Annotated in this window: 55 protein-coding genes, 3 pseudogenes and 1 riboswitch; of the genes and pseudogenes, 27 read left to right on the forward strand and 31 right to left on the reverse strand. The window is 66.9% G+C overall.

Going from position 1 to position 54,550, the window contains the following annotated elements:
* A partial coding sequence (locus AB4Y99_RS14115; protein WP_441523758.1) for an MFS transporter occupies positions 1 to 349 on the reverse strand: 349 nt, incomplete at its 3' end.
* Positions 350 to 542: 193 nt separating this feature from the next.
* Entirely contained in the window at positions 543 to 1,709 is a 1,167-nt protein-coding gene (locus AB4Y99_RS14120) for a DUF2865 domain-containing protein (protein ID WP_441523759.1), read from the reverse strand.
* A 269-nt stretch (positions 1,710 to 1,978) separates the two neighbouring features.
* On the opposite strand from AB4Y99_RS14120, the pseudogene AB4Y99_RS14125 reads away from it, so the two are divergent.
* Positions 1,979 to 2,515, forward strand: a pseudogene (locus tag AB4Y99_RS14125) (phosphoribosylaminoimidazolesuccinocarboxamide synthase); the annotation flags it as partial.
* Between the two features lie 213 nt (positions 2,516 to 2,728).
* Here the strand turns inward: AB4Y99_RS14125 and AB4Y99_RS14130 are convergent.
* Positions 2,729 to 3,226 (reverse strand): MarR family winged helix-turn-helix transcriptional regulator, encoded by a 498-nt coding sequence (locus AB4Y99_RS14130; protein ID WP_038361803.1) that lies wholly within the window; start codon positions 3,224 to 3,226, stop codon positions 2,729 to 2,731.
* Between the two features lie 288 nt (positions 3,227 to 3,514).
* On the opposite strand from AB4Y99_RS14130, the gene AB4Y99_RS14135 reads away from it, so the two are divergent.
* Positions 3,515 to 4,354 carry a CHAD domain-containing protein gene (locus tag AB4Y99_RS14135; RefSeq protein ID WP_441523760.1) on the forward strand — a complete coding sequence of 280 codons (840 nt, stop codon included), beginning with the start codon at positions 3,515 to 3,517 and terminating at the stop codon, positions 4,352 to 4,354.
* A gap of 39 nt (positions 4,355 to 4,393) precedes the next feature.
* Here the strand turns inward: AB4Y99_RS14135 and AB4Y99_RS14140 are convergent.
* A pseudogene (locus tag AB4Y99_RS14140) lies at positions 4,394 to 5,329 on the reverse strand (TRAP transporter substrate-binding protein); the annotation flags it as partial.
* A gap of 70 nt (positions 5,330 to 5,399) precedes the next feature.
* Between AB4Y99_RS14140 and AB4Y99_RS14145 the strand changes: the two are divergent.
* The 4 genes from AB4Y99_RS14145 to AB4Y99_RS14160 all read left to right on the forward strand — a co-directional run bounded on the left by AB4Y99_RS14145 (position 5,400) and on the right by AB4Y99_RS14160 (position 7,989).
* Positions 5,400 to 6,410: a fumarylacetoacetate hydrolase family protein gene (locus tag AB4Y99_RS14145; RefSeq protein WP_441523761.1), complete on the forward strand. Its 1,011-nt coding sequence runs from the start codon at positions 5,400 to 5,402 to the stop codon at positions 6,408 to 6,410.
* Positions 6,403 to 6,984, forward strand: a complete 582-nt coding sequence (locus AB4Y99_RS14150; protein ID WP_051987761.1) for a DinB family protein — start codon at positions 6,403 to 6,405, stop codon at positions 6,982 to 6,984. Before AB4Y99_RS14145 ends, AB4Y99_RS14150 begins: the two co-directional genes overlap by 8 nt.
* A gap of 88 nt (positions 6,985 to 7,072) precedes the next feature.
* Positions 7,073 to 7,606, forward strand: a complete 534-nt coding sequence (locus AB4Y99_RS14155; protein ID WP_038361813.1) for a hypothetical protein — start codon at positions 7,073 to 7,075, stop codon at positions 7,604 to 7,606.
* A gap of 2 nt (positions 7,607 to 7,608) precedes the next feature.
* Positions 7,609 to 7,989: a lysozyme inhibitor LprI family protein gene (locus AB4Y99_RS14160; RefSeq protein ID WP_191123035.1), complete on the forward strand. Its 381-nt coding sequence runs from the start codon at positions 7,609 to 7,611 to the stop codon at positions 7,987 to 7,989.
* On the opposite strand, the gene AB4Y99_RS14165 is transcribed toward AB4Y99_RS14160, so the two are convergent.
* Positions 7,971 to 8,516 carry a GNAT family N-acetyltransferase gene (locus AB4Y99_RS14165; protein ID WP_441523762.1) on the reverse strand — a complete coding sequence of 182 codons (546 nt, stop codon included), beginning with the start codon at positions 8,514 to 8,516 and terminating at the stop codon, positions 7,971 to 7,973. The genes AB4Y99_RS14160 and AB4Y99_RS14165 overlap by 19 nt on opposite strands.
* A gap of 108 nt (positions 8,517 to 8,624) precedes the next feature.
* Here AB4Y99_RS14165 and AB4Y99_RS14170 point away from each other — a divergent pair, with 108 nt between their 5' ends.
* Positions 8,625 to 9,140 carry a CreA family protein gene (locus AB4Y99_RS14170; RefSeq protein WP_441523763.1) on the forward strand — a complete coding sequence of 172 codons (516 nt, stop codon included), beginning with the start codon at positions 8,625 to 8,627 and terminating at the stop codon, positions 9,138 to 9,140.
* A gap of 9 nt (positions 9,141 to 9,149) precedes the next feature.
* On the opposite strand, the gene AB4Y99_RS14175 is transcribed toward AB4Y99_RS14170, so the two are convergent.
* Positions 9,150 to 9,479 carry a hypothetical protein gene (locus tag AB4Y99_RS14175; protein ID WP_038361820.1) on the reverse strand — a complete coding sequence of 110 codons (330 nt, stop codon included), beginning with the start codon at positions 9,477 to 9,479 and terminating at the stop codon, positions 9,150 to 9,152.
* Between the two features lie 312 nt (positions 9,480 to 9,791).
* On the opposite strand from AB4Y99_RS14175, the gene cysS reads away from it, so the two are divergent.
* Together cysS and cimA are read left to right on the forward strand one after the other, a co-directional pair.
* Positions 9,792 to 11,273, forward strand: coding sequence for a cysteine--tRNA ligase (gene cysS / locus AB4Y99_RS14180; protein ID WP_197062729.1), 1,482 nt, complete (start codon positions 9,792 to 9,794; stop codon positions 11,271 to 11,273).
* A 103-nt stretch (positions 11,274 to 11,376) separates the two neighbouring features.
* Entirely contained in the window at positions 11,377 to 12,987 is a 1,611-nt protein-coding gene (gene cimA, locus AB4Y99_RS14185; RefSeq protein WP_441523764.1) for a citramalate synthase, read from the forward strand.
* A gap of 126 nt (positions 12,988 to 13,113) precedes the next feature.
* Here the strand turns inward: cimA and AB4Y99_RS14190 are convergent, their stop codons facing one another.
* Complete coding sequence (locus AB4Y99_RS14190; RefSeq protein WP_038361828.1) at positions 13,114 to 13,452, reverse strand: hypothetical protein; 339 nt, start codon at positions 13,450 to 13,452, stop codon at positions 13,114 to 13,116.
* A gap of 218 nt (positions 13,453 to 13,670) precedes the next feature.
* On the opposite strand from AB4Y99_RS14190, the gene AB4Y99_RS14195 reads away from it, so the two are divergent.
* From AB4Y99_RS14195 to AB4Y99_RS14210, 4 genes are all read left to right on the forward strand, one after another.
* Positions 13,671 to 15,584, forward strand: coding sequence for an ABCB family ABC transporter ATP-binding protein/permease (locus AB4Y99_RS14195; RefSeq protein ID WP_441523765.1), 1,914 nt, complete (start codon positions 13,671 to 13,673; stop codon positions 15,582 to 15,584).
* Positions 15,585 to 15,717: 133 nt separating this feature from the next.
* Complete coding sequence (locus AB4Y99_RS14200; protein WP_038361833.1) at positions 15,718 to 16,209, forward strand: hypothetical protein; 492 nt, start codon at positions 15,718 to 15,720, stop codon at positions 16,207 to 16,209.
* 186 nt (positions 16,210 to 16,395) lie between these two features.
* On the forward strand, positions 16,396 to 17,097 hold the full coding sequence (locus AB4Y99_RS14205) for a phosphatidylserine decarboxylase (protein ID WP_441523766.1): 702 nt from the start codon (positions 16,396 to 16,398) through the stop codon (positions 17,095 to 17,097).
* 186 nt (positions 17,098 to 17,283) lie between these two features.
* Positions 17,284 to 18,120, forward strand: coding sequence for a CDP-alcohol phosphatidyltransferase family protein (locus AB4Y99_RS14210; RefSeq protein WP_038361838.1), 837 nt, complete (start codon positions 17,284 to 17,286; stop codon positions 18,118 to 18,120).
* A 27-nt stretch (positions 18,121 to 18,147) separates the two neighbouring features.
* On the opposite strand, the gene AB4Y99_RS14215 is transcribed toward AB4Y99_RS14210, so the two are convergent.
* Positions 18,148 to 18,531, reverse strand: a complete 384-nt coding sequence (locus AB4Y99_RS14215) for a hypothetical protein (protein ID WP_133561682.1) — start codon at positions 18,529 to 18,531, stop codon at positions 18,148 to 18,150.
* A gap of 320 nt (positions 18,532 to 18,851) precedes the next feature.
* Between AB4Y99_RS14215 and AB4Y99_RS14220 the strand changes: the two genes are divergently transcribed.
* The 3 genes from AB4Y99_RS14220 (at position 18,852) to yacG (ending at position 20,612) form a co-directional block, all read left to right on the forward strand.
* Complete coding sequence (locus AB4Y99_RS14220; RefSeq protein WP_112764098.1) at positions 18,852 to 19,460, forward strand: Maf-like protein; 609 nt, start codon at positions 18,852 to 18,854, stop codon at positions 19,458 to 19,460.
* 134 nt (positions 19,461 to 19,594) lie between these two features.
* The gene (locus tag AB4Y99_RS14225) at positions 19,595 to 20,416 is read left to right on the forward strand and encodes an SDR family NAD(P)-dependent oxidoreductase (protein WP_133561680.1); all 822 of its coding nucleotides are present in this window, start codon (positions 19,595 to 19,597) and stop codon (positions 20,414 to 20,416) included.
* Complete coding sequence (yacG, locus tag AB4Y99_RS14230) at positions 20,409 to 20,612, forward strand: DNA gyrase inhibitor YacG (RefSeq protein WP_112764099.1); 204 nt, start codon at positions 20,409 to 20,411, stop codon at positions 20,610 to 20,612. The genes AB4Y99_RS14225 and yacG overlap by 8 nt, the downstream gene beginning before the upstream one ends.
* A 42-nt stretch (positions 20,613 to 20,654) precedes the next feature.
* Here the strand turns inward: yacG and AB4Y99_RS14235 are convergent, their stop codons facing one another.
* Positions 20,655 to 20,843, reverse strand: a complete 189-nt coding sequence (locus AB4Y99_RS14235) for a hypothetical protein (protein ID WP_038362563.1) — start codon at positions 20,841 to 20,843, stop codon at positions 20,655 to 20,657.
* Between the two features lie 74 nt (positions 20,844 to 20,917).
* Between AB4Y99_RS14235 and AB4Y99_RS14240 the strand changes: the two genes are divergently transcribed.
* Positions 20,918 to 21,202 carry a hypothetical protein gene (locus tag AB4Y99_RS14240; RefSeq protein ID WP_441523767.1) on the forward strand — a complete coding sequence of 95 codons (285 nt, stop codon included), beginning with the start codon at positions 20,918 to 20,920 and terminating at the stop codon, positions 21,200 to 21,202.
* 8 nt (positions 21,203 to 21,210) lie between these two features.
* Entirely contained in the window at positions 21,211 to 21,498 is a 288-nt protein-coding gene (locus AB4Y99_RS14245) for a hypothetical protein (RefSeq protein WP_441523768.1), read from the forward strand.
* Positions 21,499 to 21,552: 54 nt separating this feature from the next.
* Here AB4Y99_RS14245 and AB4Y99_RS14250 read toward each other — a convergent pair whose 3' ends face one another.
* The 7 genes and pseudogenes from AB4Y99_RS14250 to AB4Y99_RS14280 form a co-directional block, all read right to left on the reverse strand.
* Positions 21,553 to 22,722, reverse strand: coding sequence for an NAD(P)/FAD-dependent oxidoreductase (locus AB4Y99_RS14250; protein ID WP_441523769.1), 1,170 nt, complete (start codon positions 22,720 to 22,722; stop codon positions 21,553 to 21,555).
* Between the two features lie 5 nt (positions 22,723 to 22,727).
* Positions 22,728 to 24,338 carry an FAD-dependent oxidoreductase gene (locus AB4Y99_RS14255; RefSeq protein WP_441523770.1) on the reverse strand — a complete coding sequence of 537 codons (1,611 nt, stop codon included), beginning with the start codon at positions 24,336 to 24,338 and terminating at the stop codon, positions 22,728 to 22,730.
* Positions 24,339 to 24,436: 98 nt separating this feature from the next.
* Positions 24,437 to 25,189: an amino acid ABC transporter ATP-binding protein gene (locus tag AB4Y99_RS14260; RefSeq protein WP_441523793.1), complete on the reverse strand. Its 753-nt coding sequence runs from the start codon at positions 25,187 to 25,189 to the stop codon at positions 24,437 to 24,439.
* A 102-nt stretch (positions 25,190 to 25,291) separates the two neighbouring features.
* A pseudogene (locus AB4Y99_RS14265) lies at positions 25,292 to 25,792 on the reverse strand (ABC transporter permease subunit); the annotation flags it as partial.
* Positions 25,789 to 26,529 (reverse strand): amino acid ABC transporter permease, encoded by a 741-nt coding sequence (locus AB4Y99_RS14270; RefSeq protein ID WP_441523771.1) that lies wholly within the window; start codon positions 26,527 to 26,529, stop codon positions 25,789 to 25,791. The gene AB4Y99_RS14270 and the pseudogene AB4Y99_RS14265, both read right to left, overlap by 4 nt.
* Positions 26,530 to 26,647: 118 nt before the next feature.
* A complete protein-coding gene (locus AB4Y99_RS14275) occupies positions 26,648 to 27,469 on the reverse strand; it encodes a transporter substrate-binding domain-containing protein (RefSeq protein ID WP_113253231.1) in 822 nt (273 codons plus the stop codon).
* Positions 27,470 to 27,557: 88 nt separating this feature from the next.
* Positions 27,558 to 28,559, reverse strand: a complete 1,002-nt coding sequence (locus tag AB4Y99_RS14280) for a GlxA family transcriptional regulator (protein WP_441523772.1) — start codon at positions 28,557 to 28,559, stop codon at positions 27,558 to 27,560.
* Positions 28,560 to 28,614: 55 nt separating this feature from the next.
* On the opposite strand from AB4Y99_RS14280, the gene AB4Y99_RS14285 reads away from it, so the two are divergent.
* Genes AB4Y99_RS14285 through AB4Y99_RS14300 form a run of 4 tightly spaced genes read left to right on the forward strand, consistent with a single transcriptional unit; the run spans position 28,615 to position 33,756 of the window.
* Positions 28,615 to 29,865: a sarcosine oxidase subunit beta family protein gene (locus AB4Y99_RS14285; RefSeq protein ID WP_441523773.1), complete on the forward strand. Its 1,251-nt coding sequence runs from the start codon at positions 28,615 to 28,617 to the stop codon at positions 29,863 to 29,865.
* Between the two features lie 24 nt (positions 29,866 to 29,889).
* Positions 29,890 to 30,165 (forward strand): sarcosine oxidase subunit delta, encoded by a 276-nt coding sequence (locus tag AB4Y99_RS14290; protein WP_133561664.1) that lies wholly within the window; start codon positions 29,890 to 29,892, stop codon positions 30,163 to 30,165.
* The gene (locus AB4Y99_RS14295; protein WP_441523774.1) at positions 30,162 to 33,146 is read left to right on the forward strand and encodes a sarcosine oxidase subunit alpha family protein; all 2,985 of its coding nucleotides are present in this window, start codon (positions 30,162 to 30,164) and stop codon (positions 33,144 to 33,146) included. The genes AB4Y99_RS14290 and AB4Y99_RS14295 overlap by 4 nt, the downstream gene beginning before the upstream one ends.
* A complete protein-coding gene (locus tag AB4Y99_RS14300) occupies positions 33,139 to 33,756 on the forward strand; it encodes a sarcosine oxidase subunit gamma (protein ID WP_441523775.1) in 618 nt (205 codons plus the stop codon). Before AB4Y99_RS14295 ends, AB4Y99_RS14300 begins: the two co-directional genes overlap by 8 nt.
* Positions 33,757 to 33,791: 35 nt before the next feature.
* Here the strand turns inward: AB4Y99_RS14300 and AB4Y99_RS14305 are convergent, their stop codons facing one another.
* The 3 genes from AB4Y99_RS14305 to AB4Y99_RS14315 all read right to left on the reverse strand — a co-directional run bounded on the left by AB4Y99_RS14305 (position 33,792) and on the right by AB4Y99_RS14315 (position 34,872).
* Positions 33,792 to 34,067: a hypothetical protein gene (locus AB4Y99_RS14305; RefSeq protein ID WP_441523776.1), complete on the reverse strand. Its 276-nt coding sequence runs from the start codon at positions 34,065 to 34,067 to the stop codon at positions 33,792 to 33,794.
* 188 nt (positions 34,068 to 34,255) lie between these two features.
* On the reverse strand, positions 34,256 to 34,522 hold the full coding sequence (gene rpsU / locus AB4Y99_RS14310; RefSeq protein ID WP_441523777.1) for a 30S ribosomal protein S21: 267 nt from the start codon (positions 34,520 to 34,522) through the stop codon (positions 34,256 to 34,258).
* Between the two features lie 140 nt (positions 34,523 to 34,662).
* Positions 34,663 to 34,872, reverse strand: coding sequence for a cold-shock protein (locus AB4Y99_RS14315; protein ID WP_038361902.1), 210 nt, complete (start codon positions 34,870 to 34,872; stop codon positions 34,663 to 34,665).
* 538 nt (positions 34,873 to 35,410) lie between these two features.
* Positions 35,411 to 35,612: riboswitch (cobalamin riboswitch) on the forward strand.
* A 112-nt stretch (positions 35,613 to 35,724) separates the two neighbouring features.
* On the opposite strand from AB4Y99_RS14315, the gene AB4Y99_RS14320 reads away from it, so the two are divergent.
* Both AB4Y99_RS14320 and AB4Y99_RS14325 read left to right on the forward strand, forming a co-directional pair.
* Entirely contained in the window at positions 35,725 to 38,640 is a 2,916-nt protein-coding gene (locus AB4Y99_RS14320) for a ribonucleoside-diphosphate reductase subunit alpha (protein ID WP_441523778.1), read from the forward strand.
* A 78-nt stretch (positions 38,641 to 38,718) separates the two neighbouring features.
* The gene (locus AB4Y99_RS14325) at positions 38,719 to 39,714 is read left to right on the forward strand and encodes a ribonucleotide-diphosphate reductase subunit beta (RefSeq protein WP_441523779.1); all 996 of its coding nucleotides are present in this window, start codon (positions 38,719 to 38,721) and stop codon (positions 39,712 to 39,714) included.
* Positions 39,715 to 39,898: 184 nt separating this feature from the next.
* On the opposite strand, the gene AB4Y99_RS14330 is transcribed toward AB4Y99_RS14325, so the two are convergent.
* The 7 genes from AB4Y99_RS14330 to AB4Y99_RS14360 form a co-directional block, all read right to left on the reverse strand.
* A complete protein-coding gene (locus AB4Y99_RS14330) occupies positions 39,899 to 40,918 on the reverse strand; it encodes a Gfo/Idh/MocA family protein (RefSeq protein WP_441523780.1) in 1,020 nt (339 codons plus the stop codon).
* Positions 40,918 to 41,820: a sugar phosphate isomerase/epimerase family protein gene (locus AB4Y99_RS14335; protein ID WP_142020442.1), complete on the reverse strand. Its 903-nt coding sequence runs from the start codon at positions 41,818 to 41,820 to the stop codon at positions 40,918 to 40,920. The genes AB4Y99_RS14330 and AB4Y99_RS14335 overlap by 1 nt, the downstream gene beginning before the upstream one ends.
* Positions 41,817 to 42,653 (reverse strand): carbohydrate ABC transporter permease, encoded by an 837-nt coding sequence (locus AB4Y99_RS14340; protein ID WP_038361913.1) that lies wholly within the window; start codon positions 42,651 to 42,653, stop codon positions 41,817 to 41,819. Before AB4Y99_RS14340 ends, AB4Y99_RS14335 begins: the two co-directional genes overlap by 4 nt.
* Positions 42,650 to 43,549: a carbohydrate ABC transporter permease gene (locus tag AB4Y99_RS14345; protein WP_441523781.1), complete on the reverse strand. Its 900-nt coding sequence runs from the start codon at positions 43,547 to 43,549 to the stop codon at positions 42,650 to 42,652. Before AB4Y99_RS14345 ends, AB4Y99_RS14340 begins: the two co-directional genes overlap by 4 nt.
* A gap of 67 nt (positions 43,550 to 43,616) precedes the next feature.
* Positions 43,617 to 44,837: an ABC transporter substrate-binding protein gene (locus AB4Y99_RS14350; RefSeq protein WP_441523782.1), complete on the reverse strand. Its 1,221-nt coding sequence runs from the start codon at positions 44,835 to 44,837 to the stop codon at positions 43,617 to 43,619.
* A 22-nt stretch (positions 44,838 to 44,859) separates the two neighbouring features.
* On the reverse strand, positions 44,860 to 45,789 hold the full coding sequence (locus AB4Y99_RS14355; protein WP_441523783.1) for an alpha/beta hydrolase: 930 nt from the start codon (positions 45,787 to 45,789) through the stop codon (positions 44,860 to 44,862).
* Positions 45,786 to 46,430, reverse strand: a complete 645-nt coding sequence (locus AB4Y99_RS14360; protein WP_441523784.1) for a GntR family transcriptional regulator — start codon at positions 46,428 to 46,430, stop codon at positions 45,786 to 45,788. Before AB4Y99_RS14360 ends, AB4Y99_RS14355 begins: the two co-directional genes overlap by 4 nt.
* A 90-nt stretch (positions 46,431 to 46,520) precedes the next feature.
* On the opposite strand from AB4Y99_RS14360, the gene AB4Y99_RS14365 reads away from it, so the two are divergent.
* Complete coding sequence (locus AB4Y99_RS14365; protein ID WP_441523785.1) at positions 46,521 to 47,645, forward strand: mandelate racemase/muconate lactonizing enzyme family protein; 1,125 nt, start codon at positions 46,521 to 46,523, stop codon at positions 47,643 to 47,645.
* Positions 47,646 to 47,668: 23 nt separating this feature from the next.
* Here the strand turns inward: AB4Y99_RS14365 and AB4Y99_RS14370 are convergent, their stop codons facing one another.
* The 5 genes from AB4Y99_RS14370 to AB4Y99_RS14390 all read right to left on the reverse strand — a co-directional run bounded on the left by AB4Y99_RS14370 (position 47,669) and on the right by AB4Y99_RS14390 (position 52,927).
* A complete protein-coding gene (locus AB4Y99_RS14370) occupies positions 47,669 to 48,697 on the reverse strand; it encodes an ABC transporter substrate-binding protein (protein ID WP_441523786.1) in 1,029 nt (342 codons plus the stop codon).
* A gap of 156 nt (positions 48,698 to 48,853) precedes the next feature.
* Positions 48,854 to 50,203: an LLM class flavin-dependent oxidoreductase gene (locus AB4Y99_RS14375; protein WP_441523787.1), complete on the reverse strand. Its 1,350-nt coding sequence runs from the start codon at positions 50,201 to 50,203 to the stop codon at positions 48,854 to 48,856.
* A 29-nt stretch (positions 50,204 to 50,232) separates the two neighbouring features.
* Positions 50,233 to 50,979, reverse strand: a complete 747-nt coding sequence (locus tag AB4Y99_RS14380; protein ID WP_441523788.1) for an ABC transporter ATP-binding protein — start codon at positions 50,977 to 50,979, stop codon at positions 50,233 to 50,235.
* On the reverse strand, positions 50,976 to 51,833 hold the full coding sequence (locus tag AB4Y99_RS14385; protein ID WP_441523789.1) for an ABC transporter permease: 858 nt from the start codon (positions 51,831 to 51,833) through the stop codon (positions 50,976 to 50,978). Before AB4Y99_RS14385 ends, AB4Y99_RS14380 begins: the two co-directional genes overlap by 4 nt.
* Before the next feature lie 26 nt (positions 51,834 to 51,859).
* Positions 51,860 to 52,927, reverse strand: a complete 1,068-nt coding sequence (locus AB4Y99_RS14390; RefSeq protein WP_441523790.1) for an ABC transporter substrate-binding protein — start codon at positions 52,925 to 52,927, stop codon at positions 51,860 to 51,862.
* Positions 52,928 to 53,103: 176 nt separating this feature from the next.
* On the opposite strand from AB4Y99_RS14390, the gene AB4Y99_RS14395 reads away from it, so the two are divergent.
* Entirely contained in the window at positions 53,104 to 53,907 is an 804-nt protein-coding gene (locus tag AB4Y99_RS14395; protein WP_441523791.1) for a MurR/RpiR family transcriptional regulator, read from the forward strand.
* Positions 53,908 to 54,081: 174 nt separating this feature from the next.
* Positions 54,082 to 54,550: Orn/Lys/Arg decarboxylase N-terminal domain-containing protein (locus AB4Y99_RS14400; protein WP_441523792.1), on the forward strand; the 469-nt coding region annotated here is incomplete at its 3' end.

A 54,550-nucleotide genomic window follows, 5' to 3' on the forward strand; every position in this document is an offset into this window, starting at 1 on the left:
GGGTAAAGGCGATGATCAGCGAGCCGAAGCACATCATCACCACCGAGAGCATCAGCGACAGGCGCCGGCCATAGCGGTCCGCGAGATGGCCGAACAGCCAGCCGCCGACGGGGCGCACGATGAAGCCTGCGGCGAACAGCGTCGCGGCGTTGAGCTGTTGCACAACCGGGTCGGTCGAGGGGAAGAAATGCGGCGCGAAATACAGCGCGAAGGCGGTATAGGCGTAGAAATCATACCACTCGACGAGGTTGCCGACGGAGCCGATGAAGATCGCCTTGATCCTGCGCCGGGCGTCGCTGAGCTCGATCGGGTGCGGGTGGTGCGGCTGTGTCGTGCTGACGTCCGACATGAAGGCCCTCTGAAGCTGGCGGGAGCGTCAGAAGGCAGGACCCGCGGGGATACGGGCCGGAATGCGGTCTGGCGGCCTCCCGAAGGGGCGGCAAGGTTCGCTCTTTATGCGACGGTCTCGCCCATGCGTCCAGCGCCGAGCATGACGATACCCGGCTGCGCGATTTGTCGTCCGCGCATGGAACTTATGTGGATCAGGGCTTGACCAGTTGCGGGCTCAGATTAGGCGCGAGGTTCGGCGCCACGATGCGCACCGTGCGGCGCTCGCCGGTGACGCTGCGCGACTCGCTCTTCAGCCCATCGCGCTTGTCCAGCACCTTCTCGTCGACGATGTCGGGGCCGACGCCGGCCGATTCGGTGCCGGAGGTCGGGGAGTTCTCCGACGGCATCGGCTTCTCGTCCGGCGCGTCCGGGAGCGAGGCCGGGGTCGGCTTCACCGCTTCGGGCGCGCCGCGCCGCTTGGGATCGGGCTTCGGCCGCGAGAGCTCGGCCGCGCGCTGCTCGGTGACGATGACGTCGCCCTTGCGCTTGTCGAGCAGGTATTCGGCGTTCTTCAGCGCCTCCGACCAGCTCTGGCCCTGGCCGCGGCAGGTGCAGGTCGCATCGAAGGAGCGGGTGTATTTGCCGGCATTCGGCAGGGACGAATAGGGCTGGCCGGTCGAGCGCGAGGCCGCGTTCTGGATGTCGCCGCCCGCGCTCATGCCGAAGGCCGTGGTCTCGCTGCCGGGGCAGAGCGCCTGGCACATCTCGTCGGCATTGCCGTTATTGTTGGCGAGCGGGAAGAAATAGCCGTCGCAGCTGCGCACGCAGACGGTCTGGGCGCCGCCGAGGCGCGGCTTTTCCGGCTCGATCACCGGCTGCTCGGGGTCGAGCTCGGGAATCGTCGAATCGACGCTGCCGGGGCCGGGATCACGCCCGAAGATCGTGTCGAAGAAGCCGCGCGGGCGCGCGCCGCAATTGTTGCTGATCGCAGCCGCGAGCTGGGCGCGACGCTGCTCGAGCGCGCCGCCCTGGGCCCTTTGCTGGAGCGCCTCGTACTGCGCCTGCAACTGGCCCATCTGCGCGCGGATGCCGCCGCATTGCGGCGGCGCCTGGCCGCCGAAAAAGAGGAAACCGCCACCGCGCTCGCACCCCATGGCTCGGTACTGGCCGCTTAGCTGGCCGAGCTGCGCGCCGACGCGCTGGGCGGCCTGCGCAGCGCGCGGATCGCCGCCGCTGCGGCCCTGGAGGCTCTGGAGCTCGGCGCGCCATGCGTCGCAGGACGGTGACTGGGCGGTTGCCGTCCCGCTCAAAGCCGCCAGCGCCAGCAGGGCCATGCCGAAGCGTCTGGAAAGTCGCAGCATCATCGCAGGTCGGGTCACGTCATCCACTGTCGGAGCAGGCCGTCGGGCCACAAACTCCTGCCAACAACACCCGCCAAACGCGACGGAACTATGGAGCCCCCGCGTCTCCCGATGCCGAGTCGGCCGAGGTGACGCGGCTTTCGCATGCCACATCCGGGCGCGCGCAGCAATCCGCGGCGAAGGGCGCCGGACAGGTGGTGGAAAACGCGCGCTTCGACTAGAAGCGCGGGGCTGGCGCCGCGATTGCGGCGTCGGCAGCTCCTTTCGTCGCGAGGCCAGCGCCGCTCATGTCCGAATTCCTGCCGCTTCACGAAGCCGTCATCCCGGAGCTGCCGAACTATTATCGCGGCAAGGTCCGCGAGAATTACGATCTGCCGGATGGACGCCGTATCCTGATCTCGACCGACCGGCTCTCCGCCTTCGACCGCGCCATCGCCTCGATCCCGCTGAAGGGGCAGGTGCTGACGCAGACGGCGCGCTACTGGTTCGAGAAGACCGCCGACATCTGCCCGAACCATGTCCTCGAATATCCCGACCCGAATGTCGTCGTCGGCCGGCGCCTCGACATCCTGCCGGTCGAGATGGTGGTGCGCGGCTATCTCGCCGGCACGACCGGCACCTCGATCCTGACCATGTACAAGCAGGGCCGGCGCGAGATGTACGGCATGACGCTGCCGGACGGCTTGCGCGACAACGAGGCCCTGCCGCAGCCGATCATCACCCCGACCAGCAAGGCCTTCGACGGCGGTCATGACGAGCCGCTTTCGGCCGGCCAGATCGTCGGGAGCGGCCTGCTGACGCAGAAGCAATGGGACACCGTCTCAGGCACCCGCAGGAGCGGATCAAGCGCAATCTCGCGCGGTATTTCTGAGGGTTTTCGGCCTGGATTTTATGCTGGTCATCCCGGGCGACCGAAGGGAGACCCGGGATCCATGCCTGAGCCCTTGCCGGAGGCGTTCCGGCAAGGATCCCGGATCTGCGCGGCTTCGCCGCTTGTCCGGGATGACGGCGCGACGTGTGATGGGTCCGGGATGCCCCTACGACCCGTCTTCCTCGCGATAATTCCCGGCGAGCAGGCGGCCGCGCTCGGTCAGGGTCGAGAGCACGCGCTCGAACACCTTGATCTCCTCGGGCGCGATGCCTTCGATCCAGCGCGCCTCGAAGCCGAGCGCCAGCGGCACGATCTGGTCGTAGATCCGCTTGCCGGCCGGCGTCAGGGTCACGAAGGATTCGCGCCGGTCCTGCCGGTTCTCGGCGCGCGAGACGAGGCCGCGCTTCTCCAGCTCGGTGACGGCGCGCGAGACCTTGGTCTTGTGCATCTGGGCGAGCTCGCCGATGTCGCGCGAGGTCAGCTTGCCGAACTCGCCGAGCTGCGCCACCACGCGCCATTCCGGGATGCCGATGCCGAAATGCTCGCCATAGATCCGGCCGAGCGCGCGGCCGCCCAGCGTGCCGACGACATTCAGGCGATAGGGCAAGAAGCGCTCCAGCCGGAGCATCTGGTCCTGGAGCGAGGGCGAGGTTTTCTCTGACATGGGCGGCTGTGTAGCTGGTTCCGGAGAGGCCGGCGAGCCGGTGCGGCTGCCATCAGCAGGAGAGGGCCACAACCATACAGTCGAAAGACGATGCTGTCGCGTGGCGGTGGCCGCGTCGGTCGCGCCGGTGAAGGAGCAACGCGGCTCCTGCCTCGAACGCGCGGCGATCCGAGCCGGAGGCGTGGTAGAATTGCGGCCTGCCGCTCGGATACGTTGCCGTCGGGGAAACGCGCGAAACAGGTCAGCATGGCGAGCATCTCGAGAACCGGTCCGGATGCGAGGGTATCGATGACGCGGCGATGGGCCCGGCACTGGCTGTGCTCCTGCCGTGAGTTTCCGGCCCGTGCCCTGGCCGTGCTCGATCGCCGGGAGGACGATCCGGGACGGACGATTCATGAATTCCGCCGCCTGATGAAGGCGTGGCGAGCGTTGCTGAAGCTTGCTCCCGCCGAGCTGGCCGAGGAGGGGAAGGCGGTCCGCGGGGCTGTCGGCGGCTTGCGCCGCGGCTTCGGCATCGCCCGTGACACGGCGGTCGTCGCCAAGGTGCTCAGTGCGCTCTGTCCCGACCATGCCTCCGAGGACGACGCGCAGGATGCAGCCGCGGTGCTGCTGGCCGAGCAGGGAGACGCCGTCCGCGACGAGCTCCGGCGCCTGTCGGCCGAGATGGCGCGCTGGTCCGTGTCGAACGAGACGGGCGACTTTCTGGTCCGGGCCTTCCGGCGCAGCTATCGGCTGGCACGGCGCCATGGGCGCCGCGATCCACGCCGGATGGACGCGGAGCATCTGCACGACTGGCGAAGCATGATCGTCGATCTGAGCTATCAGCTCAGCTTCTTCGCGCCGGCCGATCCGGCACGGCTCGGGCGGCTGGCCAAGGCGGCGGAGCGCCTGCGCTCACGGCTCGGCAATGCGATCGACCTCGGCATGGTCCGTGCGCATCTCGCCGAAAGGCCGGCGCTGGACGGCCTCGATGCGCTTGCGCAGGAGATCCCGCGCAAGATCGCCAAACAGTGCCGCAAGGCGGCGAAACTGGCTAAGCGCCTTCTCGCTCGCCGCCCCAGGCGTGCCGGCGCCGATCTGCGCGAGGCGATGGAGCACCGGCCGCCGAGGCGGACCAGCTTCGGCTGATCCGTTCCGGGCGACGGGCGGGGATGGCGCCGGCGCGCCTCAGCGCGCCTTCAGCCGGTTCATGAACGAGTCGTAGGAGAGCTCCGCGATCTGCCACCAGAGCAGGTTCTCGCCGCGGAAGGCGACCATCGAATCGTAGCCCTTCTTGAAGTCCGGGCTCTTGGCGCTGGTTTCGGCGTAGTATTCCTCGGCCGCCTTCAGGGCTGCCTCCATGACCGGCAGGGGGAAGGCCCGCAATTGCGCGCCCTGCGCGACGAGCCGGCGCAGCCCGCCCGGGTTCACATAGTCGTATTTCGCCAGCATCCAGTTGTTCGCCGCCTCGCAGGCGTGCTGGACGATGGCCTGATAGGGCTTCGGCAGCTTGGCCCAGGCCTCCTTGCCGATGATCAGATGCAGCATGGCGCCGCCCTCCCACCAGCCGGGATAGTAATAATACTTGGCGACGCGGATGAAGCCGAGCTTCTCGTCGTCATAGGGGCCGACGAACTCGGCCGCGTCGATCGAGCCGCGCTCCAGCGCCGGATAGACGTCTCCCGGCGCGATCTGCGTCGGCACCACGCCGAGCTTGGACAGCACGGCSCCGCCCATGCCGCCGATGCGGAAYTTCAGSCCCTTGAGATCGTCGACGCCCTTGAGCTCGTTGCGGAAGAAGCCGCCCATCTGGGTGCCGGAGTTGCCGCAGGGGATGGAATAGGCGTTGAAGCGGTCGAGCACGCCGTTCACGATCTGCTCGCCGCCGCCGAAATACCACCAGCTATGCTGCTGGCGGGCGTTGAGGCCGAAGGGGATGCCGGTGCCGAGCCCCAGCGTCGGGTCCTTGCCGATATAGTAATAGGTCGGCGAATGCGCGCATTCGACTGTGCCGGAGGAGACGGCGTCGAGCGCCTGCAATCCGGGCACGATCTCGCCCGGCGCGAAGACCTGGATCTCGAATTGGCCGTCGGTGGCGTCGGAGACGTATTTCGCGAATTGCTGCGCCGTGCCGAAGGCTGTTCACAAGGCTTGTTGCGTCTTTATTGGCGCGTCCGGGAAGGAATGAAAAGAGATGAAGCTTGCCTCCCTCTCGCATGGCCGCGAAGGCCGCCTCGTCGTGGTTTCCGCAGACCTGACGCGTGCGACCGACGCCTTTCCGGTCGTCGCCACCCTGCAGGCGGCGCTGGACGATTGGGAGCGCCTCGCGCCCCGGCTCGCCGATCTCGCCGAGGGGCTGGAGCACGGCTCGGTACCGTCCTTCCGTTTCCACGAGCATGATTGCGCCGCGCCCCTGCCGCGCGCCTTCCAGTGGCTCGACGGTTCGGCCTATGTGAATCACGTCGAACTCGCCCGGAAGGCGCGGGGCGCGGCCATGCCGGACAATTTCTGGACCGACCCGCTGATGTATCAGGGCGGGAGCGATGCGCCGCTCGCCCCGCGCGCGCCGATCCACGCCCGCAGCGAGGAGGACGGYATCGAYTTCGAGGCCGAGATCGCSGTSATCACSGGCGAYGTKCCGATGGGCGCGACGCGCGAGCAGGCGCTCGCCGCCATCCGCCTCGTCATGCTCGCAAACGACGTGAGCCTGCGGAATCGGATTCCGAGCGAATTGGCGAAAGGCTTTGGATTCATTCAATCAAAGCCGTCCACCTCCTTCTCGCCGGTCGCCGTCACGCCCGGCGCGCTCGGCTCGGCCTGGCGCGACGGCAAGCTGCATCGTCCGCTCCTGGCCCAGCTCAACGGCGCGCCCTTCGGCAGGCCGGACGCCGGCACCGACATGACCTTCGATTTCGGCACGCTCATCGCCCATGCGGCGGCGACGCGCCGGCTTTCGGCCGGCACGATCATCGGCTCCGGCACCGTCTCGAACCGCGATGCCGATGGCGGGCCGGGCAAGCCGGTGGCAGAGGGCGGGGTGGGCTATGCCTGCATCGCCGAGCAGCGCATGGTCGAGACGCTCCGCCATGGCGAACCGAAGACGTCCTTCCTGCGTTTCGGCGATACGGTCCGCATCGAGATGAAGGACGCCGACGGCCATTCGATCTTCGGCGCCATCGAGCAGGAGGTCCTGCCGCATGACTGAGGCGGGTTTCGGCCGGCGCGGGGCGCTTGCCGCCCATTGCCGCAAGATGGCCCATAACAACGCCTGGGCGAACTGGCGGCTGCTCACGGCCTGCGCGCAACTCAGCGATGCGGATTTCAAGGCGCAGCGGACGAGCTTCTTTCCCTCGCTGCACGAGACGCTGAACCACAATCTGATGGTCGATCTCTATTATATCGACGCGCTCGAACGCGGCGGCCTCGGCCGGCTGGTCTTCGAGCGCTTCCGGCCCTTCGACATGGCGCAGCTCCTTCCGGCCCAGGCGGCCGCAGACCGGCGGCTGATCGCCTTCTGCGACGGCTTGAGCGACGACATGCTCGCAACCACCGTCACGACGGACCGCGGCGAGCACGGACAGGTCGAGGAGCGTGTCGACGATCTGCTGGCGCATCTCTTCCAGCACCAGATCCATCATCGCGGCCAGGCCCATGCCATGCTGGCCGGCACCGCCGTCGCGCCGCCGCAGCTCGACGAATATTTCCTGCGCTACGATTCGCAGCAGACCCGCGTCGAATTGCGCCGCCTCGATCTCGCCCCACCCGAAGAGCTGCTCTGACACCCGCCCGCAGCTCCAGCTTGTTGGCGGGCAAGACGCCGGATAACCTGCGCCGCGAAACACCGCCCGCCGCGAGAGCCGAGACGCCATGATCGACCCCGTGCCGCTCTATTCCACAGCGATCCCGCTGGCCTTCTTCGTCTGGGGGCCGCTTCTCGTCGTGGTGCTGTTCTGGCTCGTCGGCTTCTGGTCGAACCGTCAGGGCGTGCCGCGCATGCTGGAGAGCGACTGGAACGGCTACAATGTCGCCGATGTCGAGAAGCTCTTTGGGCTCTATGGCGAGACGACGCGAGCACGCTACCGCAACCGGGTGCTGCCCGCCGATGTCGCCTTCGCCTTCGTCTACGCCATCGTCGGAGCCATCCTGATCGCGGGGCTCGCGATGCGCGGGCAGCCCTGGTGGGTCGCGGCGCTCTGCGGCGGCGGCTGGCTCCTCGGCGGGCTCTGTGACGTGGCCGAGAATCTGGCGGTGGCCCGTCTTCTCGACAGATATCCCCGCGTCGAGGCCGGCGATGTCGCTTTCGCCAGCAGGATGACGCGGCTGAAGCTGGTCTTCTTCTCGCTCGGCATCATCGGCGCGCTGGTTGCCGCCTATCTTGTCTTCAAGCCGCTGGCGGCGTGACCATGCGGCGCTGGCTACGCTTCCTGCCGATCCTCGTCGCTCTCGCATCCCCGGCTGCGGCCGACGAGGTCTACAAGCGCTGCATCGACGATTCGGATGGCACCAATCCGGCCTGGGGCGCCTGCGGCGGCGAATGGGTCGCGCGCGAGGACGCCAAGCTCAACGCGACCTGGAAACGGCTCTACGGGGCGAGCGAGCCGAACACGAAGAAGGACCTGCTCGAGGAGCAGCGCGCCTGGAACGCCTTCAAGGAGAAATCCTGCAGGTTCTACGGCAATGGCGATTTCGGGCGGGAAGGGCAGGTCCTGCATTTTCCGGCCTGCCGCGCGGAGGTCATCGCCCGGCGTACCGAGGCGCTGAAACGCTATGAGGCCGGGCCCTGACGCCGCTCGGGGCGCCCGAGGCGCAGCCGGGTCGCGACCACAGGTGGCGTGCCGATCAGGAACGCGGCCCGAGTTGGTGCCGGCTCGAAACCCAGCCGGGCTGCAAGCCGCAGCGACGCCGCATTCTCCGGATGGGTGGTAATGAGGATCTCCGGCAGGGCGAGGGCCTCGAAACCATGGCGCAGCAGGCAGGCGGCCGCTTCCCGGGCATAGCCCTTGCCCCAATGCCGCGTGTCGAACCGATAGCTCAACTGGGCGACGTCCACGGCATCGCCGTCGGGAATCAACCCGACATAGCCGGTGAAATCTGCCGGATCGATCTTGGCGAAGACCGACCAATAGCCGAGGCCGCGTGAGACATGGGTGAAGCTGCGCGCGGCGACGGCGTCCCGTCCCATCGCCGGGTCGTCGATCGAGGCGATATGGCGCATCACCTGCGGATCGGCGTTCATCCGGGCGATGGCATCGAGATCGTCAAGCCGGCGCGGCCGCAGCAGTAATCTTTCGCTTTCCAGCTCGGGTAGCATCGGTCGCCTTTGCTTTGATGCGGGGGCGGCTGCAGAACTCTGGTGCGCCGGCGCGGGGCTTCCCATATCCTGCCGGGCGCCGAACCGAAACGCGCCGGGAGAATGGGAATGTTGCTTCGTCGTTGGATCCTGGCTGCGTTGGCCGTTGCTCTGTCCGGGGCGTTCGTGGCGCCGGCCATGGCGCAGGARGACCTGATCTTCARGAAATCGACSGTCTGGAAGRYGCTGACGCCGRACGACAAGCTCGCCGTCTAYGGCGTCGACGATCCGMTCGTCGAGGGTGTRGCCTGCCATTACACCGTGCCGGAGAAGGGCGGCGTCAAGGGCATGTTCGGTGTGGCCGAGGAGGTCTCGGAGGTTTCGCTGGCCTGCCGGCAGATCGGGCCGATCAAGTTTAAGGAGAAGGCCGAGCAGGGCGATGTCGTCTTCCGCGAGCGCCGCTCGCTGATCTGGAAGAAGATGCAGATCGTGCGCGGCTGCGACGCCAAGCGCAATGTGCTGGTCTATCTGGTCTATTCGGACAAGCTCATCGACGGCTCGCCGCAGAATTCGACCTCGACCGTGCCGATCATGCCCTGGGGCAATACCGGCGAGGCGCCGAAATGCAGCGACTGGATCCGGTAGGCGAGGGGATTACTCGCCGCAGGTGATGCTGAGCGGCTGCTCGGCGGCTGCCGCCGGGGTCGGCTTGGTCACCGTGCCGGTGAAATCGGCACGGTCGGCGATGCCGAAGGTCACGGCCTTGCCGAAGCCCTGCGATTCGCACCAGGCATTGGCGACGATCTTGCCGCATTCCGACCGGGTCGAGATGCAGTCGGCGACGCCGTAGCCGTCGCTGGCGGGAATCAGGAAGGTGCGCTGTTCGCTGGGGGCGGCGGCGGGGCGGCTCATCGGCATGATCGAGAGCGAGATGCCGGCGACGGCGATCCCGAGCAGTCCGACGAAAGCCACGGCGCGGCGCATGGGGTGAGATTCCTGAGGGCGACGGGCGGGAAACCCCGAGAATCGGGAGGATGGTTCCGGCCGGTTAAATTTGCGTGAATGGCGGCGGCGATGTTGCGGCGCAGCAAGTCGGGCGCCCTCTTGACGGAAAGCGCGCGGACAGGCAATCACTTTTCCCATGACGCGAGCCGCCATCAACAGCCCTTGCATTATTTGCCGCTAGCTTTCGCTGGCCGGCTGCTCACGTCCTCGTCCTGAAAACGAACAGACAAAAGCGCCCCGGCCAGCGGCCAGGCTGTTTCTTGTCTTCTGTCGTTTCGTTCGTTCCAGGATTTGCCCCCGATGTCGCCGACCCTGAGGCTCTACAACACGCTGACGCGGACGAAGGAGGATTTCGCTCCGGTCGATCCGCAGAACGTGCGCATGTATGTCTGCGGCCCGACGGTCTACGACTACGCCCATATCGGCAATGCCCGCCCGGTCATCGTCTTCGACGTGCTCTACCGGCTGCTGCGGCACGTCTACGGGCCCGAGCACGTCACCTATGCCCGCAACCTCACCGACGTCGATGACAAGATCAACGCCCGTGCGGCGCGCGACTTCCCCGGTCTGCCGCTGAACGAGGCGATCGCGAAGGTCACCGCGACCACCACGGCGCAGTTCCATCATGATGTCGACGCGCTCGGCAATCTGCGCCCGACGAGCGAGCCGCGCGCCACCGAGCATATCGAGGAGATGCAGGCGATCATCCATCGGCTGATCGCGCGCGGCGTCGCCTATGTCGCCGAGGAGCATGTGCTGTTCCACGTTCCGGCGGTGACGCATCTGGCGAAGGCGCCGAAATACGGTTCGCTCGCCCGCCGCTCCCTCGACGAGATGGTCGCCGGCGCGCGCGTCGATGTGGCCCCTTACAAGCGCGATCCGATGGATTTCGTGCTCTGGAAGCCGAGCCGCGAGGGTATCGATCCCGGCTGGCTCTGGCCGAACGGCGCGCCGGAGGGGATCACCCGTCCCGGCCGCCCGGGCTGGCACATCGAATGCTCTGCCATGTCGATGGCGAAGCTGCTCGCGCCCTTCGGCGGCGGCTTGTCATGCGACGATCCGGCGAAGAACGTCTTCGACATCCATGGCGGCGGCATCGACCTCGTCTTCCCGCACCATGAGAACGAGATCGCCCAGTCCTGCTGCGCCTTCGGCGGCGGGGAGGGGGCGCCGCGCATGGCCAATATCTGGATGCATAACGGCTTCCTGCAGGTCGAGGGCGAGAAGATGTCGAAATCCCTCGGCAACTTCGTCACGATCAACGAACTGCTGGCGACGGAAACCTTCGGCGGCCGCAAATGGCCGGGCGAGGTGCTGCGCCTCGCGATGCTGAAGACGCATTACCGCCAGCCGATCGACTGGACGGTGAAGGCGCTGGAGGAGGCGGAGAAGACGCTGCAGGACTGGGCGGGAGCCGCACAGGGTGTGGCAGCTTCCCAGCCTTCCGTCGAACTGCTCGACGCGCTGGCCGACGATCTCAACACCGCCCGTGTGCTGGCCGAGCTCCACGCGCTCCGCAAGTCCGATGATCTGCCGGCGCTGCTGGCGGGCCTCGATCTGCTCGGCATCAAGCTGCCAGAGCTGGCAAAACCTGTTGCCGTCGCGCCGGAGGTCGAGCGCCTGATCGCCGCCCGTCTCGACGCCCGCCGCACGAAAAACTTCGCCGAATCCGATCGCATCCGCGACGAACTCGCCGCCATGGGCATCGCGCTCAAGGACGGCAAGGACCCGGCCACCGGCGAGCCGACGACCACCTGGGAGGTGAAGCGATGAGCCCGAAGATCCGTCCTGCCGGCTCGCTGTCGCTCGCCATCAAGCTCGTCATGCTGGCCATGGTCGTGCCGCGCGTCGTTCGCTTCAAGCTGAGGCGCGGGCGATGAGCCAGATCACCGAACGCTGCCGCATCCATCTCTTCGACACGACGCTGCGCGACGGCGCGCAGACCACCGGCGTCGACTTCTCGCTCGACGACAAGCGCGCCGTCGCCGCCCTGCTCGACCGGCTCGGCRTCGAYTAYGTCGAGGGCGGCTATCCCGGSGCSAACCCGCTCGAYACCGCCTTCTTCGMGGAGAAGSCGACKWMGMAGGCSAARTTCGCYGCCTTCGGCATGACCAAGCGGGCAGGGCGCTCGGCCGCCAACGATCCCGGCATCGCCGCGCTGCTGGCGGCGAAGGCCGACGCGATCGTTTTCGTCGCCAAGGCCTGGGACTACCATGTCCATGTCGCGCTCGAGATTTCGCTGGAGGACAACCTTGCCGGTATCCGCGAGAGCGTCGAGGCGGCGAGGGCCGCTGGCCGCGAGGTGATGCTCGATTGCGAGCATTTCTTCGACGGCTACAAGGCCAACCCCGATTATGCGCTCGCCTGCGCCCGCGCGGCCTATGAGGCCGGTGCCAGCTGGGTCGTGCTCTGCGACACCAATGGCGGCACGCTGCCCGACGAGATCGGGGCTATCGTGCGCGAGGTCGCCAAGGTCGTGCCGGGCGACCATCTCGGCATCCATGCTCATGACGATTGCGGCTGTGCCGTCGCCAATTCGCTGGCGGCGGTCGAGGCCGGAGTGCGCCAGATCCAGGGCACGCTGAACGGGCTGGGCGAGCGCTGCGGCAATGCCAATCTCGTCACGCTGATCGGTGCGCTGAAGCTGAAGGAGCGCTATCGCGAGCGCTTCGCGCTCGGCATCGACGAGAGCCAGCTCGCCGATCTCGCCCATGTCTCCCGCGCCCTCGATGAGATGCTGAACCGCGCGCCGAACCGCCACGCGCCCTTCGTCGGCGCCTCGGCCTTCGCCACCAAGGCCGGCATCCACGCCTCCGCCGTGCTGAAGGATCCGCGCACCTATGAGCATGTTCTGCCCGAGGCGGTCGGCAACACCCGCAAGGTGCTGATTTCTGACCAGGGTGGCAAGTCGAACCTCGTGGCGGAGCTGGAACGGATCGGCCTGACGCTCGGCCGCGACGATCCCCGGCTCAACCGCGTACTGCAGGAGGTCAAGGACAAGGAGGCGCAGGGCTATGCCTTCGAGGGCGCCGACGCCTCCTTCTTCCTGCTCGCCAAGCGCATTCTGGGCGAGCTCCCGGCCTATTTCGAGATCGAGCGCTTCACGGCCAATGTCGAGCGCCGCTACAACGCGCTGGGCGAGCTCGTCACCTTCTCCGAGGCGATCGTCAAGGTGAAGGTCGGCGACGACGTGCTGATCTCGGTCGCCGAAAGCGTGCTCGGACCGGTCAACGCGCTCGATCTCGCGCTGCGCAAGGATCTCGGCCGCTACCAGTCGCTGATCGGCGGCCTCAGGCTGGTGGATTACAAGGTCCGCGTCTTCCAGGGCGGCACGGACGCCGTCACCCGTGTGCTGATCGAATCCGGCGACGAAACCGGCGAGCGCTGGACCACGGTCGGCGTCAGCGCGAACATCATCGACGCCTCGTTCCAGGCGCTGGTGGATTCGATCACCTACAAGCTGGTCAGGGCCGGCGCGACGGCGTGACGCCCTGCGCCGTCATGCTCGGGCCTGACCCGAGCATCTCTTGCGAGAGGAGGCTCTAGAACCTCATCGTCCGGAGATTCTCGGGTCTGCACTTCGCTTCGCCCGAGAATGACGGTCCCCGGGAGGTCACTCCGTCAGACGGATCACGCGGTCCTTGCACAGATCCATGTCGGCGTCGCTCGTGGCTTCGTCGTCGAACTGCGCCTGCACCGTATAGCTGCAGCCCTGCGGCTTGTTGAGCTTGAGCGCGACGCTCTTGCCGGGCGCCAGCGGCTTGGCGAGCTTCGCCACGAGCCGGGGCTGGTCGCCCGCCGTCGCGATCGCGAAATTGCTCAAGGGCACCGTGCGCTGATTGGTGATGGTGATCTGCGGATGAGGCCGCGTGGCCTGCGCCGCGGCCGGCAGGGCGAGGCCGAGAGCAGCCCCTAAACCCAGCCCGATCACTGCAAGATTGCGGAATACCATGGTCATGTCTCCCCATTTGAGAGCGTTGAGCGCTCTTTCGCGAGGAGACATTCCCCGTTCGACGAGAACAAGGCAACTCCGGGGCGCCAGTTTACGCGGGCGCCTCGCTTCTGCCGGTTCGCAACAGCCTCCAGGCGCAATGCCCCCCTTGCAACAAGCCGCATGCACGGACGCGGAATTGCGCCTATATGGGCCGCATAAACTGGAATCGCTCGAAAATGTCCGTGCCCGCAGCGCCGTCCCCGGTGCCGAGCCTCGCTCGTTCCGTCGTCATCAAGCCGGGCTCCGGCTTCATCGCCACCTTCCGTGCGCTCTGGCCCTATCTCTGGCCGGCGGAAAGGGCCGATCTGCGAGGGCGCGTCGTCGCGGCCTTCGGGCTGATGCTGATCGGGCGCCTGATCCTGATGGGCGTGCCCTTCAGCTTCAAATGGATCACCGACGCGCTGGCCCAGACCCATTCCAGCGTCGAGAACTGGCTGCCCTGGCTCGTCGGCGCGCCGCTGGCGCTGACGGTGCTCTACGGTCTGGCGCGGGTCGGCTCCTCCGCCTTCGTGCAGATGCGCGACGCGATCTTCGCCCCGGTCTTCATGCATGCGGTGCGCACGCTGGCGCTCCAGACCTTCGGGCACCTGCATTATCTCTCGCTGCGCTTCCATCTCGAGCGCAAGACGGGCGGGCTGACGCGCGTGCTGGAACGGGGCCGCAACGGCATCGAGGAGATGGTCCGGCTCGGCCTCAACCAGCTCGTGCCGGTCATCGTCGAGGTCGCGCTGATCATCGCCGTGCTGCTCGCGCTGTTCGACTGGCGCTATGTCGCGGTGCTGGTCGCGATGGTCGTCGCCTACATGACCTACACCATCAAGGCGACCGAGTGGCGTATCGCCATCCGCTCGGCGATGAACGAATCCGATACCGACGCCAATTCCAAGGCGATCGACTCGCTCTTGAACTACGAGACGGTGAAGTATTTCGGCGCCGAGGCGCGTGAGACCGCACGCTACGACGTGGCGATGGCGCGCTATGAGCGCAATTCGATCAAGTCCTACACCTCGCTCGCCTTGCTGAATTTCGGCCAGGCCACGATCTTCGCCGTCGGGCTGACGCTGTCGATGCTGATGGCGGTGCGCGGCTTCCAGGCTGGCACCAACACGGTCGGCGATCTCGTGCTGATCAACTCCATGTTGATTCAGCTCTATCTGCCGCTGAACTTCATGGGCACCGTCTATCGCGAGATCAAGCAGGCGACGCTCGACATCGCCGAGATGTTCTCCCTCATCGGCCGCGATCCCGAGATTCAGGACAAGCCGGGCGCGCTGCCGTTGCAGGTGCCGGCCGGCGAGGTCGTCTTCGACAACGTGCATTTCGCCTATGTGCCGGAGCGGCCGATCCTGCGCGGCATTTCCTTCAAGGTTCCGCCCGGCCGCACCGTCGCCATCGTCGGCCCCTCCGGCGCCGGCAAATCGACGATCTCGCGGCTGCTCTTCCGTTTCTACGAGCCGCAGAAAGGCCGCATCCTCATCGACGGCCAGCCCATCGCCGATATCCAGCAGGTCAGCCTGCGCGCCGCCATCGGCATGGTCCCGCAGGACACGGTTCTGTTCAACGATACCATCGAATACAACATCCGCTACGGCCGCCCCGAGGCGACGATGGAGGAGGTCGAGGACGCTGCCCGCCTCGCCCAGATCGACCGCTTCATCCGCACCTTGCCGGAGGGGTACGCCACCTCCGTCGGCGAGCGCGGCCTCAAGCTCTCCGGCGGCGAGAAGCAGCGCGTCGCCATCGCCCGCACCATCCTGAAGGGACCGCCGGTGCTCGTCCTCGACGAGGCGACCTCGGCGCTCGATTCCTTCACCGAGAAGGAGATCCAGGACGCGCTCGACCGGGTGAGCGAGGGGCGCACCACGCTGGTCATCGCGCACCGGCTCTCCACGGTGGTCAATGCGGACGAGATCATCGTGCTCGACAAGGGCGTCATCGTCGAGCGCGGCCATCACCGCGACCTGCTSGCGGCGGAYGGCGTCTATGCKGCGATSTGGAACCGYCAGCGCSAGGTCGACGAGGCCAAGGCGACCCTCCAACGCGCGACGCAGGAAGAAGGCGAGAGCGTCAGGGTCACGCTGGCGCAGTGACGGCTCGGGCCGGTCCGGCGCGGCAGGCTCGCCTTTCGATCGGCCCCGATGACATCGGCGCGGAGTGGCGTCGCGGGCCGGTTTCGGTCATGATGCGCCTCGGGAAGCAGCATCGAGCGGCTTGGGGGCTGTCATGTTCGATCCGACGACACTGGTTGGCTTTCATACTTGGTTGAGCCTGATCGCCATCGTCGCCGGCTTCCCGGTGACGGCGGGGTTGTTGAAGGGTCACACCAAACCCGGCTGGACCGGAATCTTCCTGTCGACCGCCTTCGCCACGAGCGCGACGGGCTTCGCCTTTCCGGTCAGCGGCATCCTCCCGTCGCATATCGTCGGCGCGATCTCGCTGGTGCTGATCGTCGTGGCGGGCGTCGCGCTTTACGCGAAGATGCTCGAAGGAGCGTGGCGGCGGATCTATGCGATCACGGCCGTGCTCGCCTTCTATCTTCTGATGTTCGTCCTGGTCGCTCAGCTCTTCCTCAAGCTGCCGGCGCTGCATGCGCTCGCTCCGACCGGCTCCGAGCCGCCCTTCGCCATCGCGCAGGGCATCCTGCTTGTCGTCTTCGCCTGGCTGACCTGGCAGGCGGCGCGGCGCTTCAATCAGGTCTGGCACCCCGCGCATTGAGTGCCGGGCCGCCCGGCATTTCGTCTTTCCGGGGATGAAGGGGGCCGCGCCGGAGCGCCGCGGCCTTCCGCTCTTTCCCTCGCGGCGGGAAGGCCCTAAATCAGCGCAGCGCCCGCGCTGGCTTCCCAGCGCTGCGGCAAGCCCATTCCCGCGTGCCTCGCGCCGCCAAGAACAGCGGAACTCTCCATGTCCCTCGTCGATTCCGTCCGCAAGGTGATCGTGCCCATCCACAAGGAGGGCTATGTCTTCATCGCGATCGGGCTGGTGGCGACCATCATCCTCGCCAATCTCTGGTCGCCCTTCGGCTGGATCGGCGCGATCGTCACCGTCTGGATCTGCTATTTCTTCCGCGATCCCGTCCGCATCACGCCGCAGCGCGAAGGGCTGGTGATTTCGCCGGCCGACGGCCGCGTCAGCCAGATCGCCACGGCCCTGCCGCCGCCGGAACTCGACCTGCCGGCCGAGCCGATGACCCGCGTCTCGATCTTCATGAACGTCTTCGACTGCCATGTGAATCGCAGCCCCGTGCCCGGCCGCCTCCTGAAGATGGCCTATACGCCCGGCCTCTTCCTGAATGCCGAGCTCGACAAGGCGAGCGATGACAACGAGCGCAACGCGCTGGCGATCGAGACGCCGGCCGGTACCATCGCCGTCGTCCAGATCGCCGGATTGATCGCGCGGCGGATCGTGCCCTTCGTCAAGGAAGGCGACGTGCTGGCGACCGGCGAGCGCTTCGGCCTCATCCGCTTCGGCTCGCGCGTCGACGTCTATCTGCCTGCCCATGTCGTGCCGCTGGTCGGCGAGGGGCAGACGGCGATCGCCGGCGAGACCGTGCTGGCCGATCTTYCCGGCAACGAGGCCATCCTGCGGACGTTCCGCGGAATCTGACCGGCAGTGAACCGCGTCATTCTCGGGCGCCCGCAGGGGGACCCGGGAATCTCCAGGCGGTAAGGGATCAGGAGACTCCAGAGCCCCGTCGGTTCGAGATGCTCGGGTCAAGCCCGAGCATGACGCCGTTGATGCCGTTATCTCCCCGCCTAGCTTCCGCCTGCAAAACCGCGTATTTCGGCTCGCATGAGCGACCTCTTTCCTCCCTTCGAGCCCGAGCGCCTCGAGCCGAAGCGCGCGCGTTTCAAATCGATCCCGTTCCGGCTGATCGCGCCGAACCTCGTCACGCTGCTGGCGCTTTGCCTCGGCCTGACGGCGATGCGCCTCGTGGTCGAGGGCAAGCTCGAGACCGCGACGATCTGCATCCTGATCGCGGCGGCGCTCGACGGCATCGACGGCCGTCTCGCGCGCATGCTCAAGGGCACCTCCCGCTTCGGCGCCGAGCTCGATTCGCTCTCGGATTTCGTGAATTTCGGCGTCGCCACCGGCTATGTGCTGTGGATCTTCGTCCTGCACGACCTGAAATCCTTCGGCTGGATCATCGTGCTGACGCTGGCCTGTGCCATGGCGCTCAGGCTCGCGCGCTTCAACGTGATGATCGACGATCCCAACCGGCCCGACTGGCAGAAGAACTTCTTCGTCGGCATGCCGGCCCCGGCCGGCGCCATCACCGCCATGCTGCCGGTCTATTTGCAGGCGATCGGCGTTCCGGTGCAGGAATACGGAGCGCCTTTCGTCGGGCTCTACATCCTCTTCATCGCCTTCCTGACGATCTCGCGCATCCCCTGCTATGCGGGCAAGACGCTGGGTGCGCGCATTCCGCGCGACATGGTGCTGCCGATCTTCGTCGCGGTCGTGGTGGTCGCGGGGCTGCTCTTCGCCTACACCTTCGAGGTGCTGACGCTGGTGGTGGTCGCCTATCTCGCGCTGATCCCGCTCAGTGTCGCCCGGTACCGCAAGCTCGAGCGCGAGCATGCCGCGTCAGCGACCCTGCCGGAGGAGACGCCGGAAAGCGCCGCCTGACGGATAGTATCTGCTAGGCTGATAGCTCTAACGACGCCGGCCGGTCAGCCGGGCCGCGTTGGCGCGGGTGCGGCGGGCGAAAGGCTCGAGCGTGCTGTTCGCCACCTTGGCAGCGGCCTCGCTCAGATCGATCTGCGCCAGCGGGTTCAGCGCCAGGCCCCACCAGAACATCGTGGCGGCGCAACTCGCGGCGAAGCTGCTTTCCACCACCGCCGACACTTTCTCGACCACGGCCTTCGTCGCCTCGCGCTGGCCCGACGAATCGCCGAGAGCACCCTTCATCAGGATCGGCATCCGCATGGCGATGGTGAGCCCGGCCTCGGCCTGCATCGCCAGGACGCGCGTGGCGAGCGCCTGCGCCTCCACCCCCGCCGGGGCGGCGGGGCGCAATGGCTTGCGCGATGTTGGCATGAGGCGAACTCCGGAGAATAGGGCCGAGAGGCGGTGGAGCATCGGTGAAGGGCGCGTAGTGTGGCGCGGCCGGAGGCGCTTGGCAATGGCTGGTATACCAGCCGTCCAGCCCGTTATCTGTGCAGATCGCGGATGGCGCGCAAACGACGACCCACCCGCCGGCGCATCGCCGCAAGGGTTTCGGATTTATTAGCGCGCCGAAATACTCTAAAGCCTGAGACATCCGACCGTCATCGTCATCCGATCGTCCTGCAAACCGGAATGTGGCCGAGCCGCCCTTGAGTTTCTTTTCCCCGCCCAAACAACCTGGCTGGCGGCCGATGCTGGTGCTGGCCTCGGCCTCGCCCCGGCGGCTCGCTTTGCTCGAACAGGCCGGCCTTAAGCCCGATGCGCTGCTGCCGGCCGATCTCGACGAGACGCCCCACAAATCCGAGCGTCCGCGCGATCTCGCCCGCCGCCTCGCCCGCGAGAAGGCGGAAGCCGCGCGGGAGGGCGCAAAGGCGCGCGCCGACCTCGAAGGCTGCTACATCGTCGCGGCCGACACCGTCGTCGCCGTCGGCCGGCGCATCCTGCCCAAGGCCGAGATCGTCGACGAGGCCGCCGCCTGCCTGCGCCTGCTCTCGGGCCGTGCCCACCGCGTCTATACCGGCGTGGCGCTGGTCACGCCCTCGGGCGCGATTCGGGACCGGATCGTCGAGACGCGGCTGCGCTTCAAGCGTCTGTCGACCGAGGATATCGAGCATTATCTCGCCTCCGGCGAATGGCGCGGCAAGGCGGGCGGCTATGCCATCCAGGGCATTGCCGGCTCCTTCGTCATCAAGCTCGTCGGCTCCTATACCGGTGTGGTCGGCCTGCCGCTCTACGAGACGGTGAACCTGCTGGGCGGCGAGGGCTTCCCGATCCGCTTCGGCTGGATGAACGCGGCCTGATCTCCGCGGCTCGCGGGGGTTGCCTCCCGTCTCCATTGCCCCGATCCTCCCGCCCGCAGCGCGCCAGCCTGACAAGGCGCGCGACAATGTCGCATCGGTCCGTCCCAACAGAGCGGACCCTTCGGGAGGCAGCGATGACGGGACGTTTGAGGGGCAAGGTGGCGATCGTGGCCGGGGCCGGGTCGATCGGGCCGGGCTGGGGCAACGGCAAGGCGACCGCGACGGTTTTCGCCCGCGAAGGCGCCAAGGTGATCTGCGCCGACATCAACCGCGACGCCGCCGAGGAGACCGCTGCCATCATCCAGAACGAGGGCGGCCAGGCCTTCGCCGTGCAGGCCGACGTCACCAGGGCGGACCAGGTCGCCGATCTCGTCGGCCGCGCGCTCGGCCGCTATGGCCGCATCGACATCCTCGACAACAATGTCGGCATCGCCGAGGTCGGCAGCGTCGTCGATCTGCCCGAGGAGACCTGGGAGCGCGTCTTCCGCGTCAACCTCACCGGGGCCTTCCTGGCGATGAAGCACGTGATTCCGGTGATGCTGCGCCAGTTCGAGGAGACCGGCGAGGGCGGCTCGATCATCAACATCTCCTCCATCGCCTCGATCCGCCACACCGGCGTGCCCTATGCGAGCTATTCCACCACCAAGGCCGGCCTCAACCAGCTCACCCGCACCACGGCGGCGCAATATGCTCCACAGAAAATCCGGGTGAACGCCATCCTGCCGGGGCTGATGAAGACCCCGATGGTCGAGCATTCCGCCGGGCTGGCGCAGGCCTATGGCGATGGCGATATCGAAGCGATGTGGGCCGCCCGCGCGGCGCAGGTGCCGATGGGCCATATGGGCGAGGCCTGGGATGTCGCCAACGCCGCGCTCTTCCTTGCCAGCGACGAGGCGCGCTATGTCACGGGCATCGAGCTCGTCGTCGACGGAGGCATTACGCTTAAATATGGCTGAAACCGAGAAGAAGCCGCCGGCCGAACGGCCGTGCCCGATCTGCGGCAAGCCGGCAGCGGAACGCTATCGCCCCTTCTGCTCGCCGCGCTGCGCCGATATCGACCTCGGCCGCTGGCTCAAGGGCAGCTATGTGATTCCCGGCGAGCCGCTCGAGCAGAGCGACGAGGCCGCGCCCTCGCGCGACAAGGAGGAGTGAGGAATAGGCCGGCGCCTGCGGACCGGCGCCGGCAGGCAGGCTCTACCCGAGAGCCTCGCGTCGCTTCAGGAGTTCGTTGAGCAGATCCTGCTGCTCGGCGATCCGGTTGGCGATGGTTTCCTCCACCGCAGCGCCGGCTGCGCCGGTGGCCTGCTCGGTCAATTCGGCAATGTTGCGCCGGGCGATGGCGATCCGGGCATCCAGATCCTGCTGCGTCGCATTCTCAGGCATGGGGGGCTCCATAGCTTCCTGCATCGGAACGATCATGTTCCGCACGATACGATCATGCACCGCCGGCATCGTCGGTGCCCGGTTTTTTCATCGAGCCGCGTGATTATTCTCCCGCAGCTTCGCGGTTCGCGTCCAGTGCCGGACGTCACCGATCCGGCTTTGAGCGACACAGGTCCTGCAATGAGGGGACCGAGGGCTGGACGCTCGAACTGGTCGATGCCGAGGGCGGCTCGACGGTCTGGCAGGACAGCTTCGCCACCGATGCCGAAGCCTTCGCCGAGTTCATGGATGGGGTCCGCCAGCTCGGCCTGGCCAAGCTGATCGATCCCGACGAGGACGACATCGCGACGGTGCACTGAGGCCCGCAATGGCTCGCTATACGGACGAGCTCGCAGCGATCGTCACCTACGAGCAGGAGTTGCGCCGCCGGATCGGCGAGCGCCTCGCGCTGGAGCGCGGCGAATCGACCCGCGACGGCCTTTCCGAGGAGCAGGTCGCCCTGGCCGAGGCCGCCATCCTGGCCTGGCAGCAGCAGGGTGAGGAAGAGCAGGACCTGCATGCCTTCAGGGCGATGGGGCCCCTGCAGGAACTGCTCGTCGAGCATCGTGCCGCTCTCGACAGGATCGACGACATCCACGACCGCAGGCTCTCATGACGATCGGCGGGGATCGCTGCTCGACACTCGCTTGAGGCTCCGGCCAGCACTGTCTCACGCAGCCAGAACTTCCGCTGCCGCCGTCACCTGCCAGCCCTGCAATTCGCGCCAGTTGGGCTCCAGCGCGGCGAAGCGGGAGAGCTTGAAGCTCGAGATGTCGGCGAAGCCGCATTCGCCGTCGACGACCAGATCGCGGATGGCGTGGCCGCTCGCCGGTGACAGGCCGAACCCGACGCTCGACAATGTCGCGACCACGACATTCGCCTGCGAATCCAGCCGGTCGATGACGGGGCGGCCATCGGGCGTGTTCTCGATGACGCCGGCCCAGGAACGGATGATCCGGGCATGGGCCGCCTTGGGTAGAAGCTCGGCGAGGCGCTTGCCCATATGCAGCATCAGCGGCGTGGTCGGCTTGGCCGGCGTGCCTTGCTCGGCGAGTGCGAGCCATTCATGCGGGCCGCCGCCATAGGCGAGATTGCCGCGCAGGGTCTGGCGCCCGTAGAGGCCGCAGCCATCGACGCCGCCGAGCGGCATCAGCGGCAAGGGCTCCGTCACGATCATCTCGCAGCGGGCCGACTGCACCGGCACCTCCTGTCCCAGCATCGCCGAGAGGCGCCCGGTCTGCGGGCCGGCGGCGAGCACGAGGCTGTCGCAGCCGATGACGCCGCGATCGGTCTCGACGGCGGTCACGCGCCCGCCTTCGCTGCGGAAGCCGGTGACGGTGGTGTGCTGCAGGAGACGCCCGCCATGATCCTGCATCGCCCAGGCATAGCCCTGCAGCGTGCGGTGCGGGTTGGCATGGCCGCCGAATTTGTAGTGGTAGCCGCCGACGATGGTGTCGCCCGCCAGCGGCACCATCTCCTTGGCCTGCCTGACGTCGAGCACCTCGGATTGGAAGCCCTGCCGCTCGGCATTGCGCAGGGCGCGGCCGTAAAGCGCCATCTGGTGTTCGCTGGAGGCGAGGCGGATGCGCTCGCCCCGGAACTCCGTGGGATAGCCGAGCATCTCGTCCAGGATCGGCCAGAGCCGCTGCTCCTCGGCAAAGAGCGGCGAGTGGTGGTGCGAGCAGCCGCCGCCATTGCGGCCGGAAGCCTCCCAGCCGATCAGGCCCTTCTCCAGCACCAGCACGTCGACGCCGCCCTGCGCCAGCCACCAGCCGGCGGAGAGGCCGGTGACGCCGCCGCCGACGATGACGACGGAAGCTCCCTTGATCTCATTCATCATGGCTCTCACTCGCTCGCGACGGGGCCGGTCGCGTCGTTGCCCGCGACGGTGTAGCGTTCCGGCACCTCCCAGAACGGTCGCCACTGCGCATGCATGCCGAACCAGGTGTCCCAATACTCGGCCTGCTCCGGCGCTTCCGGCACATGCGTTGTCATCGATAKGGGCATTGGTCGCGTCGGAGCGCGGTAGCCGGCCAGCGGGATCGCCGAGAGTGGTTGCGCGGCGCCCAGCGCCAGCAGGGCCGCGACCTGCTCGCGGCAGCGGCGACCCTGGCAGGGGCCCATGCCGGCGCGGGTCAGGCGCTTGACCTGGTCGGGATTGGGCGGGCCGTCGCCGAGCAGCGCCGCGAGCGAACGATCATTGCGGCGCTCGTTCTGCCAGTCCAGATAACGCGGCGGCCGGACCTCGAGAATCTCGCGGGCCGTCACCTCCTCGCATTGGCAGACATGAAACTCCGCGCGCGCCTCGACGACGCTCGCACGGACCCAGGCCAGGCGATAGGCGCTGATATCGTATTCCGGCGCCGGCGGTTGCGAGGCTGTTGCTGTGATCGCCTCCACGTCGAGGGCCGCGACGGCGCAGGCGGCTTCCGCCTCGGCGATCGCGCGGTCGCGGGTCTTCGTCGCCCAGATGCCGGCGCAGTCGCCGATCGCATGGATGTTCGCGATGCTGGTGCGCTGGTTCGCATCGAGCACCGGCGCATAGCCTCCACGCTCGGGCTGGAACGCGACCTTGCCGCCGGCGGCATCGAGCAGGTCGATGACCGCGGTCGTGCCGACGGCGAGCACGATGCCGTCGCAGGCGAGGCTGCGTTCCTCGGCCGAAGGCTTTCCGGCCTCGTCGAGCTTTGCGAGCAATGCCGCCTCGACACCGTCGCGGCCGGCTGCCTCGCGCACGACATGGCGGGTCAGGATCTCGGTTCCGCCCTCGCGCAGGCTGGCCAGCAGCGCCGCGTCGCCAACGATCTCCGCGGCCTGCTCGACGACCGCCGCAATGCTGGCGCCGGCCTCCCGCAAGGCGAGCGCCGTGGTCAGCGCCTCCGTGCTCGAGCCAAGAACGACGAGCTTGCGCGGACCGAGCGCGCCGTAGCGCGTCGCCAGAGCGAGCGCGGCGGTGGCGCCCATCACCCCCGGCTTCTCCCAGCCGGGGAAGCCGAGCCCCATGTCGCGCCGGCCGCAGGCGAGGATGACGTGCCGCGCCTGGACGAGAAAGCTGCGCTCCTCAGCGGCCAGGCCCGCGACGAGGCCGGGCATCCAGCCGAGAGCTGGGCCATTGGCGTAGAGCCCCCAGCAGGCGGTGCCGAGGCGCAGGTCGATGCCGGCCTCGAAAGCCTCCGCGATCCGCGGTTCGGAGGCCACGAATGCCTCCATCATGGCGTTGCGATTGCGGGCGCTGGCCGCCATGCCCTGCCCGAAATGCAGCGGCACCTCATCGCCCATCGTCTTGAACGGCACGGGGTTCTCGTCGATCAGCAGCACGCCGAACCCGCGCGCAGCCGCCCCGATCGCGGCTTCGAGGCCGGCCGGACCGGCACCGACGACGAGGACATCGACATTTTCGTCGATGGTCAGGGGCTTGCCGGTGACGGATTTGGGATCTGAGGCCGGGATGTTCATGGATACCCCTCTCGAATGACGCCGTTCATTCCTGGGTCGATGGCCCGTGGCGGCTGGCCAAAATGCGATATCGGCCCGCCCGGAGACGGCATGGCGCGTCACAGAACCTGTTCAAGGAAGGCACGGGTGCGCGTCTCGCGCGGCGCACCGAAGAATTCGGCCGGCGGCGCGTGCTCGACGATTACGCCGCCATCGGTGAAATAGACATGGTCGGCGACCTCGCGGGCGAAGCCCATCTCATGGGTGACGAGGATGCAGGTCATGCCCTCCGCAGCGAGATCGCGGATGGTGACCAGCACCTCCTTCTTGGTCTCGGGGTCGAGCGCGGCGGTGACCTCGTCGAACAGCATCACCTTCGGGTTCATCGCCAGCGAGCGGGCGATGGCGACGCGCTGCTGCTGCCCGCCCGAGAGCTCGCCCGGATAGGCGTCGTGCTTGTGCGAGAGGCCGACCTTGGCGAGCAGGCGCCTGGCCCGCTCCTCGACCTCGGCGCGGTCCTGCTTCAGCACATGGAYCGGCGCCATCATCACGTTCTGCAGCGCGCTCTTGTGCGGGAAGAGATTGTACTGCTGGAAGACGATGCCGACATCGCGGCGCAGCGCGAGCTTGTCGAGCGCGGGGTCGTTGACTTGCCGGCCGGCGACCGTGATCGAGCCCTTGCTGATCGGCACCAGCGCGTTGATGCAGCGCAGCAGCGTCGACTTGCCCGAGCCCGAGGGGCCGATGATGCAGACGGTCTCGCCGCGGCGGATGGTCAGGCTGACGTCCTTCAGCACTGGGAAGGCGCCGAAGGCCTTCTCGACGCCCTCGACCACGACGACCGGCTCGCCGAGTTCATGCTTGGCGGCCATGGTCATCCCTTCACGTTGAAGCGGCGTTCGATCGCCATGGTGAGCCGGGCGATCGGATAGCAATAGGCCGGAGGGAATCGAGCGGATGCCGCCGCGCACGATCTCGGAGACATTGGCCGCGACCGGCAGCGCGAGCCCGATGATCGCCTTGAACCAGGCCGGAAAGGCGATGGTGAACGGGCCGAGCCTGATCTCGAAGGGCAGCAGGAACATCGCGTAGAACAGCAGGACGAGCCAGGGCGCGTTGCGGAAGAACTGCGTCGCGGCCCAGGCGGGCTTGCGCAGAGCGGCCGAGGGCGAGACCTGCCCGATGCCGAACAGCACGCCGACAGCCGTGCCCAGCGCCATCGAGAGGAAGCTGATCAGCAGATTGAACAGGAAGCCCTGGAAGATCAGCGGCGCCCAGCGCAGCAGGATGGTGAAGGCCCCGTCACGGGTTGCCGGCCCGGTGGCCTGGGCGACAGCCAGGGAGGCGGCGAAGAGCAGCGCGATGCTGGCGACGACACCGAAGCTCAGGATCGCCGGCGCGGCGAGCCCGCTCGATGCGATCGGCGCTGCGCGGAATGGTTTCAGGACGGGGAGGTCGGTGGCGCCGGTCTTCATGGCATGTAACCGGGAATGCGCATGGCCTTCTCCCAGCGATGCATCACCCAGACCAGCACGGCGACCAGCAGCACATAGGTCACCAGCAGCACGTTCATCATCTCACGGACGTTGAAGACCTCGGACCAGATCTGCGACGCCGCATAGAGCAGTTCCGGYACGCCGATCGCATAGGCGAGGGTGGTCGTCTTCACGAGATTGACGAGGTTGTTGTTCAGCGCCGGCAGGCAGATGCGGAAGGCCAGCGGCAGCACGATCTGGCGCCAGAGCTGGAAGCGCGTGTAGCCGAGCGATTCCGCCGCCTCGACCATGGTCTCGGGCACGGCCTCGATCCCGGCACGGAAGATCTCGACGTTGAACGCTCCGGCGAAGAGCGAGAAGGCGATGATCGCCCAGCCGGTGCCGCTGACGAAGGGGGACCGCCCGCCGAAACCGTCCGACACGGTGGGCAGCAGGCCGCCGACGGCGAAGTAGAAGAAGGAGAGCTGCACGAGCGGCGGCGTGTTGCGGAAGAACTGGACGTAAGCCCGCACCAGAAGCCGACCGAGCCGCGAATGGCTGCTGGCGACCCAGACACCGACGAGACCGATCGCGAGCGAGGCCAGGATGGACACGACGCAGATATAGCTCGTGGTCCACAACCCGGTCAGGAAGCGGGAGCGATCGAAAGCGTCGTAGAAGATCGAGAAATTGAGGCCATGAACATCGTTCAGGCGTTCGAAGAAGGCGGCGATCATGTCCGAAACCTCGGGCGGCCTTGGTGCGTCATGGTCGGGCTTGACCCGACCATCTCGGAAACCAGAGCCCTCTGGTCATGAGATTCTCAGGCGCAAGCCCGAGAACGACGCCCCGAGGTTACGCGCCGCCCTTCAGCTTTTTGTTCGTCTCGATCAGATACGGGCTCTGCTTGATGCCCCATTTGCTCTCGAGCGCCAGCAGCTTGCCGCTCTTGTGCCACTCGACCGACATGTCCTTGAGCAGCTTGCCGAAGCCGCCGTCGAGATCGTCGAGCCGCACGCCGATCGCCCAGAGCTGCGGGTCCTCGGAGGTCAGCGGCATCTCGTAATTGGCCCATTTCGGATCGCCGCCCGACAGCGTCGAGACGATCAGCGTGTCGTCGAAGAGGAAGGCGACGCAGTTGTTGCCCTGCAGGGCGTTGAGCCCGTCCGGCACCGAGGGGAACACGACGAGGTCCGGGGAATACATCTGCGAGACCCGGCGGTTGTAATAGGCGCCCTGCACGGCGCAGACCTTGCGGCCCTTGAGGTCTTCCCACTTCTTCAGCCCGGCGCTCTTGGGCGCGAGCACATTGGTGGCCCCCGCATAATAGTTAGGCTCGATCATGCCGATCTGCTTGCGTCGCTCGGCCGTGTCGCCGAGCGTCGCCAGGATCATGTCGATGCGGCCCTGGCGCAGGAACTCGATGCGGTTGGCGGCGATGACGGGGACCATCTCGAGCTTGACGCCGAGCTTGTCCGCCACCTCCTGCGCGAGATCGATCTCGAGGCCGACGATCTTGCCCGACGGATCGAGGAAGCCCCAGGGCTTGTAGTCGTTCTTGACGCCAACGGTGAGGACGCCCTTCTCCTTGATCTTGGCGAGCGTGTCCTGCGCGAGGGCGGGCATGGCGGCGAGCGTGGCGGCTACAGCGAGCGCCAGAGCGGTCAAACGTTTCATCGGTCGCGATCCCCTGTCTTTTTTTGAAGCCCTAGACTTCCGGTGGATCGACGCGTGGAATTGACCCCATGCGACGCTTTCTTGACATTCAGCGTCGAGCGATGGGGTGCTGCGGCAGTCTCTCGGATCGCGGCGGATGGCCGAAGCGCCCGCTATAGCTGCGGGAGAAATGGCTGGCGCTGGCGAAGCCGCAGGCGAGCGCGATTTCCAGGACGGAAAGGCTGGTCTGCCGCAGCAGGTCACGCGCGCGGTCGAGGCGCAGCCCCAGGTAGTGCTCGCCGAGAGAACGGCCGAGATGTTGCCGGAACAGSCGCTCGAGCTGGCGCAGCGAGACATTGGCGAGCCGGGCGAGGGCTTCGCGGGGCTCGGGGTTCTCGATCGTCTGCTCCATGCGGCCGATGACCCRCAGCAGCGGAGCATGCGCGATGCCGAGCCGCTCGCGCAGCTTCATGCGCTGGGGGTCTGCGCCCTCTCGGACCTGGGTTTGCAGGAACCATTCGCTGACGGCCAAAGCGAGGTCGCTGCCATGCTCGCGGGCGATCACGGCATGCATCATGTCGAGCGGGGCGGTGCCGCCGCTGCAGGTCAGCCGGTCGCGGTCGATTTCGTAAAGCGAGCGGCGCAGATCGAGGTCGGGGTATTCTTCCAGGAACGCGGCCGCGTGCTCCCAGTGGATGGTGAACCGGTAGCCGCTCAGCAGATTGGCCCGCGCCAGCAGATAGGGCCCCCCCGAAACGCCGCCGATCCGCACGCCGCGCCTAGCCTGCTGCCGGAGCCAGGAGAAGGTCGGCTGATGATGGAAGAGCGCCGGATTTCCTCCGGCACAGACGAAAAGATAGTCGAGCCGAAGCTCGGCACCGATATTGGCGTCCGGTGCGATGGCGACGCCGTTCGAGGCCGGGGCGGGCGTTCCGTCGATCGAGATGTGGCTCCAGCGGTAGAGCGAATGGCCGGAGAGCCGGTTGGCCGCACGCAACGGCTCGATCGCCGAGGCATAGGGCAGCAGCGCGAAATCCGGGATCAGCAGAAAGCCGACATGGGTCGGTGCGCTGTCGTCGCTAACGGGCAATCGGATGTCGCTATCGAGCATGTCGCGGAGCCTATGTCGGTCAATCTCCGGATGACAAGACCGCCCGGACTCCTCGATGCGCTATTCCGTCTTCTCGCTGCTCGCCCAGGCCCTTCAGGGTCACAAGGGCTGGACCCCGGCCTGGCGCGATCCCGCGCCCAGGCCCGAATACGACGTCGTCGTCATCGGCGGCGGCGGGCATGGCCTGGCGACGGCGCATTACCTCGCCAGCCGGCACGGCATCACCAATGTCGCGGTGCTGGAGAAGGGCTATCTCGGCTCCGGCAACGTCGGCCGCAACACCACGATCATCCGCTCGAATTACCTGCTGCCCGGCAACACGCCCTTCTACGAGCTCTCGATGAAGCTTTGGGAAGGGCTGGAGCAGGACCTGAACTACAACGCCATGGTCAGCCAGCGCGGTGTCCTGAACCTCTTTCATTCCGACGCGCAGCGGGATGCCTTCGCCCGGCGCGGCAATGCGATGCGGCTCGCCGGGGTCGATGCCGAACTGCTCGGCAGCGAGCAGGTAAGGGCGATGCTGCCCTATCTCGACTACGACAACGCCCGCTTCCCGATCCGGGGCGGGCTCCTGCAGCGCCGCGGCGGTTCGGCTCGGCATGACGCCGTCGCCTGGGGCTATGCACGCGCCGCCGACAGCCGCGGCGTCGACATGATCCAGAACTGCGAGGTTACCGGCATCACCATGGCCGGCGGGCGGGCCGTCGGCGTCGAGACATCGCGGGGACCGATCCGGGCGAAGAAGATCGCCATGGCCGTCGCCGGCAATTCGTCACGGGTGGCGGCGATGGCGGGCCTGCGCCTGCCGATCGAGACCCATGTGCTCCAGGCCTTCGTCTCGGAGGGCCTCAAGCCCCTCATCGACGGCGTAGTCACCTTCGGCGCCGGGCACTTTTATATCAGCCAGTCGGACAAGGGCGGGCTCGTCTTCGGCGGCGACATCGACGGCTACAATTCCTACGCCCAGCGCGGCAATCTGCCAGTGATCGAGGACGTGATGGAATCGGCCATGGCGCTCTGGCCGGGGCTCGGCCGGGTGCGGATGCTGCGCCATTGGGGCGGCGTGATGGACATGTCGATGGACGGCTCGCCGATCATCGACCTGACGCCGATCGAGGGGCTCTATCTCAATTCCGGCTGGTGCTATGGCGGCTTCAAGGCGACGCCGGCCTCCGGCTTCTGCTTCGCGCATCTGATCGCGACGGGAGAGCCGCACCCGGTCGCGAGCGCCTATCGGCTCGATCGCTTCGCCACCGGGCGCCTGATCGACGAAAAGGGCGCCGGCGCCCAGCCCAATCTGCACTGACCGCGCGCTGCCCGAGGATCCCCGATGCGCATCACTTGCCCCCATTGCGGCGCGCGCGACGCCCAGGAATTCACCTATCTCGGCGCGGCCGATCCGCAGCGGCCCGACGGGATGGCAGCGACGGAAGCGGCGATGACCGAGTACGTCTATCTGCGTGACAATCCGGCCGGCAGCCACCGCGAGCTCTGGTATCACGGGGCCGGCTGCCATGCCTGGCTGGTCGTGACCCGCGACACCCGCACCCACGCGATCGCCTCGGTCGAGGCCGCCAGGGCGCGCAAGGCGGGAGCCGCGGCATGAGCGGGCAGCCCTTCCGTCTCGCCTCCGGCGGCCTTGTCGATCGCAGCCGGCCGCTGAGCTTCAGCTTCGACGGCAGGTCCTATCGCGGATTTGCCGGCGATACGCTGGCTTCCGCGCTGCTGGCGAATGGCGTGCGGCTCGTCGGCCGCTCCTTCAAATATCACCGCCCGCGCGGCATCCTCTCGGCCGGCCCGGAGGAACCGAACGCGCTGGTCGAGTTGCGCTCCGGGGCCCGCCGCGAGCCGAACACGCGCGCCACGGTGGTCGAGCTGTTCGACGGGCTCGACGCGGCCAGTCAGAACCGCTGGCCCTCGCTCGCCTTCGATCTGCTCTCGATCAACGGATTGCTCTCGCCGGCGCTGGTCGCGGGCTTCTACTACAAGACCTTCATGTGGCCGGCGGCCTTCTGGGAAAAGCTCTACGAGCCCCTGATCCGCCGTGCGGCGGGCCTCGGCCGCGCGGCCGGCTTAGAAGATCCCGACCATTACGAGAAGGCCTTCGCCTTCTGCGACGTGCTGGTGATCGGCGGCGGCCCGGCCGGCCTTTCCGCCGCGCTCGCAGCGGGGCGCAGCGGCGCCCGCGTCATCCTCTGCGACGAGGATTTTCGCCTCGGCGGGCGCCTGCTGGCCGAGAGGCGCGAGATCGATGGCAAGCCGGCGGCCGAATGGCTGGCGGCGACGCTGGCCGAGCTCGCAAGCCTGCCCGAAGTGCGGATCATGCCGCGCACCACCGTCTTCGGGCTCTACGATCACGGCATCTATGGCGCGGTCGAGCGCGTCGGCGATCACCTGCCCGAGCCGGCGCCGCATCAGCCGAGACAGCGCGGCTGGCGCATCCATGCCAAGCGCGCGATCCTCGCCGCAGGCGCACTGGAACGGCCGATCGTCTTCCCCGGCAATGACACGCCGGGCGTCATGCTGGCGGGAGCGGCGCGCACCTACGTCAACCGCTACGGCGCATTGCCGGGCCGCGAGGCGGTGTTGTTCACGGCCGGGGACGATGGCTGGGCCACGGCACGCGATATCGCCGCAGCCGGTGGCCGCATCGCTGCCATCGTCGATGCCCGCGGCGACTCAGATCCCGCCCGCAAGGCGCTCGCCGACAAGCTTGGTGCGAGGCTGTTCGCAGGCGGCGCGGTCGAAGGCACGCGCGGCGGCCGCCACCTCAGCAGCGTCACCATCCGCGATGCATCCGGCGCGACGACGGCACTCGGCTGCGATCTGCTTGCCGTTTCGAACGGCTGGAACCCGACGCTCCATCTGACCTCGCACCAGAACGGCAAGCCGGCTTGGGACGAAGGCCTGCAATGCTTCGTGCCGGGAACCTTGCCGGCGGGCCTCGCGGTCGCGGGGAGCGCGGCCGGGCATTTCGCCCTGGCTCAGGCGCTGGAGGACGGCGCGCGGCTCGGCCGCGAGGCTGCCGCCGATGCGGGGCTGACGCCTGCGCCGCCGGACCCCGTGCCTGCGACCGATCCCGAGACGACCGCGCTGCGGCCGCTCTGGCGGGTGAAGGGAACGAAGGGCAAGGCTTTCGTCGATTACCAGAACGACGTCACCGACAGGGATGTCGAGCTCGCGGCGCGCGAGGGTTTCCGGCCGGTCGAGCATCTCAAGCGCTACACCACGCTCGGCATGGCGACCGACCAGGGCAAGACCTCGAACCTCTCCGGTCTCGCCATCATGGCCGAGCAGACGGGCAGGACGATCCCGCAGACGGGCACCACGACCTTCCGGCCGCCCTATACGCCGGTGGCGATCGGCGCGCTCGCGGGCCATCATCGCGGCAAGGAATTCAGGCCGGTGCGGCTGGCGCCGACCCATGACTGGTCGCGGGAGCAGGGCGCCGTCTTCGTCGAGRCCGGCCCATGGCTGCGSGSGCAGTATTATCCGCGCCCCGGCGAAAACGACTGGCAGGCGACGGTCGATCGCGAGGTCAAGGCCGTGCGCGCGAGCGTCGGCCTCTGCGACGTCTCGACGCTCGGCAAGATCGACATCCAGGGGGCGGAGGCCGCCGAGTTCCTGGAGCGCGTCTACATCAATGGCTGGAAGGCCCTGCCGGTCGGCAAGGCGCGCTACGGCCTGATGCTGCGCGAGGACGGCTTCGTCATGGATGACGGCACCACCTCGCGGCTGGGCGAGCACCATTTCCTGATGACGACCACGACGGCCAATGCCGGCAAGGTGATGCAGCATCTSGARTTCTRCCATCAGGTGCTSTGGCCGGAACTCGATGTCCGCATGGTCTCGGTCTCCGAGCAATGGGCGCAAGCTTCCATCGCCGGGCCCAAGGCGCGCGAAACCCTGCGCGGCGTCGTCGATCACGCGCACGACATCTCGAACGAGGCCTTCCCCTATCTCGCGGCGCGCGCCGTGACGGTCGACGGCGGCATTCCGGCGCGGCTGTTCCGGATCTCCTTCTCGGGCGAATTGGCCTATGAGCTGGCGGTCCCGGCCGCCTATGGCGATGCGATGATGCGCGCCCTGATGCAGGCCGGCCAGCCCTTCGGCATCACGCCCTATGGCACCGAGGCGCTCGGSGTGATGCGCATCGAGAAGGGCCATGTCGCCGGCAACGAGCTCAACGGCCAGACCACGGCGCGCGATCTCGGCCTCGGCAAGATGATGTCTTCGAAGAAGGACTACATCGGCCGCCTGATGGCGGGCAGGCCGGCCCTGATCGAGCGGGACCGGCCGTCCTTCGTCGGCTTCAAGCCGGTCGATCCCTCCCAGCGCCTGCGGGCCGGCGCCCATTTCATCGGCATCGGCAAGGCGGCGGTGATGGAGAACGACGAGGGCTACATGACCTCGGTCGCCCATTCGCCGCATCTGAATCACTGGATCGGCCTCGGCCTGATCCGGAACGGCGCCGGTCGCATCGGCGAGCGCGTGCGCGCCTATGATCCCGTCCGAAACGGCGACATCGTCGTCGAGATCTGCTCGCCCGTCTTCGTCGATCCGGAAGGAGATCGCCTCCATGGCTGAGATCGCGACCTCATGGCGCCCGCGCAGCGCCTGGGCCGGCATCGCGCAACCCGGCTCCTTCGGCGCGAAGGGCGAGACCGGCGTCGTTGCGACTCTGCTGGATGGTTTCGGCCTGGCGACCCTGATCGCTGAACCGGGTGCGGCGACGTCCCTGTCGCGGGCCGTCGAAGGCCGGCTCGGCATCGCGCTGCCGGAGATGCCGAGGATCGTATCGGGCGGGGCCCATGACGCGATCTGGGCGGGGCCGGACCAATGGCTGCTGCGCGCGGCTTCGCGCGACGGCTTCCAGCCATTGCTCGATGAATTCGCGACCCATGCCGCTGTCAGCGATCAGAGCGATGCGCGCGCCGCCTTCCGGCTTCAGGGCCCCGGGACCCGCGATCTGCTGGCGAAGGGCGTGATGCTCGACCTGCATCCTTCGGCCTTCGGCGTCGGCGAGACCGCCGTGACGAGCGTGGCCTATCTCGGCGTGCAGCTATGGCGCCTCGCCGACGGGCCGGACGGAGCCGTCTTCGAGATCATGGTCGCACGCAGCATGGCGGGAAGCTTCTGGTCCTGGTTCGCCGCAGCGGCAGCCGAGTTCGGCTGCCGGGTTGCTGACCAAGACTGACGGCAACGCCTCGCGCACCATCCTTCGGCTGGAGATCAGGAAGAAGCGGTTCTCCGCCGAACAACGGTCTTGGCGGGCTTTGCTCGCGTCTTGGCTGGCGGCACCGCCGCGGCGGCCTCGGCGTCGGCGGCTTCCTTGGCGAGCCGCAAGGCCCGCAGTTTTGCGGTGCGTTCGCGGACGGCGATCTGCTCCACCCGCAACGCTTCCAGGGCCGTTTCGGCCTCGGCGCGGCGTTGCGCTGCGAGCGTCGCTCTGCTCTSGGCCCGCAATTGCGCCTCTTCCGGCGGAATTCTGTTGCTCGACATCGGCAAACTCCTTCTCGAACGCAGGACGCCAGGGCGTCAGCGGCGTTTTCCGGCAGCACGCTCCTGCATGGATCGAACGGCTTCGGGCAGAACCTTGCGTGGGGCTCGGCTTCGATCCTCGCCGGCTCGGCCTGGCGAGCAGGCCCGGCGATCGGCGAAATCCTGCGGATTGAAGCCCAAGCCCAAATCCTGGCCTATCGTGCCTGCGCGGGTGCCTGGCCGGGCCGTGCCGGCCRTTCCACACGCTTCGGCATCGGCAGCAATCCTTCGCGCTGAGCCTGCTTGCGTGCTGCCTTGCGGGCGCGGCGGATGGCTTCGGCCTTCTCGCGGGTTCGCCGCTCGGACGGCTTCTCGTAGGCGCGACGCGCCTTCATCTCGCGAAACACGCCTTCACGCTGCATCTTCTTCTTGAGGACGCGAAGCGCCTGGTCGACGTTGTTGTCGCGAACGAGAACCTGCATTCGAATTTCCCTTCTGATGCAAACAAAAAGGGCCGGGTTGATCCCGACCCCTCCGTGGCTATCCGCCGCTCAATCGAACGGGCGCCGGTACATCCGCGGTCGCCGCTGATCTCGATTGACGCGCCGGATGGCGTCTGGCCTCACTCGGCCTGCAGGTTGTCCGCAGACACCTTGCCGGAGCGCTTGTCCTGCACCAGCTCATAGGAGACCTTCTGGCCTTCCTTCAGCGTGCGCAGACCGGCACGCTCCACGGCGCTGATATGGACGAAGGCGTCCTGGCCGCCGTCTTCCGGCTGGATGAAACCAAAACCCTTGTCGGTGTTGAACCACTTAACTGTGCCACTGGCCATGCTGACCTCCTGTAAAGGCTATTGTTCATGCGCCGCGGGTGCAGCGCATTTTTCGATTTGAGCAGGAAGTTCGTCAGCAGTGCGCGATGAAAGCGCGGGGCCAATTCGTTCGGCCTAGATCGATGTTTCTATCATGGTACTTATAAGACACATTGTCAAATGGAAGGTTTTATCTCGCAATATTTTCGGAAAATCAGCCGGGCGCCAAATCGACCGACAGCAACCGTGTGACCCGGCCTGAGACGCGCCATCGCGATATGCTGGGGCGGCTCGGCAGCCATCGCAGACAGCTCGTGGCGGTCGCGAATTGCGCGAAGCTCGGGAACGGGGCGTGCGTCGATCATGGCGGGCGGCGAAGGGGCGCTAGCGCTTGAGGCGCGAAGCATCGCTCGACGCGGTTTCTCCGAAGCGAAGGCAGAGCCGGCGTCATTGCCGAACAGTACGAACAGGGTAGGCCGGAGGCCGCGCGGCGATCCCCGATCTTCACAGGCGCCGGACGGCGGCATCACGACCTGTTGACAGGCGATGCCCTTTAGCTACTAGATCTGGTGGTCGATGGTCTCTCGAATCGCAAGATCGAGAGCTAAGAGGGAAGCCGGTGAGAGACCGGCGCTGTCCCCGCAACTGTAAGCGGCGAGTTCACGTCCAGGATTAAGTCACTGAGGCTGCAAGGCCTTGGGAAGACGGGACGAGAGCGCTGACCCGTGAGCCAGGAGACCTGCCGCGACCTCGTATACGTCCTCGGGCGGGGTGTCCCGGTGGTGCGCTTGGCAGGTCGCGGCCTTGTGGTGCCGCGCGCCTTCTCGACGCAACCGCTCTGGCCTTTGCCCCCAACATTTGGGGTTGATGCCGATGTCTCTTTCCATTGAAGCCGAGCGGCCTGCCGCCGCTCCGTCAGCCGCAGAGCCGACACTGTCGAAGCTCGCTGCGAGCGAGCCCGGCTACCAGATCATTCGCCGCAACGGCGCGGTGACGCCGTTCGATCCCTCGAAGATCACCGTGGCGTTGACTAAGGCGTTCCTCGCCGTCGAAGGATCGAACGCCGCCGCTTCGCGCCGCATCCATGAAGCGGTCGCGGAGATGACAGAGCAGGTCGTCGCGGGGCTGACCCGCCGGGCCGCGACCGGCCGCACTTTCCATATCGAGGATGTGCAGGACCAGGTCGAGCTCGCCCTGATGCGCGGCGAACACCACAAGGTCGCCCGCGCCTATGTGCTCTATCGCGAGGAGCGGGCGCGCGAGCGGGCGAGGGCGGTTGCCGAGACGAAGCCTGTCGCCTCCGCAGCTCCCTTGCTGCACATGAAGCTCGCCGACGGGACGCTTATCCCGCTCGACGCCGGCCGCCTCGACAAGGTGGTTCGCGAGGCTTGTGCCGATCTCGACGGCGTCTCGGCCGAGCCGGTCCTCACCGAGGCGCGCCGCAACCTCTATGACGGCATCTTGCTCGACGAATTGGCGCTGGCGCCGATCCTTGCCGCCCGCACGCTGATCGAGAGCGAGCCGAACTATGCGAAGGTCTCCGCGCGCCTGCTGCTGGACAAGCTCCGTCGCGAGGCGCTGAGCTTCGTCCATGGCCGCGCCGAGCAGGCGACACAGGAAGAGATGTCAGTGCTTTATGCCGACTACTTCCATGCTTACCTCAAGACCGGCATCGAAAACGAGCTGATCGACCCCGAGCTCGGCCGTTTCGACATCGCCCGCATCGCCGCGGCCCTGAAGCCCGAGCGCGATCTCCAGTTCGACTATCTCGGCTTCCAGACGCTTTACGACCGCTATTTCCTGCATGTCCGGGGCAACCGCTTCGAGCTGCCGCAAGCCTTCTTCATGCGTGTCGCSATGGGTYTSGCSATCCGCGAGATCGAYCGCGAGGSCMGGGCGATCGMMTTCTACGAYCTGCTCTCMTCCTTCGATTTCATGGCCTCGACGCCGACCCTGTTCAACTCGGGCACGCTGCGCCCGCAGCTTTCCTCCTGCTTCCTGACCACGGTCGCGGACGATCTCGATGGCATCTTCAAGGCGGTGAAGGACAATGCGCTGCTCGCCAAGTACTCGGGCGGCCTCGGCAATGACTGGACGCCGGTGCGCGGTCTCGGCGCCCATATCAAGGGCACCAATGGCGAGAGCCAGGGCGTCGTGCCGTTCCTGAAGGTCGCCAACGATACGGCGATCGCCGTCAACCAGGGCGGCAAGCGCAAGGGGGCGGTCTGCGCCTATCTCGAGACCTGGCATGTCGACATCGAGGAGTTCCTCGATCTCCGGAAGAACACCGGCGACGACCGCCGCCGCACCCATGACATGAACACGGCGAACTGGATTCCCGACCTGTTCATGCAGCGCGTCGAGGCCGGCGCCGACTGGACGCTGTTCTCGCCCGATGAGGTGCCGGACCTGCACGACCTCTATGGCAAGCCGTTCAAGGCGGCCTACGAGGCTTATGAGGCGAAGGCAGCCGCTGGCCAGATCAAGGTCTTCAAACGGGTGAAGGCGCTCGACCTCTGGCGGCGCATGCTGACCATGCTGTTCGAAACCGGCCATCCCTGGATGACCTTCAAGGACGCCTGCAATCTGCGCTCGCCGCAGCAGCATGCCGGCGTGGTGCATTCCTCGAATCTCTGCACCGAGATCACGCTCAACACCTCGGCCGACGAGGTGGCGGTTTGCAATCTCGGTTCGGTCAACCTCGCCGCGCATGTGACGCCCGATGGGCTCGATCAGGCCCGCCTTGCCCGCACCGTGAAGACCGCGATGCGGATGCTCGACAACGTCGTCGACATCAATTTCTACACGATCCCGGAAGCGCGCCGCTCGAACCTGCGCCATCGCCCGGTGGGCTTGGGGTTGATGGGTTTCCAGGACGCGCTCCAGACACTGCGTCTGCCGGCGGCCTCGGAAGGCGCCGTCGCCTTCGCCGATACGTCGATGGAAGTGATCAGCTTCCATGCGATCCAGGCCTCGGTCGATCTCGCCGCCGAGCGCGGGCGCTATCCGAGCTTCGAGGGGTCGCTCTGGTCGAAGGGTATCCTGCCGATCGACTCGCTCGACATCCTCTCGGACGCTCGCGACGGCGATGCCGAGCTGGATCGTTCGTCCACGCTCGACTGGGAGGGCCTGCGCGAGCGGGTGAAGACCACCGGCATGCGCAACTCCAATACGATGGCGATCGCGCCGACCGCGACGATCTCCAACATCGTCGGTGTTTCGCAGTCGATCGAGCCGTCCTACAGCCAGCTCTACGTCAAGGCGAACATGTCGGGCGACTTCACGGTGGTGAATGCCGGGCTCGTCCACGACCTGAAGGCGAGGGGGCTTTGGGACGAGGTGATGGTCTCCGACCTCAAATACTATGACGGCAAGGTCAGCGGGATCGACCGCGTCCCGGCCGATCTCAAGGCGCTTTATGCCACCTCCTTCGAGATCCCGACGGAATGGCTGATCAAGGCCGCCGCCCGCCGGCAGAAATGGATCGACCAGGGCCAGTCGCTGAACCTCTACATGGCGCAGCCCTCGGGCCGGAAGCTCGACGAGGCGTATCGTCTGGCGTGGCGGCTGGGCCTGAAGACGACCTATTACCTCCGGGCGCTGTCGGCGACCCATGTCGAGAAATCGACACTCAAGGGCACGGACGGCAAGCTCAATGCGGTCTCGGCCACCGTGCCGGTCGCAGCCAAGGCCGCCGCGCCGATCATCGTCGACATACCCTTGGAGAACGGCATGACCGTCCCCAACGCCTGCTCGATCGACGATCCGACCTGCGAAGCCTGCCAGTAACCCGCCGTCATTCCACCTCTCGCGTCATTCTCGGGCGAAGCGAAGCGCAGACCCGAGAATCTCCGGCAGGACAAGGCGTTGGAGCCTCCTTCGGCACGAGATGCTCGGGTCAAGCCCCTGCCGCTCAAGTACAAATGGGCCTGGGAAAAGTACCTCTCCGGCTGCAACAACCACTGGATGCCGACCGAGGTCTCGATGCAGGCCGACATCGCCCTGTGGAAGTCGAAGGACGGCCTCAGCGAGGACGAGCGGCGCATGCTCAAGCGCAATCTCGGCTTCTTCGCGGCCTCCGAGAGCCTCGTCGCCAACAACATCGTGCTGGCGATCTACCGGCACCTGACCAACCCGGAATGCCGGCAGTACCTGCTGCGGCAGGCCTTCGAGGAGGCGATCCACACCCATACATTCCAGTACATCGTCGAGAGCCTCGGGCTCGACGATGGCGAGCTCTTCAACATGTATCGCGAGGTGCCCTCGATCACCGACAAGGCGGCCTGGGCGCTGAAGCACACGCAGAGCATCGAGGACCCGGACTTCAAAACCGGAACGCCGGAAAACGACCAGGCCCTGCTGCGCGACCTGATCACCTTCTACGTGATCTTCGAGGGCATGTGGTTCTACACCGGCTTCGCSCAGATCCTGTCGCTCGGCCGGCGCAACAAGATGGTCGGCATCGCCGAGCAGTACCAGTACATCCTGCGCGACGAGTCGATCCATCTGAAYTTCGGCATCGACGTCATCAACCAGATCAAGATCGAGAACCCGCATCTCTGGACCAAGGCCTTCCAGGAGGAGGTCCGAGGCATGCTGCGGGAAGCCGCAGAGCTTGAGGCTGCCTATGGCCGCGACACCATGCCGAGGGGCTTCCTCGGTCTGAACGCGGCGCTGTGCGAGCAGTACATGCACTTCATCGCCAACCGCCGCTGCGCCCAGCTCGGCCTGCCGCCGGTCTTCGGCGAGACCGAGAACCCGTTCTCCTGGATGAGCGAGGCGATGGACCTGAAGAAGGAGAAGAACTTCTTCGAGACCCGGGTGATCGAATACCAGAACGGCGGCGCGCTCAGCTGGGAGTGAGCCGGTGACAGGGATACCGCTCACCACGCGCCGGTCATCGACCCCTGGCAGGCAGAAACGAATGACCCATCACGGCTCTTTCCGGACACCGTGAATCGCATCTCAGGCCAAATGAATCGGCCCTGAGCCTAGCGATGGAGAGCTGTCGGCCCCGGACATTGCTCCTTCATGTCCGGGGCATCGATCACCGATGCGCATCGGCTTCGGCGGAAGCGATGGCCTGTTCGAGGAGGGCGAGCGCCCGTGCGCCCGCCGCCGCATCGGGAAAGTCCAGTGTCTCGCCGCGCGCCGCCCGCACGAAATCGCCGAGGATCGCGTGATAGCCCTTGTGGTCCTCGTTGGCGGCGACCGTGAAATTGGGCTCCCAGACCAGCGTATCTTCGCTGTCGACAAGGCTGGCGTCGGGGCGCGACACCTTGAAGGGAGGGCTGCGGAAATAGCGAACCTCATGCAGGTTGCGGACCTCGACGCGACGGTGGTCGCCCATCACCTGCCACCATTCCATCGGCGTGCCGCGCGACTGATGCGTCCCCATGACGAGCGTGCCGATGCCGCCGTTGCGGAAGCGGAAATCGACATGGAGCAGCAGCTTGCCGGGTTCCAGCTCGTGCCGGCGTGCGCCGACTATCGCGACCTCGCCCATCAGATGGGGGATCAGGTCGAAATAATGCACGCAGTGATGCAGATAGAAGCCGGTATAGTCGACATCCCCCGCGAAGTAGGTCGGCGCCGTCATGTACTGGCCGAGGAAGCTCGCGGTTTCCCCGAATTCCGGGGTGTGGATGACATTGGCCGCGATGCGATTGGCGGTGGAATACCGCTTCATGAAACCGACGACGACCGGAACGCCCCGGGCCTTGGCGGCATCCGCCAGTTCCTGCGCTTGCCGCGAGGTTGCGGCCGGCGGCTTCTCGATGAAGAGCGGCAATCCCCGCGCGATCGCTGCGAGGCCGACCTCGTGATGCTGTCGCGGCCCCATGGCGAGGCCAACCGCGTCGATGTCGGAGCGGGCGAGCAGGGCGTGCCAGTCGCTCAGTTGGTTCTCGGGCGCGACACCGTAGCGCCGGCCGGTGGAGGCGAGGTTGTCGGGCGAGATGTCGCAGATCGCCTGCAGGACGACGTCGTGCCGCGTGACCTGCGGCAGCAGCATCTCGTTGGCATGGGTGCCGCAGCCGATCCAGCCGAGGCGCAAGGGGGATGTCATCACGCAATTCCCTTCGTCGTCGCGAGCCTGTCGGCGAAGGCGAGCGTCGCCTTGAGATAGTCGATGCTGGCCTTGAGCTCCGCATCCTCGTTCCGGGTGGGCGCGCGCCATTGCGCCAGCGTCACGCCTGCCGCCTCGTCGTCGCGCCGGAACGGCTCCAGCACGATCGGGCCCTGATAGCCGGAGGCCGCGAGGGCCCGTGCGATCGACGGCCAGTCGATATGGCCCGAGCCGACGAAGCCGCGATTGTTCTCGTTCGCCTGGAAATGCACGAGCCGCGATCCCGCCAGCCGGATCGAGGCAGCGAGATCGTATTCCTCCATGTTCATGTGGAAGGTATCGAGCATCACGCCGACGGCAGGCGAGGCGACGGCCTCGACATAATCCAGCGCATGGCGGCAGGTGTTGCACATGTCGGTCTCGAACCGGTTCAGCGGCTCGACGCCGAGGACGACGCCCTTGTCGGCGGCGCGTTTCGCGGCCTGCGTCAGCCCGCGCACGACGGCATCGACCCGCCGGCGGCGCTCGGCCGGCTCGACCGGTTGCGGCGCCCGGCCGGCGAAGACGAGCGGCGCGCCATAGAGCGGCCCGCCGACGATTCCCGCCCCCAACGCGGCAGCGATGTCGACGCATTGCTCGAGATAGGCGATGCCGGCTGCATGCGCCGCCGGGTCGGCGCTGGCGAGATCGCGGGTCAGGTTCACCCGCGCCGCCAGTACGATCGAGAGGCCGGCATCGGTGGCGGCGGCCTTCGTCTCGGCAAGGTCGAGCTCGCCCGGCTCCGGCACCAGCAGTTCGACCACATCGGCCCCGGCCTGCTTCATGCGCCGGAAGGTCGGGAAATGCTCGCGCCCGAAGGGGCGCGCATAGAACATCGAGATCACCCCGATCGCATTGGTCATGATTTGACTGCTCCTGCCGTCAGGCCGCCGACGAGGCGCTTCTGCACAAAAAGGAAAAGGATGGTGACGGGCAAAGCGATGATCGTGCCGCCCGCGGTGAGGACGCCCCACTGCACCGTGAATTCGCCGATGAACAATTGCAGGGCGACGGTCACCGGCCTGACCGTCTCGCCCGAGAGCATCATCGCGAACAGATATTCGTTCCACGAGGTGATGAAGACGTAGATCGCGGTCGTGACGATGCCGGGCATCACCAGCGGCAGCACCACCAGCCGGATCGTCTGCAGGCGCGAGGCCCCATCGATCGTCGCGGCTTCGTCGAGATCTTTCGGAATCGCGTTGAAATAGCTGACCAGCATCCAGATCGAGAACGGGATCGAGAAGGTCGAATGGCCGATGATGACGCCGATGAAGGTGTCGATCAGCCCGAGCGTCCGCATCAGCACGAAGAGCGGGATGATSAGCAGCACGATCGGGAACATGTTGATGACGAGGAAGCCGGTCATCAGCATGCGCCGGCCGCGGAAGCGGAAGCGCGAGAACGAATAGGCGGCCGGCACGCTGGCTGCCAGCCCCAGCACGACGGCACCGCAGGCGATGACGAGGCTGTTCAGCAGGTTGACCGGGAAGCTCGTGCGCTGGATCAGCGTTTGATAGTGCTCGAAGGTCGTGCTGCTCGGCAGGTAGCGCACCGGGAACTGCGAGAGGTCCGCATTCGGCTTGATCGAGGTCAGCAGCATCCAGACGAAGGGCGCGAGCGCGAAGGCGAGCACCAGCAGGACGGGGATTTCGACCTGGATCAGATTGCGGGCGAAGGAACGGCGCCGGATCATCGCTCCATCTCCCCGGCCTGCCGGCGGACATAGAGCCAGACGATGCCGAGCAGGATCGCCGTCAGCATCAGCGAGAGCGAGGCGGCATAGCCGAACTCCATGCCGGTATAGGCACGCAGGAAGGCGTAGAGCGGCAGCGTATGCGTGGCATAGCCCGGCCCGCCGCCAGTCATCACCAGGATGACGTCGAGCGAATTGGCGACCCAGATGACGCGCAGCAGTACGGCCGTGGTCACGATGCCGGCGATCGAGGGCAGGGTGACGTGGACGAACTGGCGCCAGGGGCTGGCGCCGTCGATTTCGGCCGCCTCGTAGAGCTCTCCCGGCACGGTCTGCAAACCCGCCAGGATGGTGACGGTGAAGAATGGGAAGCCCTGCCAGACCAGCGCCAGCATGATGCAGGCCAGTGCCGTGGAGGGCTGGGCGAGCCACGGATGCGGGGCCGAGATCAGGCCGAGGCGCAGCAGGATGTCGTTGAAGACGCCAAGATTGAAGTCGTAGATCCAGGTCCACATCAGGCCGATGATCACGCTCGGCAGCGCCCAGGGGATGATGACGAGCGCGCGCGCCATGCCGCGCCACCAGAAGCTCTGGTTGAGCAGCAGCGCTGCCACGAGACCCAGCAGGAGCTGGAGCGACACGATGCCCGCGACCCAGATCGCAGAGTTCAGTAGCGCGATCCAGAAGACCTCGTCCGAGAGCGCAGTCGCGAAATTCCGCAGGCCGACGAAGCGGAAATTGTCGGGGTCGTAGAGAATGTAGTCGTGCAGGCTGTACCAGGCCGTCTGCAGGACCGGAAACAGGATGACCAGCGCCGTCACCAACAGTGCCGGCAGCAGGAAACCATAGGGTGTCGCCGCGCGAAGCATCGCGCTGCTCGCCGTCGTCTTGTTCATGGCCTCGTCCCTGTAGATCGATGGCTGGCGCCGGGTTTGGCCCGGCGCCGCGCGATGCGATCCGGCCTCAGCCGTGGAAGGTCTGCTCGACCGCCTTCATGAGATCGTCGGGATTCATCCCGCCGGTCAGCGCCCTCTGCAGGTTGGTGGGCAGGACGCGGCCGACGAAATCCGGCGTCTTCACATGGTCGGGGAGGGGCTTTGCGATCGGCAAGGAGGCGTCGCTCGCCTCGACGAAGCGCTTGGGATGCACGGTCCAGCTCTTCGCATCCGAGATGGTGATCGGCAGCTGGCCGCTGAGCTTGGCCTGCTCGGCATTGTTCTCGGCGCTCGACAGGAAGCTGATCCAGCGGAAGGCCGCCTCCTTGTTCTTGCTGCCCGCGAAGATGGCGTTGGACTCGTCGCCGAAATAGGTCCAGCCGCGGCCATCCGGCCCGCGCGGCACCGGCACGGCCGAGACCTTGTCGCCGAGCGCCCCAACGATCTCCGCGACCGAGCCGATATGGTGGATCGCCATCCCGGTCCGGCCGGCCTTGAAGGCATCGACGATCTGGCGGAAGGCGTCGGTCGGCGCCGAGGGCGGCGCGACCTTGTGCTTCACGGCGAGGTCGACGAACCAGCGATTGGCCGCGAGCGCCTTCTCCGTGACCATGCCACCCTTGTCGAAGCTGGCGCCGCCGCCCAGCACGAACGGCCCCCAATTGTCGTGGCAGCCGGCGCCGCCGCGCATGCCGTAGCCGTAGATGCCGTCCTTGGTCAGCGCCTTGGCGGCTGTGAGGAAGTCGTCGAAGCTCTTGGGCGGCTGGAGCCCGGCCTGTTGAAGCAGGTCCTGCCGGTAATAGAGATAGATCACGACGTAGTGCAGCGGCATGTAGTACTGCTTGCCGTCGGGCGAGCGGTTGATTGTCCAGACGTCGTCGGAAATGTCGCTGYGGCCTTTCCAATTGGCGAGGAAGCCGTCGAGCGGCTCCAGCGCCTTCATCTGCGAGAAGCGCGAGAGATAGGACAGGCGCACCATGGCGCAGTCGGGCTGGTTGCCGGCGACCAGGGCCGAGAAGATGCGGTTGATATAGTCGGTGCCGCCGCCCCAGGGGATCGGCTCGGCCTGGATCTTGATGTCCGGGTTTTCCGCCTCGAATTTCGCGACGAGGCTGGCCGGCGTGTTCTGCGGATTGTCGTAATGATACCACCAGCGCACCGTCGCCTTGCCTTGGGCAATGGCTGGTCTGGCGGCCTCGAAGGAGAGCGCGGCCGCTCCCGCGAGTTTCATGAAAGTCCTGCGTTCCATGACGTTCACTCCCTGAATTTTTTTATAGTCGTTCGGTGATGTAGGCGGCTCCGGCGTCGATCATGGCCTGCGCCGGAGCGAGCTTGCGGCTCATGCGCAGGCAGCCATGGATGACGCCGGGTACATGGTCGTGGCGGAAGGCGACGCCCGCTGCCGCGAGGCGATCCGCCAGACGGATGGTGTCGTCGACCAGCGGGTCGAGCCCGCCGACTGTCAGGTAAAGCGGCGGCAATCCGCGGAGGTCGGCATGCAGCGGCGCGGCGAGCGCCGGAGGGGCGTCGAAGGCCGCGCCGAGATAGTTGCGCCAGTACCAGCGCATATTCGCAGTGGTCAGGATGTATCCCTCGCCGAACCGCGCATGGCTGCCGGTTTCGAAGTCGGGGGCGTAGCAGCCATAGAACAGGGCGGCTGTGGCGGGGAGGGCAAGCCCCGCATCGCGGCGATGGATCATGGCCGCGAGCGCGAGCGTCGCGCCGGCCGAGTCCCCGGCAAGAGCCCAGCGCCGCGCATCGACATCGGGGCCGAGTTCGCCGCTGAGCCCGAAGGCGATGGCGCCGAGCGTATCCTCCAGCGGGATCGGATAGGGGTGCTCCGGCGCGAGGCGATAGTCGAAGCCGAAGACGGCGCAGCCCGACGCCACCGCGAGGGTCCGCATCGTGCCGTCATGGGTGTCGACCGAGCCGAAGGTCCAGCCGCCGCCATGAACGTAGACGATGACCGGCAGGGCGGTTCCGGGCTTGGGATGATAGAGCCGCCCGCGCAGCATAGCGCCGTCAACCTGCACCGCGATCTCACGCGCCGGTAGGTCGGGCGCGCCTTCGTTCCAGGCGATGGAGCCGGCATCGGCGGAGGCGCGGGCCTCCGCGATCGGCAGGGTCTTGAAATCGACGCCCGGCGCCGCCGCGAAACCGGCGAGGATGCGAGCCATCTGCGGATCGACGAAGGCGCTCACGCGGCCACCTCGTCGCCGCCTTGAATGACGATCGTATCGATATGGGAGCCGAGCGCTGCGGCGAGTCCGCTTCCATCGCCGGCAGCGAGGCGCTCATAGAGAATGTCGTGGCGTCGCGCCGTCTCAATCAGCGGGCGGCGATGCTCCGGCGCCCAGAGCTTGTAGCGGTTCGAGTGCATGATGCAGCGTGCCAGGATCTGCCCGAGGGCATCGAGGCCGGAGAGCCGGAACAAAGCGAGGTGGAAATCCTTGTCCGCCTCGATGACGCGGTACTCGTCGCCCTCCGCGGCGGCTTCCATCATCGCTGCCAGGATGCCGCGCAGGTCTTCGAGAGCCCGCCCGTCGGCATGCAGCGCCGCCTTCAGCGCGCCGCGCGTCTCGATGCGGCGGCGCAGCGCCAGCATCTCGTCGGCTTCCTCTTCCGTCAGCCGGGTCACGATCGTCCGTCGCCCCGAGCGGACGACGAGCCCATCCTCCTGCAGGCGCAGCAGCGCCTCGCGGATCGGGCCCTGACTGCAGCCGATCTCATGGGCGAGGCCGAGCTCGGTCAGGACCGTCTCCGGGGTCAGCTCGTTCAGGATGATCCGCCGTTTGACGATGCCATAGACCAGATCGGACGGGCGGCTGAGCTTCGGAATCAAGGCGCGTGCCTCGCTGGACAAGGTCTGTCGATATGAATATCGATATCATTATCGATAATGATGTCAACGCAGACTGCCGCAGGAAAGCTGATGGGTCACAGGATTCGGAAGATCGACGTCCACCTCGTCTCCGCCCCGGTCCTCGGCGGCTTCGCGGACGCGACGCGCAAGGTCGAGACGATCGGCTTCGTGATCGTCCGCATCACGACGGATCAGGGACTGGAGGGGATCGGCGTCACCTATCACGAGGTCGGCGGCGAGGCGACCTGCGAGTTGATCAACCGCAACATGGCGCCCAGGCTGATCGGCCGCGACCCGCTCGAAACCGAGGCGATCTGGCAGGAATTCTTCCACTATCTGCGCGGCGTCGGCCGCAAGGGGCTGATGTATTGCGCCCTCAGCGCCGTCGACATCGCGCTCTGGGATCTCAAGGGGAAGATCGTCGATCTGCCCCTCTACAAGCTGCTCGGCGGGGACCGGACCAAGGTGCCGGTCTATGCCAGCGGCGGCTGGACCTCCTATTCCGACGACCAGCTCGTCGACGAGATCAAGGGCATGGTCGCGCGCGGCTTCACGACCGTGAAGTTCAAGGTCGGCTTCGACGGCGGCCGCAATCCCAGGCGCGACGTCAAGCGCGTCCGCAAGGTCCGCGAGGCGGTCGGCCCCGACATCAACCTGATGGTCGATGCGAATAATTCCTTCGATGCGGCAACGGCCGTGCAGCTCGCCAACCGCATTCGCGAATACGACATCTTCCTGTTCGAGGAGCCGGTCTTCGCCGACGACATTCCCGGGCTCGCCCGCTTCAAGCGCGGCACCGATATCCCGCTGGCGACGGGCGAGCACGAATACACCAAGTTCGGCGTCAGGGACCTGCTCATGCACGACGCTGCGGACATCGTGCAGGTCGATGGCGCGCGGGCCGGCGGCTATACCGAGATGCTGAAATGCGCCGCTCTGACCCAGGCCTGGAACGTCAAATTCGCGCCGCATGCGATGGAGAACCTCCATCTGCATCTCGTCGCCGCCGTGCCGAACGCGCTCTTCCTCGAGCGCCTGCTGATGTTCGAGGACATCACCGCACAGGTCTTCGACGGCGCGCCGCTGCCGATCGACGGCCATATGCATGTGCCAGACCTGCCGGGCCTGGGCCTCAAGCTCAACATGGATTTCATCCGGGAGCGGGACGAAACCTCCCCGGCGAGTCATGCTTGAGCAGGATCAGGGTCTCGGATCGTTCAGCGGCTTGGTGAGGATCGCACCCCGCGCTCGTAGAGAGCCTGATTAAACAAGCCGTCCAGGGCCGGTGCTTGGGGGAAGTCGCCGAGCTCCACCTGATAGGCGAGCAGCGCCTCGGTCGCCTTGCGGATCTGGGCGGGGTCGTTGACGAAGCTCACGGCCGGCGAGACGAGCGCCTTGGCGATCGTCGATTCCGCGACCAGGTCGCCGCCAAGCACGGCCAGCACGAGCGGGGCGACCTTGGCCGGCTCCTTGCGAATCCGTTCGGTCGCTTGATGGAAAAGCCCGACGAAGCGTTCCGCCACTTCCGGGTGGTTTTTGACGAGGGCGCCCGAGGCGGCAACGACGACGCCGGGAATGTTCGGGAACATGTCCGGCGAGTTGACGATGCGCTTGATGCGCGGATCGCGTTCGGAAACCAGCGTCGCCGAGGGTTCGAGCAGCGTGCCGCCGTCGATGGCGCCGGTCAGCATCGCCTGCTGAACGACCTCGATGCCCATATTGACGATCTCGACATCGGACCGCTCGACCTTGCCGATCGTCCAGAGCCAGTGGTGAAGCGCGACCGTCGGCACRCCGCCCGGCGGAAGCGTGCCGAGCTTGGCCTTGCGGCCCGTTGCGGCGCTGAACGCCGCGAAGGCCTTCGCGGGATCGTCGGCGTTCTCGGCAAAAGCCTTGGCGAGGGCCGGGCCGGCCACGAAGGCCGTACCGCCGACCGCCGCGGCTGCGATCACGGATGTGTCCAGGCCGCGGGACCGGGCGACCGCAACCGGCGCGACGCCGATGACCAGGATATCGATCGTGCCGGACGCAAAGGCCTGGATGGCATTTGGGCCGGAATCGAACTTGGTGAGCTTGAGCTCGAGGCCGGCATCGCGTGCCGATCCGTCGCCGGCAAGGACGAACAGGGCGCTCGCCCCGATGACCGGCACGTAGCCGATGCGCAGCGCCGTGCTCTCGGCGAAGCCCGGCCGGATCCCGGCGACGGAGCCGGCCGCCAGCGCAAGCAGGGTTCTACGATCGATCATCTCGGGCTCCGCCTCCGCGCGACCTCACATAAGAGCGCGCATCGGCGTTATGTCACCGGATGGGAGGTGATTGCTTCCAAATCGCGAGGCTGCGGGAGAACGAAACCAGCGCGTGAGCGTGCGATACGGAAACGGCTTTCCCGCCGGAGGCTCCGCTCAGGCGGAGCGCTTCACCGGCTCGGCCGGGTCGAACTGGCTCTGAACCGGGTCGAGGCCCAGCCGGTCGCGCAGCGTCCCGTCGCCATATTCGCTTCGGAACAGCCCGCGCCTGCGCAGCAGCGGCACGACCTCGCTCGCAAAGATGTCGAATTGCGCCGGCAGAATCGGCGGCATGACGTTGAAGCCGTCGGCCGCGCCGGACACGAACCAGTCCTCGATGATATCCGCGATCTGCTCCGGCGTCCCGGTCGCGGTGAAGTGGCCGCGCGCGCCGGCGAGGCTGTGCAGCAGGCCGCGCAATGTTGGCCGCTCGCGGGCGACGAGCGCGGTGATCGACTGCGCCCGGCTGCGCGAAGCCTGGACCTGCGACGGATCGGGAAAATCCTCCGCCGACAGAACGTCGTCGAGCTTGAGATGCGAGAAGTCATGGCCGCCGAAGCGGCTCGACAGCCTGGCGAGCCCGACGCTCGGATGGGAGAGTTCATTCAGCTCTTCCCAGACCCGTTTCGCCTCCGCCTCGGTCGAGCCGATCGCGGCGCTGAGGCCGGGCAGGATGACGATCTGATCCGGGCCCCGCCCCAATGCCCGCGCCTGGGTCTTGATGTCGGCATAGAATTCGATCGCGCTGTCCTTGGTGAGATGCGCGGTGAAGATCGCCTCGGCATAGCGCGCGGCGAAGGCGCGGCCGTCCTTCGACGCGCCGGCCTGGACGAAGACCGGGCGGCCTTGCGGCGAGCGCGGGATGTTGAGCGCCCCTGCCACGCTGAAATGGCTGCCGCGATGCGCGGCGCGCCGGACGCGATCGGGGCGGGCATAGGTGCCGTGGTCGCGGTCGTCGACGATGGCGTCCCTCGCCCAGCTGTCCCAGAGCTTGGAGACGGCCTCGACGAAGTCGTGCGCGCGTGCATAGCGCTGGTCGATGCCGACCTGAGCCTCCTGGCCGAAATTGACGGCGGCGCCCGGCGCCCAGGAGGTCACGATGTTCCAGCCGATCCGCCCGCCGCTGAGATGGTCCAGCGAGGCGAACTGGCGGGCGAGGTTGTAGGGCTCGTTATAGGTGGTCGATGCCGTGGCGATCAGCCCGATCTGGCTTGTCAACGCAGCAAGAGCCCCGAGCAGCGTGACCGGCTCCAGCTCCCCGCGCGCCGCATGGGCGAGCTCGTCGCCGAGCGCGAGCTGATCGGCGAAGAAGATCGAGTCGAGCTTCGCCGCCTCTGCCGCAAGAGCGAGATCGCGGTAATAGGAGAGATCGCTCAACGCCTTCGCCGTCGAGGCGGGGTGACGCCAGGCCGTTTCGTGGTGGCCGCGGCCGTTGATGAAGAGGTTGAGGTGAAGTTCGCGTGCCATGGCGGATCGATCCTGTCGGATATGGKTCACTAGACGGCATCGGAGACGCCGAGCGCCGCGAGCAGATCGCCGCGCAAGGCTTCGAAATGAGGGGCTTTGAGGCGCGGATGCGCCAGGGCGACCGGGCGGTCGACGACGATGCGGCCGGCCTCCATAACCAGGACGCGGTCGGCGAGCTTGATCGCCTCGTCGACATCATGCGTGACCAGCAGGACCGTCGGCCGGTGCTGGCGGATCAGGCGGAAGAGCAATTCATGCATCCTGATCCGCGTCAGGGCGTCGAGTGCGCCGAAGGGTTCGTCGGCCAGCAGCAGGCGCGGCTGGCGCACCAGAGAACGCGCCAGTGCCACCCGCTGCTGTTCGCCACCGGAGAGCGCATTCGGCCAGGCGTCCTCGCGCCCGCCGAGCCCAACATCCGCAAGGGCGGCGCGGCCGCGCTCATCCGCATCAACCCCGCGCAGGCCGAAGACGACGTTCTGCAGCGCGTTCTTCCAGGGCAGCAGCCGGGAGTCCTGAAACAGGACCGAGCGATCCTGCGGCACGCTGATCCGGCCTTCGCCGTCGACGCCGTCATCGAGACCCGCCAGGGCGCGCAGCAATGTGCTCTTGCCCGAGCCGCTCTTGCCGATCAGCGCGACGAACTCACCCGGCGCGAAGTCGAGCGAAACCTCGCTCAGCACGGTTCGGCCGGAGAAGCGGCGCGTGACCTCGCGCAGGCTGACGGCGGCAGGCGCATGGCCTCGCGGCAGGTGGAGCGGATGGGCCGAGGCGTTCATGACGCCAGCGCCTTGCGGTAGGACAGCGCCCGCCGCTCCCAGAACCTGACCGCGAAATCCGAGCCGAGGCCGAGGATGGCATAGATCGCAAGGCCGACGACGATGACATCGGTCTGGCCGTAGTCGCGGGCGCGGTTCATCAAATAGCCGATGCCCTCGGTGGTGTTGATCTGCTCGAGCACGACGAGCGCGGTCCAGCAGGTGGTGACGGCGAGCCTCAGGCCGGTGAAGAAGCCGGGCAGGGYGCCCGGCAGCGCGACCTCGCGCAGGAAGGCGCCGCGGGACAACCCGACGCTGCGGGCAAGCTCGACATGGCGGATATCGATGCCCGTGAGCGCGGCATGGGTGTTGATGTAGATCGGCACCAGCACGCTGGAGGCGATCAGCGCGACCTTCATCGCCTCGCCGATGCCGAGCCAGAGAATGGCGAGCGGGATCAGCGCCAACGTCGGCACGGCCCGCTTGATCTGGACGAGCCCGTCGAGCGAGGCTTCGCCGATGCGGCTGAGACCGGCGGCGAGCGCCATCCCAAGGCCGAGCGCGACGCCGATGCCGAGGCCGAGATAGGCCCGCTGGGCCGAGGCGAGGAAATGGTCGGCCAGCGTGCCATTGCTCAGGAGCTCGATGCCGGTCAGGACGGCCGTCGACGGCGCCGCCAGGAATTTTGGCGAGAGCCAGCCGATCCTCGAGGCGAGTTCCCAGATCGCGACCAACGCGACCGGCCCGAACAGGATGCCGCCCCGCGGCAGGCGCGACGGCGCCAGTTGCAGCGGCCGTGCTGCTTGCGTTCCGACAGGATGCCTTTCGGTTTCCGCGCTGGGCTGGAAGCCGGTGGCATAGGTGATGAGACTCATGGCGTCCATCCGTCTCGGCCAGGGTGTCAGTTGGTCTTGGCGGCGATGACCTCGTCGAAGCGCAGGTCGAATTCCTCGCGCGCATCGAGCCGCTTCGGCAGGTCGCCGGCCTCGTGGATCACGTCGATCAGCGATTGCTGCTTCGCGATCAGGCTGGCCAGAAGCGGAAACTGGAACTCGCCTTCGGACTCGACGATCTTGCTGCCATCGGCCGGCTTCAGGTTCTGGCGCTTGACGTAATAGGCATCGACCCAGGCATCGACATTCTGGTGCGACCAGCGGCTGGCATCGATCCAGCCCGCCACGAATTCACGGATCGCCGCCGCCTTCGCCGGGTCGTCGAGGGCCTTCTGGCTGGCGTAGAGATAGGTCAGGCTCTTGGGCAGCCGGTCGTTCTGCGCCTTCGGCAGCGCGCTTGCGCCGCGATCGGCGAAGTCGGCGAGATAGCGCGAGAAATGCGGCTCGTTGAGCGCCGCGACATCGACCTGGCCGGTCCTGATCGCATCGGGGAAGTCGGCGGCCCGAAGCGGCACGAGCTTGACGTCCTTGCGCGTCAGCCCGGCGAGCTTGAGTGCGTTCAGCACGAAGGGCTGGCGTCCGGTGCCCTCGCCATAGGCGATGCTCTTGCCCTTCAGCTCCTCCAGGCTGTCGATCTTCAGGCCGGGACGCACGGCCAGGAAGTAATCGGTCTCGGAGGAGACGCGCGCGGCGATGATCGGGATCTTCTCGCCGGCGGCATGGGCCTGGATCGGCGGCGTGTTGCCGACGGTGGCGAGGTCGAGCGCGCCGGCCCGGAAGGCTTCGAGGATCGCCGGACCGCCGAGGAAATTGGCATAGGTTACGTTGCTCGAAAGCTTCGCCTGCACGCCCGAGGCGCGGATCAGCGTCTGCAGCGCCTCGTTCTGATCGGCCGCCACCAGCTTCGTCCCGGCCGGGATGTGCTGGGGAAGCGCCCCCTGAGCCGCTGCGTCGCGAGCGGCAGAGGGAATGAACGGCAGCAGCAGCGACACCTTCAGCACCGCGCGGCGGCTCGCTTCGAAGTGCTTGGAGTGCCCCGTCGTGCCGGCCATGGTCGTCACCTTCTGCAAATTCACGGTCGTCGGCGACCAGCGCCGGACTCCCCAAATCTTGCAAAAGGATCGTTTGTTAAGTCAAACGAATGTTCTTTTTAAGATACAACGCAAAGACGAAGAACCTTCCAACTCCGTGATGCCTTCCAGGAAGGAATGCCTCGTTCAGCCTGATGCTGGGTCTGCGGGCGGACGCCACCATGATGCGCGCGGCCCATCGCATGGGTTCGCCCTATGAATGGGCTTGCGGCAATGACCTGACCGCCATGTCGGTCACGGAAGTGGCCGAACGCGCGGAGGCGAGCGAGGGCAGCGTGATCTCGCTCTGCCGCCAGCTCGGCGCGCGCGGCTTCCAGCAGGTCAAGATCGCATTGGCGCGTGATCTCGTGCAGCCGGTGCAGTTCATCCACGAGGATCTCGCCCGCACCGACGACACCGGGACGGTGATCGAGAAGGTCTTCCGCAGCGATCTGCAGGCGCTGCACGACACCATGAAGGTGCTCGACAGAGGGGCGATGGAGCGCGCTGTTGCGGCGATCCGCAAGGCGCGCCGCGTCGAGCTCTACGGCATCGGCAGCGCCGCCCCGATCGCGGAGGACGCCAATTACCGGCTCCTGCGCATCGGCGTCGAATCCAAGGTCGTGGTCGATTCGCATGTGCAGGCGATCAGCGCCTCGCTGACCGGCCCCGATGTCGCGACGATCACGATCTCGCATTCGGGCTCGACGCACGAGACCGTCACCGCGACCAGGCTCGCGCGGGAAGCCGGGGCGATGACGATCTGCATCACCAATTTCGGCAAGTCTCCGCTGCTCGCCTATGCCGACATTGTCCTCAACACCATGGCGCGCGAGACCCAGTTCCGCACCGAGGCGATGACGAGCCGCATCGCCCAGCTCGCCATCATCGACGCCCTGATCGCCTGCCTGTCGCTGGCCGACTACGACAAGGCCGTCGCGACGATCGGCAAGACCTTCGACGTGCTCTCGACCAAGCGGTTCTAGCCGTCCGGATCGGTCCTGCGGCAAACTGTTCTGGCGGCATCGCGGGGTCCATCCTGGAAGCCCGTTCTCCGGCCCGTGGGGGCGCCCGCCCGCCGCGGCTTCGGCCGGAGCGGCAGTCGCCGAATTGTCGTAAAACTCACCCAATGCTGCGGGTTCATGCTCAGCGGAGCCGGTATGGACTATTTCAGGCGCTTCACCTTCCTGTTCGCAACGCCGAACTTCGATGCCGAGGATCTCGAAGGGATCCGCTTCCATCAGATCGTCGAGGAGATCGAGCGATCGGGCTTCGAGGTCGTCAAGGCGCGAAAGCTCGAAGATGCCGAGATCGCGGTCCAGACCGATGCCGCCATCGGCTGCATGGTGGTCGACTGGGGCAAGAAGGGGTTGGAGGGCAAGACGGCCGCGCTGATCAACCTGATGCGCCGGCGCGGCCTCGACTTCCCCATCATCCTGCTGATCCGCCGCAAGCGCTTCGAGGACGTGCCGGTCGAGGTGCTCGACTTCATCGACGGCTATATCTTTCTTTCGGAGGAAACCCCGCCCTTCATCGCCAAGAGCCTGATCAGCCGGCTGAAGCAATATGCCGACACACTGAAGACGCCGTTTTTCGGCGCCCTCGTCGACTATGCCGAGGAGGGAAACC

The sequence above is a fragment of the Allobosea sp. TAB14 genome (assembly GCF_052113865.1).
Classification (GTDB): domain Bacteria; phylum Pseudomonadota; class Alphaproteobacteria; order Rhizobiales; family Beijerinckiaceae; genus Allobosea; species Allobosea spartocytisi.

What these genes read in the sequence shown, in the direction of transcription:
- AB4Y99_RS14175 (WP_038361820.1), bottom strand. Translation starts at nt 9,479, where the DNA reads ATGCGCCGCGCCGTGGCTTTCGTCGGACTGCTCGGGATCGCCGTCGCC.
- AB4Y99_RS14245 (WP_441523768.1), top strand. Translation starts at nt 21,211, where the DNA reads ATGGCTCGCTATACGGACGAGCTCGCAGCGATCGTCACCTACGAGCAG.
- AB4Y99_RS14380 (WP_441523788.1), bottom strand. Translation starts at nt 50,979, where the DNA reads ATGAACGCCTCGGCCCATCCGCTCCACCTGCCGCGAGGCCATGCGCCT.
- AB4Y99_RS14330 (WP_441523780.1), bottom strand. Translation starts at nt 40,918, where the DNA reads ATGACATCCCCCTTGCGCCTCGGCTGGATCGGCTGCGGCACCCATGCC.
- AB4Y99_RS14165 (WP_441523762.1), bottom strand. Translation starts at nt 8,516, where the DNA reads ATGCTACCCGAGCTGGAAAGCGAAAGATTACTGCTGCGGCCGCGCCGG.
- AB4Y99_RS14215 (WP_133561682.1), bottom strand. Translation starts at nt 18,531, where the DNA reads ATGCCAACATCGCGCAAGCCATTGCGCCCCGCCGCCCCGGCGGGGGTG.
- AB4Y99_RS14290 (WP_133561664.1), top strand. Translation starts at nt 29,890, where the DNA reads ATGCGCATCACTTGCCCCCATTGCGGCGCGCGCGACGCCCAGGAATTC.
- AB4Y99_RS14375 (WP_441523787.1), bottom strand. Translation starts at nt 50,203, where the DNA reads ATGGCACGCGAACTTCACCTCAACCTCTTCATCAACGGCCGCGGCCAC.
- AB4Y99_RS14190 (WP_038361828.1), bottom strand. Translation starts at nt 13,452, where the DNA reads ATGGTATTCCGCAATCTTGCAGTGATCGGGCTGGGTTTAGGGGCTGCT.
- AB4Y99_RS14210 (WP_038361838.1), top strand. Translation starts at nt 17,284, where the DNA reads ATGAGCGACCTCTTTCCTCCCTTCGAGCCCGAGCGCCTCGAGCCGAAG.
- AB4Y99_RS14285 (WP_441523773.1), top strand. Translation starts at nt 28,615, where the DNA reads ATGCGCTATTCCGTCTTCTCGCTGCTCGCCCAGGCCCTTCAGGGTCAC.
- AB4Y99_RS14135 (WP_441523760.1), top strand. Translation starts at nt 3,515, where the DNA reads ATGACGCGGCGATGGGCCCGGCACTGGCTGTGCTCCTGCCGTGAGTTT.
- AB4Y99_RS14250 (WP_441523769.1), bottom strand. Translation starts at nt 22,722, where the DNA reads ATGATGAATGAGATCAAGGGAGCTTCCGTCGTCATCGTCGGCGGCGGC.
- AB4Y99_RS14220 (WP_112764098.1), top strand. Translation starts at nt 18,852, where the DNA reads ATGCTGGTGCTGGCCTCGGCCTCGCCCCGGCGGCTCGCTTTGCTCGAA.
- AB4Y99_RS14225 (WP_133561680.1), top strand. Translation starts at nt 19,595, where the DNA reads ATGACGGGACGTTTGAGGGGCAAGGTGGCGATCGTGGCCGGGGCCGGG.
- AB4Y99_RS14395 (WP_441523791.1), top strand. Translation starts at nt 53,104, where the DNA reads ATGATGCGCGCGGCCCATCGCATGGGTTCGCCCTATGAATGGGCTTGC.
- AB4Y99_RS14130 (WP_038361803.1), bottom strand. Translation starts at nt 3,226, where the DNA reads ATGTCAGAGAAAACCTCGCCCTCGCTCCAGGACCAGATGCTCCGGCTG.
- yacG (WP_112764099.1), top strand. Translation starts at nt 20,409, where the DNA reads ATGGCTGAAACCGAGAAGAAGCCGCCGGCCGAACGGCCGTGCCCGATC.
- AB4Y99_RS14235 (WP_038362563.1), bottom strand. Translation starts at nt 20,843, where the DNA reads ATGCCTGAGAATGCGACGCAGCAGGATCTGGATGCCCGGATCGCCATC.
- AB4Y99_RS14200 (WP_038361833.1), top strand. Translation starts at nt 15,718, where the DNA reads ATGTTCGATCCGACGACACTGGTTGGCTTTCATACTTGGTTGAGCCTG.
- AB4Y99_RS14150 (WP_051987761.1), top strand. Translation starts at nt 6,403, where the DNA reads ATGACTGAGGCGGGTTTCGGCCGGCGCGGGGCGCTTGCCGCCCATTGC.
- AB4Y99_RS14335 (WP_142020442.1), bottom strand. Translation starts at nt 41,820, where the DNA reads ATGACCAATGCGATCGGGGTGATCTCGATGTTCTATGCGCGCCCCTTC.
- AB4Y99_RS14365 (WP_441523785.1), top strand. Translation starts at nt 46,521, where the DNA reads ATGGGTCACAGGATTCGGAAGATCGACGTCCACCTCGTCTCCGCCCCG.
- AB4Y99_RS14275 (WP_113253231.1), bottom strand. Translation starts at nt 27,469, where the DNA reads ATGAAACGTTTGACCGCTCTGGCGCTCGCTGTAGCCGCCACGCTCGCC.
- AB4Y99_RS14155 (WP_038361813.1), top strand. Translation starts at nt 7,073, where the DNA reads ATGATCGACCCCGTGCCGCTCTATTCCACAGCGATCCCGCTGGCCTTC.
- AB4Y99_RS14345 (WP_441523781.1), bottom strand. Translation starts at nt 43,549, where the DNA reads ATGAACAAGACGACGGCGAGCAGCGCGATGCTTCGCGCGGCGACACCC.
- AB4Y99_RS14315 (WP_038361902.1), bottom strand. Translation starts at nt 34,872, where the DNA reads ATGGCCAGTGGCACAGTTAAGTGGTTCAACACCGACAAGGGTTTTGGT.
- AB4Y99_RS14300 (WP_441523775.1), top strand. Translation starts at nt 33,139, where the DNA reads ATGGCTGAGATCGCGACCTCATGGCGCCCGCGCAGCGCCTGGGCCGGC.
- AB4Y99_RS14160 (WP_191123035.1), top strand. Translation starts at nt 7,609, where the DNA reads ATGCGGCGCTGGCTACGCTTCCTGCCGATCCTCGTCGCTCTCGCATCC.